Here is a 56,252-nt window from a genome sequence, read left to right on the forward strand (position 1 = left end):
GGGTCAGTTCCGGCAATCTGCCACGCGTGGCAGATTGCCGGAACTGACCCCGCTTTTCCGCCCCCGGGTTTGAGCCCTGGAATCACTTTGTTTGCAGACTATGACTATCGACTATCTGAAGAAAACCCTGACCGCGCGCGTCTACGACGTCGCTACTGAAACCCCGCTGGAACTCGCGCCGACGCTGTCGCAGCGTTTCGAGAACCGAATTTATTTCAAGCGCGAGGACATGCAGAGCGTGTTCAGCTTCAAGATTCGTGGCGCCTACAACAAGATGGCCCACCTGAGCGAAGCCCAGCGCAAGCGCGGCGTGATCTGCGCCTCGGCCGGCAATCACGCCCAGGGCGTGGCGCTGTCGGCTGCGCGCATGGGTTGCCGCGCCGTCATCGTGATGCCGACCACCACCCCGCAAGTGAAGGTGGAGGCGGTCAAGGCGCGCGGCGGCGCCGAAGTCGAAGTCGTGCTGCACGGCGAATCCTATACCGATGCCTACAACCACGCGCTGATGCTGGAGCAGGAGCAGAAGCTGACCTTCGTCCACCCGTTCGACGACCCGGACGTCATCGCCGGCCAGGGCACCATCGGCATGGAAATCCTGCGCCAGCATTCCGGCCCTATCCACGCCATCTTCGTGCCGATCGGCGGCGGCGGCCTGATTTCCGGCATCGCCGCGTATGTCAAGCAGATCCGCCCGGACATCAAGATCATCGGCGTGCAAAGCCTCGATTCGGACGCCATGGCGCGCAGCGTCAAGGCCGGCGAGCGCGTCACCTTGTCCGACGTCGGCCTGTTCGCCGACGGCACCGCTGTGCGCCTGGCGGGCGAGGAAACCTTCCGCCTGGTGCAGCAGTACGTGGACGACATCATTCTGGTCGACACCGACGCCATCAGCGCGGCGATCAAGGATGTGTTCAGCGATACGCGCTCGATCCTGGAACCGTCCGGCGCGCTGGCCGTGGCCGGCGCCAAGGCCTACGTGGAGCGCGCAGCGCTGACCAAGGATCCGATCCGGAACGAAACGCTGATCACCATCTGCAGCGGCGCCAACATGAACTTCGACCGCCTGCGCTTCGTCGCCGAGCGCGCCGAGCTGGGCGAGGCGCGCGAGGCGGTGTTCGCCGTCACGCTGCCGGAGCAGCGCGGCAGCTTCAAGCGCTTCTGCGCGCTGGTCGGCCCGCGCAACGTGACCGAGTTCAACTACCGCATCAGCGACAAGGACGAGGCCCACGTGTTTGTCGGCGTGCAGATCGCCGACCGCGGCGAATCGGGCGCGCTGGCGCGCACCTTCGAGCAGAACGAGTTCCGGACGCTGGACCTGACGCACGACGAGCTGGCCAAGGCGCACATCCGCCACCTGGTCGGCGGCAAGAGCACGCTGGCCAAGGACGAGCTGCTGTACCGCTTCGAGTTCCCCGAGCGTCCGGGCGCGCTGATGCGTTTCCTGAACTCGATGGCGCCGAACTGGAACATCTCGCTGTGCCACTACCGCAGCCAGGGCGGCGACGTCGGCCGCATCCTGATCGGCCTGCAGGTGCCGTCCGAGGAAATGGGCCAGTTCGCGCAGTTCCTGACCACGCTCGGCTACCGCTACTGGGACGAGAGCGCCAATCCCGTGTACAAGCTGTTCCTGGGCTAAACGCAGCACGACGGCATGGTTTGCGCTACCATGCCGTCCTTCACCGAAACACCATGATCGCCATGACTAACTCCGTCGACCTGTCCCCGCTGGGAAAAACCTCCGCCTACCGCACCGATTACGCGCCGGAACTGCTGTTCCCGATCGCGCGCCAGGGCAAGCGCGACGAGCTGGGCCTGACCGGCACGCTGCCGTTCTTCGGCGTCGACATCTGGAACGCCTACGAAATCTCGTGGCTGAACCAGCGCGGCAAGCCGCAGGTGGCGATCGCCCACATCACCGTGCCGGCCGATTCGCCCAACATCATCGAATCGAAATCGTTCAAGCTGTACCTGAACTCGTTCAACCAGACCCGCCTCGACAGCGTGGTCGCGCTGAAGACGCTGCTGCAGCAGGACTTGTCGAACGGCTTCGGCGCCGCGGTGCACATTTCAATCACGCAGCCGGAAGAATTCGGCATGGTGGAGATGGGCGAGCTGGACGGCCTGCTGCTGGACCGCCTCGACATCGAAGTCGACAACTACAGCCCGACGCCGGACCTCCTCAAGGCCGCCCTCGACGAAGAGCCGGTCGAGGAAAAGCTGATCTCGCATCTGCTCAAATCGAACTGCCTGGTCACCGGCCAGCCGGACTGGGCCAGCGTGCAGATCCACTACGCCGGTCCGCAGATCGACCAGGAAAGCCTGCTCAAATACCTGATCGGCTTCCGCGAGCACAACGAATTCCACGAGCAGTGCGTCGAGCGCATCTTCACCGACATCCTGCGCCAGTGCCAGCCGCAGCAGCTGGCCGTGTACGCCCGCTACACCCGCCGCGGCGGCCTCGACATCAATCCCTGGCGCAGCAACTTCAGCACCGCACAGAAACCGCCCAATCTTCGTGGCGCACGTCAATAAAGCCCTCTTTTTCTTCGATCAAACCGGAAAAATCAGGCGTATGATGTGCATATGGCGTGCAGAGTTGCGTCATACGGCCACAACGGCCTGAAAACGCGCAAAAATCGGAAATTTGCCCCAGACCCTGGCAAAAAACCGGCGTTTTCCGAGATTTCTATTCAGAAATAGCGATTCCTTTCTTTGATGCATTTCAAGTCCAGCCCGCGCGTCGGCTGGCGGACATAAACGCAATGACAGGCGCGAGCGATTTCATGTTACATGGCGCAGAAACAAGCCTATAATTCTGCTCGCATGCCACCTTTGTGCGTTGCAACATTTTATGTCGTGTTATGAACAACCTTAGCAAAATACTCTCACTTGAAAATGTCTTGCTCGACCTGGAAGTTTCCAGCAAGAAGCGCGCTTTCGAGCAAGCCGGCCTGATTTTTGAAAACAACTGCGGCATCGCCCGCTCCACCGTCTCGGACAACCTGTTCGCGCGCGAGCGCCTCGGTTCGACCGGGCTGGGCCACGGGGTGGCGGTTCCGCACGGCCGCATCAAGGGCATGAAGAGCCTGAAGTCGCCGCTGGCGGCGTTTGTGCGCCTGGCCGAGCCGATTCCGTTCGAGTCGCCCGACGGCAAGCCGGTCAACCTGCTGTTCTTCCTGCTGATCCCCGACCACGTCACCCAGCAGCACTTGGAGATCCTGTCGGAAATCGCCGAAATGTTCTCCGACGACGCCTTCCGCACCGCGCTGAGCACGGACACGGAACCGAAGTCGGTACACTCGCGCATCATCAACTGGATGCCCAGCCTGCAAGCAGCCGGGTGAGATAGGTTAAACTAAGGTCTAGTCCAACCTATTCCTTAAAGACACCCATGCTGCAAACTCCGCTGACGATACAAAGGCTTTACGACGACAATCGCGAAAGTTTGCAGCTAGGCTGGTTCGCCGGCTTCCCCGGCGGCGAACGCCTGATCTCCGGCGACGTCGCTTCGGCCGCCGACCAGGTCGGCCACCTGAACACCATCCACCCGGGCCGCATCCAGGTCTTCGGGCACCAGGAAATCAATTACTACCAGCGTTTGAAATCGCTGACGCGCGCCCACGTCATCGGCGAGCTGATCGCCGGCGGCCCGCCGGCGCTGATCATCGCGCAGGGCCTGGAAACGCCGCCCGACATCCTCGCCATCTGCGACGAAAAAAACATCCCGCTGTTCTCGACGCCGTTGCCGGCCGCACAGGTGATCGACTTCCTGCGCGTCTACCTGTCGAAGAAACTGGCGCAACGCATCATCATGCACGGCGTGTTCATGGACGTGCTGGGCGTGGGCGTGCTGATCACCGGCGACTCCGGCCTCGGCAAGAGCGAGCTGGGCCTGGAGCTGATTTCGCGCTCGCACGGCCTGGTGGCCGACGATGCGGTGGAGTTCTCGCGCATCGCGCCGAACATGATCGAGGGACGCTGCCCTGCCCTGCTGCAGAACCTGCTGGAAGTGCGCGGGCTGGGCCTGCTGGACATCAAGGCCATCTTCGGCGAGACCGCCGTGCGCCGCAAGATGCGCCTGAAGCTGATCGTGCACCTGGTGCGGCGCGGCGCGGCCGACGAGGAAGTGGAGCGCCTGCCGTTCCAGTTCCCGACCGAGGACGTGCTGGGCCTGCCGATCCGCAAGGTGGTGATCCCGGTGGCGGCCGGCCGCAACATCGCGGTGCTGCTGGAGGCCGCCGTGCGCAATACCATCCTGCAATTGCGCGGCATCGACACGCTGCAGGAATTCATGGAACGGCAACGCCAAGCAATGAGCGGAGATTGAAATGCAGCAAAGATTGAATGTTGCTAAGGAGTTGCGCCATGCATGGCGCAACCGTTCCGCAGGCGCGGAGCTGCGCTCCACGAATTCCCCGCTCCACCAACGCCAAGCCATGAGCGGAGACTGAGCATGCGCATCGTACTCATCACCGGCATTTCGGGCTCCGGCAAATCCGTCGCCCTCAACGTCCTGGAAGACACGGGACACTATTGCGTCGACAATCTGCCGCCCGCGCTGCTGTCCCACCTGGTCACCACGCTGGCAGAGGAAGGTCTGCAGGCGCTGGCCGTGGCCGTCGACGCCCGCAGCGCCGAGTCGCTGGCTTCGCTGCCGGCCGACGTCAAGCGGCTGCGCGAGGAAGGCCACGACGTCAAGGTCATGTTCCTGACCGCCAACACGCACTCGCTGGTGGCGCGGTTTTCGGAAACGCGGCGTAGCCATCCGCTGTCGCACGAACTGCGGCCGGGACAGAACCCCGCCGCGCGCCGCACGCTGATCGAATGCATCCTGGAAGAGCGCGAGCGGCTGTCGCATATCGAGCAGCTGGGTCACGTGATCGACACGTCGGAACTGAGCGCCAACAAGCTGCGCACCTGGGTCAAGGACCTGGTGGCGGCGGAACGCGCGCCGTTGACGCTGTTCTTCGAATCGTTCGCCTTCAAGCTGGGCGTGCCGATGGACGCGGATTTCGTGTTCGACGTGCGGGCGCTGCCGAATCCCTATTACGACCTGACGCTGCGCCCGCTGACGGGACGCGACGCGCCGGTGATCGAGTTCCTCGACGCGCAGCCGAGCGCGTTGGAAATGATGAGCGACATCCGCGCCTTCGTGGAAAAGTGGCTGCCGTCCTTCAAGACCGACAACCGCAGCTACCTGACGGTGGCGCTGGGCTGCACCGGCGGCCAGCACCGCTCGGTCTACATGGCGGAAAAACTGGCCGCCTACTTCCACGCCACGGAGCGCGTGGTGCTGCGCCACCGCGAGCAGTAACAAACCAGGACCAGCAAAAATATCATCGGCTCCAGTGCACCACTTCGATGGTGTGGCCGTCGGGGTCCTTGATCATGGTGCCGAAATACCGGTCGTTGATGTCGGGCCGCAGGCCCGGCTCGCGCAGCGCCATCGCGCCCAGGCTCATGGCGGCATGGAAGAATTCCCGCGCGGCCTGCCGGCTCGGTGCGGACACCGCCAGGTGCGCGCGGTCGCCGGCCAGCACGCCGTCGCCGCTGGACGGATACAGGCAGAAACTCCACGCGCCGTCGGCGCCGTAGATCACTTGCGTGGCGTCCTGGTGCTGCAAGCTGTAGCCCAGCGGGTTGAAGCAGGCGGTGTAAAAGGCGGTCGCGCGCGCGAGCTCGCGCGTGCCGATGGAAACGTGGTCGATCATGATGGCATTCCTGTGTAGATGGAAGGCACATCTTACCGAGCGGCCGTGAGACAAAATCGCATTCTTGCCCCTTGCGGTGCACGAATTATTCAATTTTCACAGCGGCACCTTGGTCTCGAACTTGGCGCAGTTCATGGCCAGCAAGCTCTTGTAGTTGCTGACATTGTTGTTCGACGTGAAAACGCGCCGCGTGAACGCCTGGAACGATTCCATCGACGCCGCCGTGACCACCAGCATGAAGTCGAATTCGCCGGCCACTTCGTAGCAGGCCATGACGTCGGACTCTTCGCGCATCAGCGACTCGAACATCTTCAGCAGCGCGGTGTTTTGCTGCTCCAGCTGCACCGTGACAAACGCCGTCAGCGGACGGCCGACCCGCACGCGGTCGACCAGCGCCACATCCTTGACCAGGACGCCGCTGGCGCGCAGCTGGGCGATGCGGCGCTGGCAGGTGGCGGCGGAGGCGTGTACCAGCTCGGCAAGACGGCGCAGCGGTATCGTCGCGTCGTCCTGCAGCAGGTTCAGTATCTGGACGTCGATACGGTCCAGTTGGACGGACATCGGCGCCTAGTCCAGGTGGCGCAGCGGATGCGCGTAATCCGGCCACACCGGCTGGAAGAAGCGCTGCACCATCTCTTCGGTTACTTCTTGCAGCGACGACGGCTTCCACTGCGGCGCGTTGTCCTTGTCGATGACGAGGGCGCGCACGCCTTCGATCACTTCGCCGTCCTCGAAGTTGTGGCGCACCAGCGTGCGTTCCATGCGCAGGCAGTCGGCCACGCTTGAAGCGACGCCGCGCTTCAGCAACTCGTGCGTGACGCACATCATCAGCGGCGAACGGGTGGCCATGATCTCCAGCGTTTTCTGCGCGAAGGCGCTGTCGTCCGTCTTGAGCGAGGCGACGATGGCCGGCACCGAGCCGGCGCCGAAGTGGCGGTCGATGGCGGCGCGCTCGGCCTCCAGCTTGCCCGCGGCCGGCCTGTAGGGGGCGGCGAAGGCGGCGATCGCCTCCGGCAGTTCCGCGCCTGCGGTCGACTCCAGGATCGCCTCCAGCACCTCCATGTCGGCCACGGCCGCGTAGTGGTCGGCCAGGCCGGCGTACAGCGCGTCGGCGGCGCCTATCGTCGCGCCGGTCAGGCCGAGATAGTAGCCCAGCTCGCCCGGCGCGCGCGGCAGGAAGTAACTGCCGCCCACGTCAGGGAACAGGCCGATGTTCACTTCCGGCATCGCCATCCGGGTGCGCTCGGTGACGATGCGCACGCGGCAGTCCGGGCCGCCCTGCGAGACGCCCATGCCGCCGCCCATGACCACGCCGTCCATCAGCGCGATGTAGGGCTTGGGATAAAAATGAATCAGGTGGTTGAGCGCGTATTCCTCGCTGAAGAAATCCTCCAGCAGCGCGCTGCCGCCCTGCGGCGAGCCACGGCCGACGTCGTAGAAGAAGCGGATGTCGCCGCCGGCGCAGAACGCCTTTTCGCTGCTGCTGCGGATGACCACGGCGGCCACCGAGCTGTCGTCGCGCCATGCCAGCAGCGCCTGCGTGATGTCGCGCACCATCGCCAGCGACAGCGAGTTCAGGGCCTTGGGCCGGTCCAGCGTGATGGTGCCGGTGCCGTTGCCGACGCTGGTGTGGACGTATTCGCTCATGAGTAAAAAGGGCTGAAGGAAAAACCCTATTCTACTGCGACTTCCGCGCCGCCAGATGTTCGAGCGGATTGGGCAGATTGAGATCGCCGCCCAGGCGCGGCTGCCATTGCTTCTTTGCCGGCGCCTCCTGCGGCTTGCCTTCGTGGCGGCCGTAGATGGTGGTCACGTCGAGCACGCCGACGCGCTCCTGCTCGAAGCCGGTGGCCTTGGCGATGCCCGACGGATCTGCCGACGCCGCAACGGTGAACTTGACGATCTGGTCCAGCTTGGGATCATGCAGGTCCAGGATCGACGCGATCATCACCAGCGGCACGGTGGCGTACACCTGGTAGTGCAGCGCCTTGGCCGCGCGCTCCATCTCGGCCGGCAGCGAGCCGTCGGCCGCCATCTGCCCCATCGCGTGGTCGAACACCTTGCGGCCCCAGCCCAGGTAGCGCTGGTCGCCCGTCACGCCGCCGACCGCGGTGACGGCCAGGCCTTCCCAGTAGTAGTGGTTGTTGCGGCCGCCCTTCTTCGCATCGGAGTGGGCCATCGTGGCGTCGGCCAGCGTCTTGAGCCAGCCTTCGATGGCCTGCTGCTGCGCGGCGCCGGCGGCCGGCTTCAGGCGCGCGTAGCTGAGCGCCATGCCGCCCAGCGTCCACTTGCGCACGTAGTAGGCCTGCTCGCTGGACAGCTTGCCCAGCATGGCCTTCTGCCCGGCCCAGCTGGCCAGCCAGGTCAGCGCGCAGGCGCCGTCGGCCGCGTTGGCCTTGGGGTCGAGCTGGTAGGCGGTGGCGCCCTTCGCCACCTCGGCCAGGAAGTCTTCGATCGGCTTGGTGTTGGCGATGTTGCGCGCCCGTAGCACCGGATCGATGACGGAATGGTGCGCGTCCGAGTAGTAGCTGTTGGCGTCGATGTCGATGCGGGCCGGCGGCGGCGCTTCGCACGCCAGCGCCGCGCCGGTGGCGAGCAGGCCAAGCAATGACGTGCTGGCAATCAGGTGAGATTTCATGGGAGGGCTCATCAAGTTAAACGTTTAACTATCTTACCTCAAAAAAGGGCGCCGATGCGCCCTTAGTCGAGTGGTGCCGGGGCCGTTGTTATAGGGCGGCGGCAGCGGGTTCGTAGCTATCCGGGAGATGCTTGATCGCATCGTGGCCGTGCTCTTGGACCTTGGCTTTGTATTTCATGACCTGCCGATCCAGCTTGTCGATCAGCGTATCGATGGCGGCGTACAGGTCCTGGGACAGGCTTTCCACGTAGACGGTTTTACCCGACATGCGCAGGTTGATTTCAGCCTTCTGGCGTTTCTCTTTCTCTTTAAGGTTATCTACAGTCAGAATGACAGCAATATCAATCACTTGATCAAAGTGGCGTGTGACGCGTTCGAGCTTGTTCTGCACGTATTCACGGATGGCCGAGGTCACTTCGAGATGATGTCCACTGATGGTGAGATTCATACACACTCCTAAAGATGATGTCGCTTCTTACGGTTAGTGCGTGGCCCATTACTACCGGGCGCGCAGGAACCAAGTAACTACAAAGACTTGCGGAGACTGACTGGCGGGATTTTCAACGCTTCGCGATATTTGGCAACAGTTCGTCGCGCAATCACCATGCCTTGTTCTCCCAGCATGTCCGCAATCTTACTGTCGGATAAAGGATTTTTCGGGTCTTCTGCTCCTGTCAATTGCACGATGAGTGCGCGTATCGCCGTCGAACTTGCTTCCCCTCCCGCTTCGGTGGCGACATGGCTACCAAAGAAATATTTCAACTCAAACATGCCGTGCGGGGTCAGCATGTATTTTTGAGTTGTTACCCGAGAAATAGTACTCTCGTGTAAACCCAGTGTATCAGCAATTTCGCGAAGCACAAGGGGGCGCATGGCAACCGCGCCGTGCGAGAAAAAGTTCTTTTGTCTTTCTACTATCGCCTGGGCGACGCGCAGGATGGTGTCGAAACGCTGGCGCATATTCTTGATCAGCCACTTGGCTTCCTGCAGCTGCGCGCCCATCGCGCCCTCGCCTTTTCCCTGCTTGAGCAGGTTGGCGTACATGGCGTTGACGCGCAGGCGCGGCATGACGTCGTTGTTCAGGCTGACCTGCCAACCGGTGCGCGATTTCTTGACGATGACGTCCGGCACCACGTAGTCGGACACGTCCGACGCGAACGCCGAACCGGGATGCGGATTGCACTGGCGGATCACGGTTTGCGCCTCGCGCAAATCCTCGTCGTCGCACAGCAGCGCTTTTTTCAGCTTGTTGAAATCGCGCTGGGCAAACCACGTCAGATGGTTTTCAACGATGGCCAGCGCCATGCGCCGCGTCACCATCGGCACGCCCGGCAAGCGCTTGATTTGCAGCGCCAGGCACTCGGACGCGTTGCGCGCGCCCACGCCCATCGGATCAAAGCTCTGCAGCAGCGACAAGGCGGTCTGCAGTTCGTCGATGTCCAGTTCCAGTTCCTCCGGCAGGCGGGCGTGGATGTCCTCCAGCGATTCCTCCAGGTAGCCGTTTTCGTCGAGCGCGTCGATGATCAGCTCGACCAGCGCGCGGTCGCGCATTTCCAGCACCGTCACGCGCATCTGTTCCATCAGGTGCTCGCGCAGCGTGCAGTGGTTGGCTTCGAGCTGCGGGCGCGCGTCCTCGTCGTCGGGCGCCTTGCTGCGGCCGGCGTCGCTCCAGTCGACGTCGGCGTCGCTGCTGGTGCTTTCGGTGTCGGCGGCGGGGCCGTCGTAGTTGTCGGCGTCGGCGGCCGGCGCTTCCTGCGCGTTGGGCGGGCCTTCCGGCGGCGCGTCGCCGACCGGGGCCTGCTGGCTGATGGCGCCGTCCGACAGCAGCCGCAGCGAGCGGTCCAGCGGGTCGTCGAGACGCTCCAGCAGCGGGTTATCGGTCAGCAGCTGTTCGAGTTCCTGGTGCAGCTCCAGCGTGGACAACTGCAGCAGCCGGATCGACTGCTGCAGCTGAGGTGTCAGCGCGAGGTGCTGCGACGTGCGCAGTTGCAATGACTGTTTCATGGGGTAAGGCTACATCCTGAAGTGTTCACCCAGGTACACGCGACGCACCGACTCATTGGCGATGATGTCGTCTGGCCGGCCTGAAGCCAATACCGTGCCCTGGTTGATGATATACGCGCGGTCGCAGATGCCCAGCGTCTCGCGCACATTGTGATCGGTAATGAGGACGCCGATGCCGCGTTCCTTGAGGAAGCGCACGATGCGCTGGATCTCAATGACGGCGATCGGGTCGACCCCGGCGAATGGTTCGTCGAGCAGCACGAAGCGCGGATTGGTGGCCAGCGCGCGCGCGATCTCGACCCGGCGGCGTTCGCCGCCCGACAGCGACAGCGCCTGGTTTTCGCGCAGCTTTTCGATCTGCAAATCGGCCAGCAGGGTATTGAGCCGTTCATCAATTGCAGCCTTGGATAAAGGCTTGCCGTCCACTTTCTGGATTTCGAGGACGGCGCGGATATTTTCTTCCACGGTCAGCTTGCGGAACACCGACGCTTCCTGCGGCAGGTAGGACAGCCCCAGCGACGCGCGGCGGTGGATCGGCAGGCTGGAGATGTCGGTGCCGCTGATGTCGATGGTGCCGGCGTCCGACGGCACCAGGCCGACGATCATGTAGAACGAGGTGGTCTTGCCGGCGCCGTTGGGGCCCAGCAGGCCAACCACTTCGCCGCACTCGACCTGCAGCGAAACGTCGTGCACGACCTGGCGCTTGCCGTAAGTCTTTTGCAGGCCTTTGACGATCAGGGTGCTACCGCAGGATGGTTCCATTTATTTCCCCGGCGTAGGCGTGGTGGCGGAGGCGGCAGGCGCCGAGGCTGCAGGCGCCGCCGGACGGATCGCCGGCTGGATCACCATCGTGCCACGGCCGGCGCCCGGCTTGCTCTCGCCGGTGACGGTGTTCTTGACCGCGAACTGTTCCTTGCGGCTGTCATAGGAAATGAATTCGCCGTCGACCTCGTCGCTCAGGCGGCCGCCTTCGAGACGGCGCACCTTGGCCTTGGAAAATAGCTTGACCAGGTCGGTCTTGTCGCTGTACTCGATGCGTTCGGCTTCGCCGTCGACCCACTGGTCGCCGGCACCGTCGCGCTTCTGGCGGAAGGTGGCCAGCGTGCCCGGGGTGCTGGTCAACACGACAAAGTTATAGCCTTCCGGATCGGTCGTCACGACCGCCTTCGGCGACTTCATCAGCAAGGTGCCGCGGGTCAGCACGACGTTGCCGATCAGCGTCTTGATTTGCTTGACGTCGTCGATCTGCAGATCGTCGTAATCGATCTTGGTCGGTTTGTTGGCGTCGGCTTTTTCCGCATGGGCCGCGCCAGCCGCCATCAGCAGCATCGCGGCCGTCAGGATCAGTTTTTTCATCATCATTCCATTCTTCATCATTGGTTCTTTCAATGGCCGCGCGGCGGCACGGTCAGTTGCCCGCGCCCGCCCAGTTGCACCTGGCGGGTGGCGTTGTTGGCCTTCATGCCGACGCCGTTGGCCGTCGCGTTGCCCATTTCCAGCGCGACCGGCGCCGTGGTTTCCATTCTTTCCTCGTCCGGGAAGACGGTCAGCGCCGGGGTCGTCATGCGCATCGCCTGCGCTTGCGGCGTGGCCGGGCGCACGACGTCCACATTACCATTGAGCTGGACCCGCGTATTGCCCTGGTCGACATGCGCGGTATCGGCATGGATATTCATCGGCGGCTGGTTGCCCGCCAGGCTGTGCACGTAAGGCTTGTCGATGTCGGAAGCGTCGTCGACCGGACGGTGGGTCAGCTTGTCGCCGGAAATGATGTAGGCCGGCTGGCCCGCCTTGTTCATGCGTACGAGGCTGAAGCGGTCGATGATGTAGTCCGGCTCGTTGCGGTGCTGGTCGGCCTGTGCTTCCTGGCCGGCCTGATTGACCACCTGCACCAGCCAGAAGCTGCCGACGGCGACAAACACGCCGACGACCATGATGACGGTCAGCTGCCAGCGGTGGGCTGTTCTTTTACGCATGACTGATCCCCGTCAAACCAGGAACTGCGCCATCACGCGCTCGTAGCTGCCCTGCGCGTGCAGCAGCAGTTCGCACACTTCGCGCACGGCGCCGCGGCCGCCGGCGGCGACGGTGGTGTGGTGCGCGCGCTCGAGCACTTCGGCGCGGCCGTTCGGCACGGCGACGGCGAAGCCGACGCGCGTCAAGATCGGCAGGTCGACCACGTCGTCGCCGATGAAGCCTACCTGCTCGGCGGTGAGGCCGGTCTTTTCCAGCAGCGCGTTGAACGGCGTCAGCTTGTCGTGGCCGCCCTGGTGCAGGTGGGCGATGCCGAGGTCGGCGGCACGCTTGATCACCTGCGGCGACGTGCGCGCGCTGATGATGGCGGTCTGTACGCCGGCTTCCTGCAGCAGCTTGATGCCCAGGCCGTCGTGCACGTTGAAGGTCTTCAGCGCCTCGCCCTCGGCGCCGTAGTGCAGGCTGCCGTCGGTCAGCACGCCGTCGACGTCGAAGATCATCAGCTTGACGCGGGCGGCGCGTTCGACATACGTGAATTCAGTCATCAGATCACCTTGGCGCGGGTCAGGTCGTGGATGTGCAGCGCGCCGACCAGCTTGCCGTCGGCGTCGGTCACCAGCATCTGGTTGATGCGGTACTGCTCCATCACGGCGACCGCGTCGACGGCCAGCTTTTCCGGCGAGATCGAGCGCGGGTTGGCGTGCATCACGTCGCGGATGATGACCTTGCTGAAGTCCTGGACCTTCTCGATCATGCGGCGCAGATCGCCGTCGGTGAACACGCCGACCGGCTTGCCGTCGGCGTCGACGATGGCGGTCATGCCCATGCCCTTCTGCGTGATTTCCAGCAGCGCGTCGGTCAGCTTGACGTCGGCGGTCACCTGCGGCACGGCGTCGCCGCTGCGCATGACGTCGCGCACGTGGGTCAGCAGGCGGCGGCCCAGCGCGCCGCCCGGGTGCGAGCGGGCGAAATCCTCTTCCTTGAAGCCGCGCAGGTCCAGCAGCGCGACGGCGATGGCGTCGCCCAGCGCCAAGGTGACGGTGGTCGACGTGGTCGGCGCCAGGTTCATCGGGCAGGCTTCCTTGGCCACGGCCACGTTCAGGTGGACGTCGGCGATGTCGGCCAGGCTGGAGCCCGGCTTGCCGGTCATCGCGATGACCTTGCTGCCCATGCGCTTGACCACCGGCAGGATGGTCATCAGCTCGGCGCTTTCGCCGGAATACGAGATGGCGATGAAGGCGTCGTCGGCGGTGACCATGCCGAGGTCGCCGTGGGCCGCTTCGGCCGGATGCACGAACAGCGCCGGCGTGCCGGTCGAGGCCAGCGTGGCGGCGATCTTGCGGCCGATATGGCCGGACTTGCCGATGCCTGACACGACCACGCGGCCCTTGCAGTTCAGCAGCAGGGAAATTGCCTGAACGACACTATCGTCGGTCTCCAGACGGGCATTCAGGGCGGCGATCGCCTCCGCTTCGTTTTGCAGCGTATCGCGGGCCAGGCGCAGCGCGTGGGCGGCCATTTTTGCGTCAAAAGCTTTCAGCATTGTTTTTTCATGGGTTACACTCATGCCCAAGTATAGCCGAATTGAGAAAGCAAAAAACTTGCCAGTCACAACATAACCCCCGCATCGGCCCACAAACAACGAAATTATATTTTTTTACTGGCTATGTTGACATGACGTTTACGCCGCTGGAATTAACGCTGATCCTGCTGGGAAGCGCGGTGCTCGGCGTCGTCGCTTTCCGCATGCTGCACCTGCCGCCCATGCTCGGCTACCTGGCCGTCGGCATCCTGATCGGCCCGCACGCGCTGGGCCTGGCCGAATCAAGCGAGGCGACCCACTCGCTGGCCGAATTCGGCGTGGTGTTCCTGATGTTCTCCATCGGGCTGGAATTCTCCCTGCCCAAATTACTGGCCATGCGCAGCATCGTGTTCGGGCTGGGCATGGCGCAGGTGGGGCTGACCATCGTCGCGACCATGGTGTTCGGCTGGGCCCTCGCCACCCAGCTGCCGGCCGACATCCATATCGGCTGGCAGGCCGCGTTTGCGCTGGGCGGCGCGCTGGCGATGTCGTCGACGGCCATCGTGTCAAAAATGCTGACAGAGCGGCTGGAGCTGGAAAGCGAGCACGGCCGCAAGATCATCGGCATCCTGCTGTTCCAGGATCTGGCCGTGGTGCCGCTGCTGATCTTGATCCCCTCGCTGGGCCAGCGGCCGGACGCGCTGGTCGAGACGCTGGCCTGGGCCGGCGTCAAGGCCGTCATCGTGCTGGCGCTGCTGCTGTTCTTCGGCCAGAAGCTGGTGCGCACCTGGTTCACCATCGTGGTCAAGCGGCGCTCGCAGGAACTGTTCATGCTGAACCTGCTGCTGATCACCTTGGGCGCGGCCTGGATCACCGAGCGCGCCGGCCTGTCGCTCGCGCTGGGCGCCTTCGTGGCCGGCATGCTGATTTCCGAAACCGAATTCAAGCACCAGGTGGAAGAGGACATCAAGCCCTTCCGCGACGTGCTGCTGGGGCTGTTCTTCATCACCATCGGCATGCTGCTCAACGTCCACCTGGTGCTGGAAAACTGGTGGCTGGTGCTGGTGCTGCTGGCCGGCCCGGTGCTGCTGAAGTTCGCGCTGATCGCCGGCCTGGCCAAGCTGTTCGGCGCCTCGGACGGCGTGTCGATGCGCACCGGCCTGGCGCTGGCGCAGGCGGGCGAGTTCGGCTTCGTGCTGCTGAACCTGGCGGGCGGCATCAACCTGATGGACCCGTTCATCATCCAGGTGGTGCTGGCGTCGATGGTGCTGTCGATGCTGGTGGCGCCGTTCATCATCTCCAAGTCGGACCAGATCGTCATGAAGGTGTCGGCCAACGAATGGATGATGCAGTCGCTGGCGCTGACCAAGATCGCCAGCCGCACCATGTCCACCAACAAGCACGTGATCGTGTGCGGCTTCGGCCGCAGCGGCCAGAACCTGGCCACCATGCTGAGCGAAGAGAAGATCGACTACCACGCGCTGGACCTGGACCCGGAGCGGGTACAGGAAGCGCAGAGCGCGGGCCGGCAGGTGTCGTACGGCGACGCGGCGCGGCGCGAAAGCCTGGTGGCCGCCGGCATCTACCGTGCCAGCGCGGTGGTGATCACCTACGCCAGCACGCCGTCGGCGCTGAAGGTGCTGCACCTGGTGCATGAACTGGCGCCGACGCTGCCGGTGATCGTGCGCTCGCACGACGATACCGACCTCGACATGCTGAAGGCGGCCGGCGCGGCCGAAGTGGTGCCGGAACTGATGGAAGGCAGCCTGATGCTGGCCTCGCACGCGCTGGTGATGCTGGGCGTGCCGCTGCGGCGCGTGGTGCACCGGGTGCAGGCGGCGCGCGAGGAGCGCTACGCCTCGCTGCGCGGCTACTTCCACGGCGCCAGCGACGCCGGCGAGGAGGCCGATCTGGAGCGGCTGCATTCGGTGACCCTGAACGGCAGTGCGTCCGGCGTCGGCAAGCCGCTGGGCGAGATCGACGTCAGCGGCGCCGGCGCCGAGGTGAGCAGCATCCGCCGCGGCAAGGGCCGGCTCGATGTCAGTCCGGAGATCGTGCTGGAAGCGGGTGACGTGGTGGTGTTGCGCGGCGCCGCCGACGCGGTCCACCGCGCCGAGCAGCGTCTGCTGCGTTAAAGACGGGGTCAGATCCAAAAAATGGACACGAGCTCTACCGTAGCGGTCGCTACGGTAGAGCTCGTGTCCATTTTTTGGATCTGACCCCGGATTATTGTTCGCGGCGGCTGACCACGCGGTTGCGGCCGGATTCCTTGGCCACGTACAGCAGCGTGTCCGCCTCGGCCACCCAGGCGCGGGCCACCGCGGCCGGATCACCTTCCGCTTCGCCGGCGTCCAGGCAGGCCACGCCAATCGATACCGTCACCGACAACTGCAACTCCTGCGACAGCGCGATCATGCTGCCGGCCACGCTGGCGCGGATGCGCTCGGCGACAAAGGCGGCCGCTTCCAGGTTGGCGTCGATCAGCAGCACGACGAATTCCTCGCCGCCGAAACGCGCCAGCGCGTCGGACGTGCGCAACTCGTTCTTGATGCGGTTGGCCACTTCGCGCAGCACGTCGTCGCCGCCGCCGTGGCCGACCGTGTCGTTGACGCGCTTGAAGTGGTCGATGTCGATGTACATGAACGAGATCGGATAGGACTGGCGCCGCGCGCGGGCGATCTCCTCCAGCAGGCGGCGGTCGATATAGCGGCGGTTGTAGACGCCGGTCAGCGAATCGGTCAGCCCGATGTACTTGAGCATCTCGTTGCTGATGACGTTTTCCAGACAGATGGCGATGATAGACGCCATGTGCTCGATGAAGTCGGTGCCCAGGCTGGGCGTGAAGCGGGTCGGGTCGCAGCTGCCCAGGTTCAGGCTGCCGATGATGCGCTTGTTGCGCAGCAGCGGCACCAGCGCCACGCTTTGCAGGCCTGCCGGCGCGTTCGGGAATGGCGTGGCGTGGCGCTGCCGGTCGTACATGCCCAGCACCGGCTTGGGCGTCGGCGTGTAGGCGTTGCGCTGGCTCAGGTCGAAACCCAGGTTGTCCAGTTCTTCAACGAAAATCAGGTCGGGGAAATCTGCGAACACCACGTCCAGCTTGCCCATCACGGTACGGATGTCGGCGTCCTCGTCAAGCAAGGTCAGGGTCACGCTGTCCAGTTCGGAAATAACCGGAAGTACACGGAAGATGGTGCCTATCAGTTCGGGAAAATTGCCGGCGCCGACGATCTCCAGGTCGAACGCCTGGTGCCGGGTCATGATCGAGTGGTTGCGCTCGGCCTGTTCGAGCAGGTAGGCCATGCGCGCCCGCAGGGCCTGGTTTTCGGCCGCCAGGTCCGTCGCGCGCGCGGCGTGATCGGTCTGGGGCGTGAACTTGCCGGTTGCAGTTTGCGTCATATAGGCCCTTACTCGTCACCTGGTTTCATATCAGTTGCCACATTACGCCAAGTTTTGCCACTTGGGAATGCCGGTGTGCGTTAAAAGGCCAGTGTAACCACGATTTCCTGTCCGACGCGCACGCGTTGGCCTTCGCCGGCAATCAGGATGCTGTTCATGCCGAAACACAAGGCGCCGTCGACCTCCGGCTTGGCCCGGTAGCTTTGCATGATGTCCAGCGGATCGGGACCGAATTCGCCGGTGGCCTGGTTCACCGACGGCATGGGGCAACGCGGGCAGGGCTTGACCGGTTTCAGCAGGGCATCGCCGAGCTGGAACGATTCGGCATAGTCCTCCTCGAAGGCTTCGATGCCGTCGATCACCAGGTTGGGACGGAAGCGGTTCATCGGGATCGCCTCGCGGCCGGCAGCGCGCAGCTTGCCGTTCAGATCGTCCAGCGAGGCGGTGCCGGCCACCAGCATAGGGTAGCCGTCCGAGAACATGGTGGTGGCGGCCACGCCGTTGGTCCATTTGTCGCTGACGGCGCGCTCGGACTTGGCGTGGAAGCGCGCCAGCCGGCACGGCACGCCGATGGCCTTGGTGAACCATTCGGCGGTCAGGTCGTCGCAGTCGTAGGCCAGCACGGTATCGTCCCAGACTTGGGTGGTGAGGGTGGGCGCGCTGTCGGGATCCGGCAGGCCGAGCGGAATTTCCAGCCGCAGCATGCCGGGCGCGCGCAGCTCCAGCGTGGCGCCTTTCAAGGTCGGCGCGATCAGCGCCATGCGCGGATGTTCGCGCTGGGTCAGGCAGACGCCGGCGGCATCCACCACCATCCACTCGCGGTCGTAGATCTGTTCGGTCATCAGACCGGTGGTGGTCAGCGTGGCTTCCTGCAGCGGCATGCCGCCGCAGGACTTGATCGGATACAGCGTGATGTCGGAAAGAATGGGCATGCTCAGCACCTTGCAAGGCGGCCGGGCCGCCGGTTAGTCAGATGAAAACATTGTCATTATACGATTGAGAACGGCGTTGAGCGCAGCGGCTTGCCGCCGCCGCGCCCTCCCCGGCTTACTCTTCCAGGGTCGCCTTGGCCTTCGCTGGACGCGGGGTACGCGCGGCCGGCTTGCGGGCCGGCTTGGCGGCGGCCTTGGCCTTGGCTGGCTTGGCTGTCGCCTCGGCCGGGCTGGCGCCGGCATCGACGGGAGCCGGAGCCGGTGCAGCTTCCACCGGAGCCGGGGCTGGCGCCGCAGCAGCCGGCTGTTCGCCGGCGCCGTTGCCGCCCTTGGCCTGCCTGGTGTTTTCCGTCTTAGGCTTGGCCGCTGTTTTCAGCTTGCGTGCCGGCGGCTTGGCGCCGCTTTTCTTCTTGGCCGGCGCGGGCTCGGCTGCGACCGGTTCGGCCGCGACCGGCAGTTCGATGGCTGCTTCCAGCACTACCGGCGCCTCCGCGACCGCTGCGGCAGGCGCAACATTGCCACCCTGCCCGTCCTGGCGATTGCCACGTCCGCCGCGATTGCCGCGACCACGGCCACGACCACCGCGCTCGCCCTCGCCTGCCGGCGCCGCTGCCGGTACTTCGGCAGCCTCCGGCTGTCCGGCCAGCTGCTCCGGTTCGACATAATTGTGTTCCGCGTCGAGTTCAATCGCCGACGGCTCATCCGATTCCTGCGGCGCGCGGGCCTGCTGCGCCAGCCGCTCGGCCTGGCGTTCGGCAAAGCGCTCGGCGGCGGTACGGCCGCGGCCGCGGCTGCGGCGCGATTCGGGCTTGCCGCCTTCCTGCGCCTCCACCGTCATGCCGTCGGCGCCGGACGAGTCGGCCGACGAGCCGCCGGCGGTCGGCACGCCGCTGCCGCGATACACATAGGCGCCGGACTTGTCGTCACGGCCGAATTCCAGCAGCCCGCGCGCCTTGCATTCCTCGATCAGGTTGCCGAAAGTGCGGAAGCCGTAATAGGATTCGCTGAAATCCGGCTTGCGGCGCTTGATCGCCTCCTTCAGCACGGAAGCCCAGATCTTGCCGCTGTCGCCACGTTCCAGCACCAGCGCCTCGAAGGTATTGACAGCGATTTCCACCGCCTGGTTGCGGCGCTTGTCCATCTCGTCGCGGCGGGCGCGTTCCTCTTCCGGCGAGCGCTTGACCGCCGGCTTGGTCTCGTTGCTGGCCTCGCGCTTGGCGCGGCGGCTCTCGCGCACCAGGTCGTCGTAGAAAATGAATTCATCGCAGTTGGCCACCAGCAAGTCGGAGGTCGACTGCTTGACGCCGACGCCGATCACCTTCTTGGCGTTCTCGCGCAGCTTGGACACCAGCGGCGAGAAATCGGAATCGCCGGAAATGATGACGAAGGTGTCGACGTGGGACTTGGTGTAGCACAAGTCCAGCGCATCGACGACCATGCGGATGTCGGCCGAGTTCTTGCCGGACTGGCGCACGTGGGGGATCTCGATCAGCTCGAAGTTGGCCTCGTGCATCGGCGCCTTGAAGGCCTTGTAGCGGTCCCAGTCGCAATACGCCTTCTTGACCACGATGCTGCCCTTCAGCAGCAAACGCTCCAGCACCGGCTTGATGTCGAACTTGTCGTAGTTGGCGTCGCGCACACCGAGCGCCACGTTTTCGAAATCGCAGAACAGCGCCATGCTGACGTTATCGTTGGAAGAAGCCATGAGGAGTATTTTTTCTAGTGAAGGGTGGGACGGGTGAGGGAGGCAGACGCGCGGTCCGGCGCTCCGGCAATCCGGCGATTATACCCAACAAAGGCTGCCTACCGGCATAGCTTGCGTGTGGCGTCCATCTGCCGGACCAGACCGGGCGCCACCAGCGGGCAGGTTCCCAGCCGGGTTTGCCAGTCCCGGTCGGCGATCAGCAGGTCCAGCTGGGCATCCAGGAAGGCCCGCAGCGCCGGCTGGCCCGGCGCCATGAACAGCGAGCGCTCGAACACCGTCCGTGGCTTGGCGGCGACATAAGCCCAGTCGTCCATGTCGGGAAATTCGCGCTTGAAGTAGGGAAAGGAACTGGCCTGCAGGAAGGCCACTTGCACGCGCTGCAGCTTGAGCTTGAGCAGGTTCTGGAATTCGCCGTTGGCGTCGTCGCGCGTCAGCTTGCCGGCCTTGAGCATGGCGTCCAGGTCGGGGTAGCTGAAACCGAGCACGCTGCCGACGCGGCGCCCTTCCAGCGAGCGGTCGTTCTCGTAGGCTATCGGCTCGCTGCGCAACGACACCACCAGGTTGGCATCGACCATGTAGGGGCGGGTCCAGCTTTGCCGGGGATGGACGGTCTCGCCGAACCATGCCGGATTAGCCCAGGCCACCACGCCGCGCCAGTGCGGCTGCGCGATCAGCGCGTCGAGCCGGCGCCTTGGCAGTTGTGTGGGGACGAACAGGTAGCGGCCTTGCGAGCGCTGGCTCAGCCATGCGGCCAGCTTGTCGGTCAGGGAGTCGGCGCCGACGGCGAACGGCGGGTCGACATAGTAGGTGTACAGCGGAACCTTCTCCGCCGCGAGGCCGGCCTGCGCCCACAACATCAGGAATCCGGCCAGCCAGGTCTTCGCCAATCGCCCTACCATCATGATGTGTCCAGTCCGGCATAATGCATGAGGAAACCTCATACTAGCAGGTCGATTGCGACGTCTTATATCGTGCCGGGCATATGCACATGTATCCGGTGGTCAATAATAGTCGTCTTCAAGCTGATGCCGCAGCGCCAGCACAGTCACCGTCTGCCCGTCTTCAATTTCAAATAGCGCGACGTAGCCGGATGCGCCAAATGGGATGATCAACTCACGTATGAAAGGGTTGTCCGCAGCCGCCTTGCGATAGCTGAAAGGCGACAACTCCAAACCCCGGATGGCATGCTTGATGGCGTCCAGTGCCTGTTCCGCAAGCGCCCAATCGTTCTCGTCGCGTTGCAGAATGAATTCATACAACCGGACCAGATCCGACTCCGCATGTTGCGTGAAGCGAACGGAAAAGGTCACTTGCCGCCCTTGGCCTTTGCCAGCATCTGCTCAAGCCGGCCCAGCACCGCCTCGGAGCTGACGTAAGCCCCACTGCGAGCCGCCTCGTCCCGCGAGACCAGGCCACGCTCAAGGAATTCGCGTTGCCGCTGGCGACGCCCGATATTGTCGCGTATCGACTGCTCGACAAAGCTCGAAATCGTTTCGCCTTCCTGCAGGCTGTCCTCGGCCGCCTGCCGCAGTTCGGGATCGACGCGTAGAGATGGAAATGTTGCGGTTTTCATAGTTGGACCTGTGCGTTGCATTTACAACGCATTCTGCAGCGCCAGGCCAGAATAGGCAATAAAAAAGCCGCGAATTTCGCGGCTTTCGGTTAGACGTTGAACAGGAAGTTCAGCACGTCCCCGTCCTTGACCACGTACTCCTTGCCTTCGGCGCGCATCTTGCCCACTTCCTTGGCGCCGGCCTCGCCCTTGTACTGGATGTAGTCGTCGTAGGCGATGGTTTGCGCGCGGATGAAGCCGCGTTCGAAGTCGGTATGGATCACGCCGGCCGCCTGCGGCGCGGTGTCACCGATGTGGATGGTCCAGGCGCGCACTTCCTTGACGCCGGCGGTGAAGTAGGTCTGCAGGCCCAGCAGCTTGTAGGCGGCGCGGATCAGGCGGTCCAGGCCTGGCTCTTCCATGCCCATGTCGGTCAGGAAGGCGGTCTTGTCGGCGTCGTCCAGATCGGCGATTTCCGCTTCGATCGAGGCGCAGATGGCGACGATGGGCGCGTTCTGGGTGGCGGCGTAGGCGGTCAGCTGGTCCAGCAGCGGGTTGTCCTTGAAGCCGGTGTCGGAGACGTTGGCCACGTACATGGCCGGCTTGGCGGTGATCAGGCACAGCGGCTTGATCAGCGCCATTTCGTCGGCGTCCAGGCCCATCGCGCGCACCGGCTTGGCTTCGTTCAGGTGCGGCACGATGCGCTCCATGATGGCCAGCAGCTTGGCGGCGTCCTTGTCGCCCGAACGGGCTTTCTTGTTTTCGCGGTGGATGGCTTTTTCCACGGTGCCCAGGTCGGCCAGCGCCAGCTCGGTCTGGATCACTTCGATGTCGTCCAGCGGGCTGACCTTGCCGGCCACGTGGATCACGTTGTCGTCCTCGAAGCAGCGCACCACGTTGACGATGGCGTCGGTTTCGCGGATGTGCGACAGGAACTGGTTGCCCAGGCCCTCGCCCTGCGACGCGCCCGCCACCAGGCCGGCGATGTCGACGAATTCCACGATGGCGTTGACCATGCGCTCGGGCTTGACGATCTCGGCCAGCGCGCCCATGCGCGGATCCGGCACTTCGACCACGCCGACGTTGGGTTCGATGGTGCAGAACGGATAGTTCTCGGCCGGAATGCCGGCCTTGGTCAGGGCGTTGAAGAGGGTGGACTTGCCGACGTTAGGCAGGCCGACGATGCCGCATTGGAGACTCATGAAAAACCTTTAATTATCAATTGCGCCGGCGAGCGGCTCGTGAAAAGCGGCCAGCGAGAGGGCGTTTTCGGGATATTCGGGCTGAATAACAGCGTTCAAGGGTCAATTGTACCCCTGCTGCCGCCTCTGTTCAAAAAAACCGGGCGCGCCGCCGCCGGGATGGATCGCGGTAGATTATTTGAGGCAAGCTCGACTGTTGTAAATTTTAATTTTTTTTCAAATAACTAAGTGATGTTAACACAACAAAAATTAACCTTTATGCTAGTCTTTCTGAACGTCAATTGCTGACTACGGCGGGGTGGCCGATCCCAACCCAAACAAAATCGACCCGGCCTACAAGAGCACGGGTACAGAGAAATACCGCTCATAGGGAGAGAAATAAATTGAAAAAGTCCTTAGTCCTTAAACTGGGTGCCACGGCAGTTGCCGCGGCGATGGCCGTGCCAGCGATGTCTGCCAATATTGTCCTGATCGACAGCACCGGCAGCTTCTCGTCCAGCCCGCAGGGTGTGCAGGCGCTGTTCGCCTTCCAGAAAGCTGCCAACTACTGGAACCAGACGCTGACCAACAACGCCACGATCAATATCGACATTAGCTTCGCCGCACTGGGCGCCGGCATCCTCGGCAGCACCGGCAGCAACTCGAACGTGGTGTCGGTCGCCAACGTCTATCATGGCCTGCAGACCACCGGCAACAGCGCGCTCGACGCGTCCGCCGTGGCCCACCTGCCGACACTGGCCAACGGCACCGACTTGGCCATGCGCGTCAACGCCTACAAGGACGCAGCAGCCCAAAGCGGCATCGACACCACGCTGAACAGCCGTATCTCGAACGGCAGCAACGGTATCAACCAGTACCTGGACGTCAACACCTCTGTGCTGAAAGCCATGGGCATGAACGCCACTTACACCGGCAGTTATGCGGCCCATCACGCCGACGCCAGCATCACCTTCAGCTCCAACTTCGCCTTCGACTTCAATCCGACCGACGGCATCGCCACCGGCAAATACGACTTCACCGCCGTTGCCGTGCATGAAATCGGCCACGCGCTGGGCTTCGTCAGCGGCTCCGACACATTCGATCTGCTGGGCGGCAAAGGCCCATACGCTTCGCTCTTTAACGCCGGCGCCTTCGGCACCACCAATATCGACGAGTTCGCCATCGGCAGCACGCTCGACCTGTTCCGCTATGGTTCCGGCGTGGAAGCCAACGGCACCCGCTACCTGAACTGGGGCGCCAACAAGACCGCGTTCTTCTCGATCGACGGCGGCGCCAGCGTGTTCAACCTGCCGGACAACAACCAGGAAGCGGCGTTCTTCTCGACCGGTGCCTACAACGGCGACGGCAACCAGACTTCGCACTGGGCCGACAACAAGGCCGTGCTGGACCTGGGTGGCAAATGCTTCCTGAGCACCCGCTCGGTCGGCATCATGGACCCAACCATCGCCGCCTGTGCCGGCGGTTCGGTGACCCAGAACGACCTGGCCGCGTTTGACGCCATGGGCTGGAACCTGAACCAGAACATCCTGGCCAATCCAACCTACAATAAAACCACCGCTCAAATCTACGCGATGGACGGCTTGGCGCAAGCCGTTCCGGAACCGGAGACCTACGCCATGCTGCTGGCCGGCCTGGGCCTGACCGGCTTCGCCGCGCGCCGCCGCAAGGCCAAGCAAGGTTGATGTAACGCAGTAGTCCATGATGGATACGGGGGCGGACGGCCGGCAAGGCGTCCGCCCCTGTTGCGTCCAGCGCCAGAGATGCTAGACTGCTTGGCGCTATCCACTACCCATCGAGGACAACGTATGCCCCACTCCCGCCGCCCGCGCGCCGCGCTGACCACCGCCACCCTGATTGCGACGTTACTGATGGGGGCCGGCATGGCGCCGCCGGCGCTGGCGGCCACGGCCAACACGCAGGTGCGGGCCGGCGCGGCGCAAAAGCAGCTGGCCAGGCTGGCGGCGGCCTTCCACACCGCGCGCTGCAAGTTCGATCCGCTGCTGTTCGCCACCGCCAACGGCGACAGCCGCTACGACGACCAGATCGGCCTGAGTATTTCGCCCAAGGTGCGCGCGGCCCAGTTCGCGCTGTACCGCGGCATGCAGAAGCAGCTGATGGCGGTGCGCCGCGACCAGCTGGGCAGCCAGGACCAGCTGACCTACGACCTGCTGTCCTACGAACTGAACAACGCGATGCAACTGGAGTCCTTCCCCGAGCATCTGCTGCCGCTGAATCATTTCGACAATGTGATCACCACGCTGGCCAACTACGCCGACGGCACCGGTTCGCAGCCGCTGGGCACGGTCAAGCAGTACCAGGCCTACCTGAGCCGGCTGAACCAGCTGCCGGGCTGGATCGACCAGGCCATCGCCAACATGAGGGAAGGCATGCGCGCCGGCGTGGTGCAACCCAAGGCGATCACGGTGGCGATGCTGCCGCAGTTCCAGAACCTGCGCAGCGCGACGCCGGAAGCCAGTGTCTACTATTCGCCGGTGACGCGCTTCCCGGCAGGCTTCTCGGCCGCCGACCAGCAGAAGCTGACCGCCGCCTACCTGAAGACGGTCGACGGCAAGATCGCGCCGGCGCTGAACCGCCTGGTCAGCTTCCTGGAAAACGAGTATCTGCCGGCCAGCCGCGCCAGCACCGGCTGGAGCGCGCTGCCGAACGGCGCCGCCTGGTACGCGGCCCGCATCAAGGACAGCACCAACCTGCCGCTGACGCCGGACGCGGTGCATGAGCTGGGCCTGAAGGAAGTGGCGCGCATCCAGCAGCAGCTGGCCGCGCTCGGTCCCAAGCTGGGCTACGACGGCCCGGAAAAACAGCTGCCGCAATGGGTGGGCGCGCAGGACAAGTTCAGGATCTTCACCAGCGACGAACAGGTGCTGCAAGCCTACCGCGACATCTACGCGCAGGTGCAGACCAAGCTGCCGACCTATTTCAGCCTGATCCCGAAAGCCAAGCTGGAGCTGCACCTGGAGCCGGAACTGACGCGCGCCACCGCGTCCGACCACTACACGCCGTCGGCGGCGGACGGCTCGCATCCGGGCGTATTCTGGCCGGTGGTAAACGACCCGAAAAAATACAGCCGGGTCGACATGGTCAGCCTGTTCCTGCACGAAGGCGTGCCGGGCCACCACCTGCACGCGGCGCTGCTGAAAGAGCTGGACCTGCCGGACTTCCGCAAGTTCAGCACCGAGAACCCGAACAGCGCGGCCTACACCGAAGGCTGGGCGCTGTACTCGGAAACGCTGGGCCGCGAGATGGGCTTGTATGAAGATCCGGTGGCCTACTACGGCCACCTGAACGCGGAAATGCTGCGCGCCGCGCGGCTGGTGGTCGACACCGGCATGCACGCCAAGGGCTGGAGCCGCGAACAGGCGATCGCCTACCTGGCCGACACGCTGGGCTGGCCGGAAGCGCGCGCCAAAAACCAGATCGAGCGCTACATGGTATGGCCGGCGCAGGCGCTGAGCTACAAGATCGGCTCGCTGAAGATCCTGGAACTGCGGGCGCGCGCGCAGCAGGCGCTGGGCGACAAGTTCAGCTACCAGAAATTCCACGAGGTCGTGATCGGCGACGGCACCTTGCCGCTGCCGATCCTGGAAGCCCGCGTCGACCGCTGGATCGCCGCCAGCAAATAAAAACCCGGGGTCAGATCCGAAAATTGGACACGGCCTCTGCCGTAGCGGCCGCTACGGCAGAGGCCGTGTCCAATTTTCGGATCTGACCCCGGATTTATTTGGGCAGCACGTTCAAGACCGCCAAGGTCATCGCCTGGGCGGCGGTCTTGATCGACGGTTCGGGCACCGGCGCGTAGTACGGCGAATGGTTGAAGGCAAGCGGCTTGCCCCCCGGCCTGGCCGCCTCGGCCACCGCCTTCGGATCGTAGACGCCGGTGAAGAAGAACATCCCCGGCACGCCCTCGTTGACGAATTGCGAGAAGTCCTCGCTGGCCGTCATCGCCGGCATGCGGGTGACGTTGGCGTCGCCGAAGGCTTGCTTCAGCACGCCTTCGGTGCGGGTGACCAGCGCGTCGCTGTTTTCAATCGCGGCGCCGCCGCTGATCAGCTCCACGTCCGGCGCCGGCGCGTCGGCCATCGCGGCCGACGCGTTGGCGATGCGGCGCACGCCGGCCAGCAGCTTGGCCCGTACCTCCGGGCTGTACGAGCGTATCGTGCCGCGCACGCGCACCGTGTCCGGGATGATGTTGCCGACCGTGCCGCCGTTGATCGCGCCTATCGTCACCACGCCGAACTCCTTCGGATCCTTCTCGCGGCTGACCACCGTCTGCACCTCCACCACGAAGCGGGCGGCGATGGCGATCGGGTCCAGCGCCTTGTCCGGCGCCGAGCCGTGGCCGCCGCGGCCCTTGAAGGTGATTTCTATCGCGTCCGAGTTCGACGACACCGCGCCGCTGTTGTAGCCGATGGTGCCGTAGGCCAGCGGCCAGCTGTGCAGCGCGAACGCGTAGTCCGGCTTGCCGAAGCGCTTGAACAGGCCGTCGGCCAGCATGGCCTTGGCCCCGCTGACGGTCTCCTCGGCCGGCTGCCCGATGAACATCAGGGTGCCCTTCCATTGCGCCTTCATCGCCACCAGCGCGCGCGCGGCGCCCAGCCAGGCGGTCATGTGGACGTCGTGGCCGCAGCTGTGGGCCACCATCGTGTCCTTGCCGTCCAGCAGCGCATGCGCCTTGCTGGAATACGCGAAGCCGGACTTTTCCTCCATCGGCAGGCCGTCCATCTCGGTGCGCACCAGCACCGTCGGGCCGGCGCCGTTCTTGTAGATGGCGACGATGCCGGTCTTGCCGACCTTCTCGGTCACCTCGAAGCCGATCGCGCGCATCTCGGCGGCCAGCCTGGCGGCCGTGCGCTGCTCCTGGAAGGCGATCTCGGGATGCGCGTGCAAGTCCTTGTAGATCGCGTCGAGCTGGGGATACATGCCATTGATCTGGCTGGAGACGGCGGCGCCTTGCTGCGCCTGGGCCGCTTGCGCCAGCGGCAGCAGCAGCGCGGCGATCGGGATGAGCTTCATCGATGGTCCTTGTGCTGGAGTGGGGATGGCTCCAGCATACCACCGGCGCTTCAGGCCGTATGCAACTTCATCGTGGCGGCGTCGAACTTGCCTTCGACGATCTGCGGCATCACCAGCAGCGACTTGGCTATCGCCTGCTCGATCAGCTCCTGGTCTTCGCGGCGCGGACGGTGCAGCACGAAGTCCGCCACCTGTTGCTGCAGGCTGAGCGTGCGCGGGTGGCCAATGCCGAGCCGCAGCCGCCAGTAATCCTGCGTGCCGAGCGCGGCGGTGATGTCCTTCAGGCCGTTGTGGCCGCCGGACGAGCCGCCCTTCTTCAGGCGCACGGTGCCGGGCATCAGGTCCAGTTCGTCGTGCACGACCAGCACCTCGTCCGGCGCGATCTTGAAGAAGCGGCACAGCGCGCCGACCGACTGGCCGGAGCGGTTCATATACGTCTGCGGCTCCAGCAGATACACTTCCTGGCCGGCGACGGAGGCCCGGGCCATCAGCGCGTTGTACTTGGTCTCGCGCTGCAGGCGCGCGCCGACGTCGTTGGCGAGATTGTCCACCAGCCAGAAGCCGGCGTTGTGGCGGGTTTGTTCGTATTCGGGGCCGGGGTTGCCTAGGCCGACGATGAGACGTATGGGCATGGTGTGCTTATGGTAAAAAAGCCCGCCAGGCATGGCCGGCGGGCTTCTTGCATCAACCGCCCGAGGGCGGTGTCAGTGATGTGATTACTTCTTGGCTTTGGCGGCTGGCTTGGCTTCAGCTGCAGGAGCAGCTTCGGTTGCAGCAGCTTCAGCAGCCACGTGACCAGCTGGTACCGAAGCGGTAGCGATGGTCAGGTTGGCGCCGTGGGTGATTGCGGTCACGCCGGCTGGCAGGGTCAGTTCACCGATGTGCAGCGAGTGGCCGACGTCGATGTTCGACAGGTCAACGGTGATGAACTCTGGCAGGTCTTTCGGCAGGCACGAAACTTCGATTTCGTTGGCTACGTGGCTGATGGTGGCGCCGTGCAGTTTGACTGCCGGGGACACATCGGCGTTAGCGAAGTGCAGAGCCACTTTCATGTGCACTTTTTTCGAAGCGTCAACGCGCTGGAAGTCAGCGTGCAGAACCAGTTGCTTGTATGCGTGGACTTGGAAGTCGCGCAGCAGCACTTGCTGGGTCTTGCCGTCGATTTCCAGATCCAGGATCGACGAGTGGAAGGCTTCTTTTTTCAGCGCGTGGTACAGCGCGTTGTGATCCAGCGAGATGGTCACTGGCGCTTCGGTACCGCCGTAGATGATGCCTGGGGTTTGGCCCGAATTGCGCAGGCGGCGGCTCGCTCCGGAACCTTGCAATTCGCGTTTGAATGCAACAACTTTCATGTGATACTCCAAAAATAACAGGGCTCGCGCCCCGTGTTATGAGGCCCCCGCGACCAGGGTGCCTCGAAAATGAGCTGACTGCGCTCATGAAACCGGGAAGTACAACGGCGCGACAAGCGTTTTTGCTTGTCGCGCCGCCTCAAAAACTGGCTAAACCGTTTATCTCAGTCGATAAACAGGGAGATCACCGAGTCGCCCTTGATGATGCGTTTGAACGTCTCGGCCAGCAGCGGTGCGCAGGTCAGCTGGCGGATCTTGCCGCAAGCCTTGGCCGCGTCGGACAACGGAATGGTGTCGGTCACGACCAGCTCGTCCAGCGACGAATTGGTGATGCGCTCGATCGCCGGGCCGGACAGCACAGGGTGCGTGCAATACGCGATCACTTTCTGTGCGCCGCGCTCTTTCAGCACCTCGGCCGCCTTGACCAGCGTGCCCGCGGTGTCGACCATGTCGTCCATGATCACGCAGTTGCGGCCTTCGACTTCACCGATGATGTTCATCACTTCGGACACGTTGGCCTTCGGACGGCGCTTGTCGATGATGGCCAGGTCGCAGCCCAGGCGTTTTGCCAGCGCGCGCGCGCGGACCACGCCGCCGACGTCCGGCGACACCACCAGCAGGTCCTGGTAGTTCTTCTTCTGCAGGTCGCCCAGCAGAATTGGCGAAGCGTAAATATTGTCAACCGGGATATCGAAGAAGCCCTGGATCTGGTCCGCGTGCAGATCCATGATCAGGACGCGCTCGACGCCGGCTTTTTCCAGCATATTGGCCACCACCTTGGCCGAGATCGCGACGCGCGCCGAACGCGGGCGGCGGTCTTGGCGGGCATAGCCAAAGTAAGGGATCGCAGCGGTGATACGGCCAGCGGACGCGCGCTTGAGCGCGTCGACCATCAGGATCAGTTCCATCAGGCTGTCGTTGGTTGGTGCACAAGTCGATTGCAGGACGAAGACGTCTTTGCCGCGGACGTTTTCGTTAATTTCGACCATCACTTCGCCGTCCGAGAATTTCGAGACGTTTGCCTTGCCGAGAGGGATGCCGAGATTTTTTGCGACTCCTTCTGCCAACGCAGGATTAGCGTTGCCGGTAAAAACCATCAGGTTTTCGTAAGCCATGGGAGTCCCAGAGATAGTCGTAGAAATTTTTGAAGGATCGCCAGCGAAAGCCGCGTGGCGCTGTACTAGTAGTATCTTAGTAGAATGACTCGCTCTGGGCGGAGCCATCTTTGCTTTACCTGGCCGGAGACTTGCGCCTCGACGGATCCAGATACAAACGAATGGCAGGGGAACAAGGATTCGAACCTTGGTATGCTGGAATCAAAATCCAGTGCCTTAACCAGCTTGGCGATTCCCCTACGCAACTGACTGCTTGTCGTTACTGGCCGGTATTTTACAGCCATTTTCACGCTAAGCCAAATTTTTTTGTGCCTTTTTATGCCCTACAGCGCCGCGATGATCGGGTGGCGTTCCAGCGCTTTGGCCTTCCACGCTTTCCACTTCGCCGGCACTTTTTCAAGCACCGCATCCGCTTCAGCCTCGGTTGCCACCGCACTAAACACGCAAGCACCGGAGCCAGTCATCCTGGCATCACCGTAAGCCCCCAGCCATTCTATCGCCTCTGCCACCGGCGGGAACAACCTGGTTGCTACCTGCTGCAAGTCATTCTTTCCAAACCCTGTCAACCCGTTTCGATTTTCGAGGTGGCTGGAAAAGTCCGTTATTATGACGGGGGGAGTATCCCTTGTCAAATATTCCGAGCAAAAAATTGCCGCGGTCGGCACCGCCACGCCCGGTTCGATGACGACATACCAACAATCCGGCGCCTGAACCGGCCGCATGGCCTCCCCCACCCCTTCGGCAAAGGCGGTTTCGCCAAAGATGAAGAACGGGATGTCGGCGCCCAGCGGCAGGCCCAGCGCCATCAGTTCCTGCCGGTCCAGGCCGGCGTTCCACAGCTTGTTCAAGGCCATCAGCGTGGTGGCCGCGTCGGACGAACCGCCGCCCAGGCCGCCGCCCATGGGCAGGATCTTGTCGATGGCGATGTCCACGCCGCGCGGCAAGGCGCCCTGGCGGCGCAGCACCTCGGCCTGCAGCAGCCTGGCGGCGCGGATGATCAGGTCGCTCTCTTCCGGCACGCCCGGCAGGTCGGTCACGCGGCGCAGGGCCGTGTCGTCGCGCAGCGTGAAATGCAGCGTGTCGCCGTGGTCGATCAGCTGGAATACGGTCTGCAGCAGGTGGTAGCCGTCGGCGCGGCGGCCGTTCACGTGCAGGAACAGGTTGAGCTTGGCCGGAGCCGGGCAGTTTTTCAGTTCAGTCATGCCGGCATTTTACTGTGCAACCGGATCGATGACGATGCGGATCGCCATCTCATCGACCTGCTGACCCAGCGCGATGCGCGTGACGTCGATGCGCTTCGGCTGCGGGACGGCCGCCGCGTCATCCTGCCATGACACGTAGTCGAGCTTCCAGCCGTCGCGCGTGACGACGCTGTCGTTGGCCGGCGTGGCGACGAAGCGCTTGCCGTCCACGGCGGTGGCGTAGCCTTGCAGCCAGTCGCGCAGGCCCGATACGGGCAAGGTCCAGCCCAGCGTCTGCGTGGTCAGGCTGTCGAGGTCGGGCGCGGTGCGCGCCTCCTTGCCGCTTTGCTTCAAGGTGGCCGACGACGGCGTGACGTTGATGACGGCCACCGTCTGGCCGGTCGGCGAGATCAGGCTGACGTCGGTATTGGCCTTGCTTTGCTGCCAGGTGAACTTGCCGCTCAGCGATTCACGCTTGCCGTCCCGGCTGTAGTTGATGGCGATGCGGCCCGCCAGGTCGATGCTGTCGCGGTACGGCGCGACAGCGGCGCCGGAGCGCGGCGCGGAGGTGGTGGCGCAGCCGGCCAGCGCGCCCAGCGCGGCGGCAAGTATCAGGGAGGATGGTCGTATCATAGGCTTTGGTTGAGGCGCGCCAGCGTGCTTTTCAGCGCGTCGTTTTTCGGGTCCTTGCTCTGGGCTTCCTGCCACATCTGCTGCGCGCCGTTCTTGTCGCCTTTGACGAACAGCACCTCGCCCAGGTGCACGGCGATTTCCGGATCGCTGCGCAGGGCGTAGGCGCGGCGCAGCAAGGCTTCCGCCTCGTTCAGGTTGCCCATGCGGTACTGCACCCAGCCCATGCTGTCCATGATGAAGGGATCGCCCGGCGCCATCTTCATCGCCTTGTCGATCAAGGCGTAGGCTTCCGGCAGGCGCTCGTTGCGCTCGGCCAGCGAGTAGCCCAGCGCGTTGTAGGCGTGCTGGTTGTCGGGCGCGGCGATCATCACCTGGCGCAGCGCTTTTTCCATCAGTTCCAGCTGGCCCAGTTTCTCGGCGATCAGCGCGAAGTCGTACAGCAGGTCGGGATTGTCCGGGTAGCGCTTGACCGCGTTTTCCAGCACGGTGTAGGCGGCACGGTTGTCGCCGGCGTCGCGCAGGATCTGGGCGTCGGCCTGGAACACCTGCGCCTGGTCGGCCGGCTCGGACGGCTTCAGCTCGGCCAGCTGCTTGCGGGCCTCGTCGACATTGCCCTTGCGCGCGGTCAGCGACGCCATCTTCATGCGCGCGGCCAGGAAGATCTTTTCATCGCTGCCGTCGACGCGCTCCAGCCAGTTGTAGGCCGCGTCCAGGTCGCCGCGCTGCTCGGCGATCTGCGACAGTATCATCAGCACCTTGGACGGATCGCGCTCATCGCCGGGATGGTCGGCCAGCACGTTGACGAATTGCGTGAAGTATTTCTCGGCCGACGGCACATCGTTGGTCTGCATCGCCATCACGCCCAGCGCGTACAAGGTGGCCAGGTTGTCCGGCTGGTCTTTCAGCAGGGTCAGGAATTCCTTGCGGGCCGGATCGTACTGCTTGGCGTCGACCAGGATGCGGGCGTAGGCGGCGCGCACCTCGCGCGAGTTCGGATATTTTTCCAGGAAGGCGGACAGCGTCTTCATCGCGCTGTCGATGTCGCCGGACACCTGCGCCGTGGTCAGGATCGCCAGTTCCGAATCGGGCTTGATGGCCAGCGCCTTTTCCGCCTCGGTGCGGGCGCGCTCGTTGTCGCCCAGCGCAAACGCGCCCTGCGCCAGGATCAGATGGCTTTCCAGCGTGTCGCCGTAGGGCGCCAGCACGCGCTGTTCGAGCGCGAAGGCGGCCCGTTTGTCCTTGGCGCGCAGCAGGAACTGCTGCATCTGGAACATCGCCAGCGGACGGCCAGCCACCGGCGCGGCCTTCAGGCGGTCGGTAAAAATCTGCTCCGCTTCGCTGAGGTCGTCGTTGACGACGGCGAAGCCGAGGAAGTATTGGGTGGCCTCGTCCGAATCCGGCGCCAGGCTGCGCCACAGGCGAATCGCCGCCAGCGCTTCCCCGCCCTGCTTGGCGGCCAGCGCCATTTCGGCGGCGCGGCGCGCCAGGCGCGGGTCGCGGGTCTGCTGCGCCAGCGCCATCATGGTGATGTAGGAACCCTGCCATTTGCCCTGCTTGAATTCCAGTTCGGCCTTGGTGATGCGGAACAGCAGATCGCCGGTCAGTTCGGTGTTGGGCAGCGCATCCTCGGCAGGCGCCGGGGCGGCGGCAACGCCATCCTCGGCCGGCGCGGCGCTGTCCGGCGCGACCGCAGGGGCCGGGCCGGGTGTCGCGGCGGACTCGGCCTGTTTTTGCGGCGCCACGGCGCACGCCGACAGCAAGGCAGAGAGGGTTACAATGGCGAAAGCGTTTTTCAAGGGAAGATCCTGGCAAGTCGGCAAAAGGTACAGCGTCAGTCGGATTTTACGCCCATCACATTGATTGCGTCTTTTGACTAGTGTAACCAAATATTCCGCCTCAGCCAGACTGTGCCATCCCATAATTTCGACTGCCTGCCTCTCAGATGCCAGAATTACCAGAAGTTGAAGTGACGCGCCGCGGCGTCGCGCCCCATATCGAAGGCCGTACCGTGGAGACGGTGGTGATGCGCCGCGACGGCCTGCGCTGGCCGTTTCCGCCGCAGCTGCGGCAGCTGCTGGCCGGACGGCAGGTGCTGCGGACCGGGCGCCGCGGCAAATACTTGCTGATACATTTCGAGCACGGCACGCTGATCGTCCACCTCGGCATGTCGGGCCACCTGCGGGTGATGGATAGCGGCATCGAGCCGGAAAAACATGATCATTTTGATCTCGTCGTGCAGGCTCCCCAGGGCTTGCAGGTGCTGCGCATGAAGGACCCGCGCCGCTTCGGCGCCGTGCTGTGGCACGACGCCGCCGACGGCTTGCTGGAGCATCACGTGCTGCTGCGCGGCTTGGGCGTGGAGCCTCTGGAACCGGGATTTTCCGGCAAATTGCTGTACGATCAGACGCGCCAGCGCAGCACGGCCGTCAAACTGGTGCTGCTGGCCGGCGATATCGTTGTCGGCGTAGGCAATATTTATGCTTCGGAAAGCCTGTTCCGCGCCGGCATCAATCCGAAGACGCCGGCCAGGCGCATCAGCCTGGCGCGCTATGAAAAGCTGGCGCAGGCGGTGCGCGAGATCCTGGCCGAGGCCATTGTCCAGGGCGGCAGCACCTTGCGCGATTTTATTAGCGTCAACGGGCAATCCGGGTATTTCCAGCAGACTTATTTCGTCTATGATCGTGCTGGCGTGCCCTGCAAGGTGTGCGCGGCGCCGATACGGCAGATCAAGCAGGGGCAGCGGTCCACGTTCTACTGTGTGAATTGCCAAAAATAAGGGCAGACATGATGGTCAGGGATTTCGAGCAATACAGCGCGTGGCGGCAGGGTGTCGTCACCGCGTTAAAAAATTATCAATCCTGGGTGGCCGAGGCGTCCCTGACCGACGCCGCCACCGACCAGCGCATCGTGCGCACGCTGGCGCGGCTGGCCGACGACAAGTTGTCGGTGGCGTTTGTCGCCGAATTCTCGCGCGGCAAATCCGAGCTGATCAACGCCATCTTCTTTGCCGACTACGGCCAGCGCATCCTGCCGTCCGCCGCCGGCCGCACCACCATGTGCCCGACCGAGCTGATGTACGATCCCAGCATGGCGCCGTCGATACGTTTGCTGCCCATCGAGACCCGCGCCGACCACCTGTCCACCAGCGACTACCGCGACCAGCCGGCCGCGTGGACCGTGCTGCCGCTGAACCTGGACGCCGCCGACGAAATGCACGAAGTGTTCAAGCAGGTCAGCATGACGCGCCACGTGCCGGTCGAGGAAGCCAAGCGCTACGGCCTGTACGACGAGGACGATCCCGACATGCCGGTCACCTTGGACGACCAGGGCATGGTGGAGATTTCGCTGTGGCGCCACGCGCTGATCAACTTCCCGCACCCGCTGCTGAAGCAGGGGCTGGTGATCCTCGACACGCCGGGCCTGAACGCCATCGGCACCGAGCCCGAGCTGACGCTGAACCTGATTCCGAACGCGCACGCGGTGCTGTTCATCCTGGCCGCCGACACCGGCGTGACCAAGAGCGACATCGAAGTCTGGCGCAACCACATCGGCGCCGGCGCCGGCCGCCTGGTGGTGCTGAACAAGATCGACAGCATGTGGGACGAGCTGCGCAGCGAAGCCGAGGTCAACGTCGAGATCGAGCGCCAGCAGGCCAACGTCGCCCACGTGCTGGCGCTGGAGCCGCGCCAGGTGTTTCCCGTGTCGGCGCAAAAGGCGCTGGTGGCCAAGATTACGCAGGACCGCGCGCTGCTCGAGCGCAGCCGCTTGCAGTCGCTGGAAAGCGCGCTGTTCAACGAGCTGATCCCGGCCAAGAAGGAAATCGTCCGCAGGCAGCTGAGCGAGGAGCTGCAGGCGCTCAGCGCGGCGCAACTGGGCCTGGTCAACGCGCGCGTGCGCGGCATCGTCGAGCAATTGCATGAGCTGAAGAGTTTGCGCGGCAAGAACCAGAGCGTGATCGCGCACATGATGCGCCGCATCGACGTCGAGAAAAAGGAATTCGACGCCAGCCTGTTCAAGCTGCAGGCCACGCGCGCCGTGTTCACCCGCCTGTCCACCGAGCTGTACACCAGCATGGGCATGGACATCGTGCGCGACGACATCGACCAGGTGCGCGAGGAAATGCAGCGCAGCCGCTTCTTCACCGGCGTGCGCGAGGCGGTGCGCAACTACTTCGAGCGCATCCGCGCCAACCTCGACGCGGCCGAGAGCAAGACCGTGGAGATCGCCGAGATGATGGGCGTGATGTACCGCCGCTTCTCCAACGAGCACGGGCTGACGCTGGCGCTGCCGATGCCGTTTTCGCTGGAACGCTACCGCGAGGAGATCGTCGCCATCGAGGCGATCTACTACAAGCAGTTCGGCACGGCGACCTTGCTGACCACCAGCCGGGTGGTGCTGATGGAGAAGTTTTTCGACACCATCGCCTCGCGCGTGCGCGGCTGCTTCAAGTCGGCCAACAACGACGCCGAGGCGTGGCTGAAGGTGATCATGGCGCCGCTGGAGGCGCAGATCCGCCAGCACAAGGACCAGCTGAAGCACCGGCTGGCGTCGATCCAGCGCATCCACGATGCGACGGACAGCCTGGAGCAGAAAATTGATGCGTTTGAAAGCAGCCAGCAGGAGCTGGACGCGCAGAAGGCGCGGCTCAATGAACTGGCGGGCAATATCAGCATCGCCATCAATGCGGAATTCGTGGCGCTGGACGCCGCGGCTTAATCTAGGAAAAGAATGAAGGTTGTAGCAGTGGAGAATTTTGCGGATCCCAGCTTTTCGGCGGATCTGATCGGCTGGCAAAAAGTGCATGGACGCCATGTGCTGCCCTGGCAAAACACGCGCGACGCGTATCTGATCTGGCTGTCGGAAATCATGCTGCAGCAGACGCAGGTGTCGGCGGTGCTGGGCTATTACGCGCGCTTCCTGGAGCGCTTCCCCACCTTGCGCGACCTGGCGGCGGCGCCGGTCGAGGATGTGATGGCGCAGTGGAGCGGCCTGGGCTATTACACGCGGGCGCGCAACCTGCACAAGTGCGCGCAGCGCGTGGTGGCCGAGTACGGCGGCGTGTTCCCGTCCGATCCGGCCCTGCTGGCGGAGTTGCCCGGCATAGGCCGCTCGACGGCGGCGGCGATCTCGGCGTTTTCCAGCGGCACGCGGGCGGCCATCATGGACGGCAACGTCAAGCGCGTGTTTGCCCGCGTGTTCGGCATCGACAGCTATCCCGGCGAGCGCAAGACCGAGGAAATGATGTGGCGCCGCGCCGAGGCGCTGTTGCCGGAGCAAGGCATCGAATCGTACACGCAGGGCTTGATGGACATGGGCGCCACCCTGTGCACGCGCAGCAGCCCGTCGTGCGAACGCTGCCCGATGCAGCCGCGCTGCGTGGCCTACGCCAGCGACCGCACCAAGGACCTGCCGGTGCGCAAGCCGAAGAAAAGCAGCCCGGAAAAACATGCGGTGATGCTGGCGATTATCGACGGCGGCCAGGTGCTGCTGGAACAGCGTCCGCCAAGCGGCATCTGGGGCGGCTTGCTGTCGCTGCCGGAACTGGACGGCCACTTGCTGGCCGAGGACGACGACGTGCCGGCGGCCGAGGACGATGCGCTGATGTCAGCGGTGGGCAAGTTCGGCGAGATGGAATCGCATGAGCGGCTATCGACGGTGACGCATGTGTTCACGCACTACAAGCTGCACATCGCGCCCTACCGTGTGACCTTGGCGCGGCGGCTGGCGATGGCCGCCGAGTCCGGCCACGTCTGGTACGACGCCGCGCGCATCGCCGACGCCCCGCTGCCGGCGCCGATCAAGAAGCTGCTGTTGGAATTGCTCGGCGACAGCAAGGCTGCGCAGCAGAGAATGTTTTAAGACCAGACCTTGACGACGGCCACCACCACGCCGGACACAGTGATGATGGTGGCCAGGGACCAGCGCATCATGCGGTTTTCCAGCTCGGACACTTGCAACCTGAGCGCAGCGATTTCACTGCTCAGCTTGCTGTCCAGCGCGGCGATGTCACCACTCAGCTTGCCGTCCATCGCAGCGATCTTTCCGCTGAGCTTGTTGTCCAGGGTGGCCAGATCTTCCTTCGTCACATAGTTGGATTGGATAACGGCCACCCGCGCATCCAGCTTGGCCAGATCTTCCTTGGTGGCGTATTGCGAGCGTGCAACCGATGCCTCGGCCGCAAGCGATGCCACCTCGACCTCAACCGAGGTCAGGCGACGATCCAGTTGTGTGATTTGCTCGTCCATCCCTCATCATGATCCGATGAGGGTGCATGCTCAATAGAGCACGATTGAGCCGGCTCAAAGTTCGTCGAGCGAGAACAGGCGGCGGTGTTCGCGGATGGCGTAGCGGTCGGTCATGCCGGCGATGTAGTCGGCGATCTTGCGCGCCTGCTTGCCCACGTCGCCCGACTTGTCCTGGTAGTCCGGCGGCAGCAGCACCGGCTCGGCCATGAAGGCGCCGTACAGCTCGCGCACGATGCGGCTGGCTTTCACGCGCATGCGGTTGACCTTGTAATGGCGGTACAGGTTCTCGCGCAGGAAGCGCTTGAGCTCGGTCGCATCCTTGCGCATGGCATCGGAAAAGCGTATCAGCGGCGGCGCCGCACGCACCTCGTCTATGCTCTTCGGCGCGGCGTCGGCCAGCAAGACGCTGGAGGTGACGATCAGGTCGTCCGCCAGCGCGGTGATCAGGCGGCGCAGGGTTTCGTAGATCGCGCGGCGGCCGGACAGGCCCGGGAACGTCTGCTGCACGTCGTGCCACAGCCGGGCAAAGAATTCCACCTGCTCCAGCTGCTCGATGGAGATCAGGCCGGAGCGCAGGCCGTCGTCGATGTCGTGGCTGTTGTAGGCGATCTCGTCGGCCAGATTGGTCAGCTGCGCCTCCAGCGACGGCTGCGTGCGGTCGATGAAGCGCTGGGCGACCGGCCCCAGCAGGCGCGCATTGTTCAGCGAGCAGTGCTTGAGGATGCCCTCGCGGGTTTCGAACATCAGGTTCAGGCCGTCGTAAGCGCCGTAATGCTCTTCCAGCTCGTCCACCACCCGCAGGCTTTGCAGGTTGTGCTCGAAGCCGCCATGGTCCTTCATGCATTCGTTCAGCACGTCCTGGCCCACGTGGCCGAACGGCGTATGGCCCAGGTCGTGCGCCAGCGAAATGGCTTCCACCAGGTCCTCGTTCAGCCGCAGGTTGCGCGCCAGCGAACGGCCGACCTGCGCCACCTCCAGGCTGTGCGTCAGCCGGGTGCGGAACAGGTCGCCTTCGTGGTTGAGGAACACCTGGGTCTTGTATTCCAGCCGGCGGAACGCCGACGAATGGATGATGCGGTCGCGGTCGCGCTGGAACTGGCTGCGCGAGGCGTGCGCCGTTTCAGGAAAGCGGCGCCCCGCTCCGCCCGCCGAATGGGCCGCGTAAGGGGCGAGGAATTCGTCGGGCAGCATGGCGGGGGATCCGATCAAACGCAGGCTGCCAGCGTGGCCAGCAGCAGCTCCCGCGGCGCGTTGGTGATGCTGGGCGCGCCCAGCGGCTTGAGCAGGATGAACTTGATGGCGCCGCCCTCGTTCTTCTTGTCGACTTCCATCAGCTCCAGCCAGCGCTCGGCGCCCAGGTCCGGCGCCTTGACCGGCAGGCCGGCCGCCGCCACCAGCGCGCGCATGCGCGCCACGGTGGCTGCGTCGACCAGGCCCATGCGATGGGACAGGTCGGCCGCCATCACCATGCCGCAGCCGACGGCTTCGCCGTGCAGCCAAGCGCCGTAGCCGAGGCCGTTCTCGATCGCGTGGCCGAAGGTGTGGCCGAAGTTCAGGATGGCGCGCAGGCCGCCTTCGCGCTCGTCCTGGCGCACCACGTCGGCCTTGATCTCGCAGGAACGGGCGATGGCGTAGGCCAGCGCGCCCTTGTCGCGCGCCATCAACCTGGCCATGTTGGCTTCGATCCAGTCGAAGAAAGCGGCGTCGATGATGGCGCCGTGCTTGATCACCTCGGCCAGGCCGGCCGACAGCTCGCGCGCCGGCAGGGTTTCCAGGGTCGACGTATCGGCGATCACCGCGCGCGGCTGGTAGAACGCGCCTATCATGTTCTTGCCCAGCGGGTGGTTGATGCCGGTCTTGCCGCCCACCGAGGAATCGACCTGCGACAGCAGGGTGGTCGGCACCTGGATGAAATCGATGCCGCGCATATAGCTGGCGGCCGCGTAGCCGGTCAGGTCGCCGATGACGCCGCCGCCCAGCGCGATCAGCGTGGTCTTGCGATCGGCCTTGTTGGCCAGCAGCGTGTCGAAGATCTGCATCAGGCTGGACCAGTTCTTGAACTCTTCGCCGTCCGGCAGCACGATGGACATCACGTCCTTGCCGGCGCCGCGCAGGCCTGCCTCGACGCGCGCCAGGTACAGCGGCGCGATGGTGGTGTTGGTGATGATGGCGACCTTGCCGCCGTTGACGTGACGCGCCAGCAGCGCGCCGTCGTTGAGCAGCGCGGGGCCGATGGAGATGGGATAGCTGCGCTCGCCCAGCTCGACATTTAACAGGATAGTGGATTCTTCGTTCATCGATGGTTCGGCTTGTGTGACGCAGTTGGGCGAGGCCTCGCAGGCCCTCGTTTCCAGCTGGGTCAAAATGGTTTGGACCATCGATTGTACGTTAGGTCGGCCGGTATCGATTACTACATCGGCAATTTCCATGTACAAAGGATCACGCACGGCCATCAATTCTTCGAGTTTTTTGCGCGGATCGGCCGTTTGCAGCAGCGGCCGGTTCTTGTCGTGCGCGGTGCGCTGCAGGATGCTGTGGACGGTGGCGCGCAGGTAAATCACGGTGCCGCGCGACTTGAGGAAGGCGCGGCTGTCGGCGTTGAGGATGGCGCCGCCGCCGGTGGCCAGCACCAGGTCCTGCTGCCCGGTCAGCTCGCGGATGACGTCCGCCTCGCGCCGGCGGAAACTCTGCTCCCCTTCAATTTCGAAGATCCACGGGATCGAGGCGCCGGTGCGGGCTTCGATCTCGTGGTCTGAATCGATGAAACGCAATCCCAGCTTGCGGGCCAGGATGCGGCCGATGGTGGTTTTTCCTGCCCCCATCAGGCCGACTAGAAACACATTAGGCATGAAAAATCCGGGTTAATTCGGGGTAGTACATGAGGTTGAGGTCCCATAGGGGCTGGTGATGCCTGGCGGCGATATGGCCTGGATCGCATAATCGGCCGACAAACCCGGCAAGTGTACCAGACCGACGTAGCCTGGCTCGGTGCCGCTGGCCTGGCCTCGTACCGTCAGGTTGACATCGAGCCAATAGGCGCGGTCCTTCGGATACACCAGCGAGACCACGGCCCGCCCTTGGGCATCGGTGGTGACGTTGGTGGTGACCGAGACCGGTATGCCGGGATCGAGCACGCCGTTGCCGTTGGTATCCTCGCCGCTGTCGAGGATACCGTCATGGTTGCCATCCTCGTTGGCGCACTGGGCGCTGCGCACAGGCGACCATGGCCCCAACGGCACCGTGTACTGCATGACGCCCTTGTAGTACGAGGTCGGCAGCACTGAAGCGGTCAGTTTGACGCTGGGCACGGCGTTGCCGGCGGCGTCGGTCACCACGACGGCGTAGTCGAGCTGGTACAGCGCGCTGGATGGCACGGACACCGTATTGCCGGTGCCCGCGCTGATGAACAGCGATTTCTGCGCCACCGTCAGGCTGGCCACCGCGCTGGCGCCGGAACCGCCAATGATGCTGGCCCGAATCTGCACGCCATCCTTGGCCGACGGATTGGTGCCGGCGATGAAGCTGACCGTGGCGGCGCCATCGGCGCCAGTGATCACCAATGCAGGCTGGGTCAGCGTGCCGCCGCTCGGGTCGGTCGCGATGGAGAACGCCACCTGCGCGTTCTTGACCACGTTGTTCTGCGCGGTGCCGTCGCGCACCACAGCGCGCAAGGTGGTCTGCTGCGTGGTGCTGCCTGACGTGTTGACTCCTATAACTGCTGGATCGGCTTGCACGCTGATGGTGGCGATGCCGGTCAGCGGCGCGATGAATTCCAGGTCGGTCTGCGTGGTCAGGCTGCTGGCGGTGGCCGTAATGGTGGCCACGCCCGGACCGCTGGCGTTGACATACGCGGTGGCGGCGCCGCTTGCCAGCGGCAGCGTGCCGACCAGCTGCGAGGTACAAGCCGAATTGGCGTAGACCACACCGCGCGAGCTGCTGATGGTGACGTTGCCGCTCGGGCCACCGGTCACGGCGACCTGCTGGCAGCCGCCGATGAACGCCGAGGTGATGACGTTGCCACCGGCATCGAGCACCTTGACACCGAAGGTCGAGGAATTGATCGCGATGCCGGCCGTGGTGGTTTCGCCGGCCGCCTTGACGGTGATCACGTCGGCCGTGCCGCCGCTGGCGGCATAGGTCAGCACCAGCTGGCCGGCCGAATTGGTGACGGCCGAGCCGCCGCCCTTGACGGTCAGCGAGTTGGCGTTGGAACCATACACCACCGGCTTGCCGGCCAAGGCATTGCCGGCAGAATCGACCAGCTTGACGGTGACGTCGGCGCTGGCACCCACGTTGATGGTCGGCTGGGCGTTGATGGTCAGCTTGTTGCCGGCGACGTTGACGACGGTGGTGACCGGCGTGGCACCGGGAACGGTGGCGGTGATCTTGATCGCGCGCGAGGTCGAATCGCCGCCGGTGCCCAGTTTCTCTGTCACCAGGCCTTGGGCGTTGGAGACCCGATTGGTCAGCGACAGGCTGCCCGAATCGACCTTCAGGTCGACGGTCACGCCCGGCATCACGGTGTTGTTGGAGTCGCGCACCAGCGCCACCACGTTGACTTCGTTGCCGGCCGTGCCGGCCGAGGCCAGCGTGCCCGAGTCGGTGGTCAGCGACAGCGTCGGCACGGCGTTGATCACGTCGATCTTGATGTCGGTCGATTTGACGCTGCCGACGCTGGCGCTGAGGGTGATGGTGCGCAGCGAGGCGTCGCCCTTGACGCTGAGCTTTTCAACCACCTTGCCCGAACTGTCGCTCACGCGGTTGGTGCTGCTGACGGTGCCGGAGCTGGCATTGAAGCTCACGGTCTCGTTGGCCAGCGCGTTGCCACCGCTGTCCTTGACGATGGCCGTCAGCGTCACCTCGGTGCCGTCCAGGCCCGAGGAGGCGATGGTGGCGGCGCTGGACGTCAGCACCACGGTGGCCACCTTCGACGGCGCCACGCCGTTGCTGTTGGTGCCAGGCGAACCGCCGCCGCCGCCGCAAGCGGCCAGCAGGCTGGAACAGGCCAGCGCGGCCAGCCATCCGGTAAATTTTTTCATGGTGCTTCTTTCCATAGTGGTCATAGAGTTACCTGCGATTCAGTTACTTAGCGCGTCGACAGCCGATCGGCGACGATCTTCGGCGTGATAAAGACCAGCAATTCTGTCTTGTCGTTGGTGCGGCTGTTGCTGCGGAACAGGTAGCCCAGCACCGGCACGTCGCCCAGCAGCGGCACCTTGTCGGTGGTGTTGCGCTCGGTCTGCTGATAGATCCCTCCCAGCACCACGGTGCCGCCGTTCTCGACCATGACCTGGGTCTTGACGTGTTTGGTGTCGATGGCGAAGCCGGCCCGGGTTTCCTGGCCGACGCTGTCCTTGTTGACGTCGACGTCGATGACGACGTTGCCGTCCGGCGTGATCTGCGGCGTCACTTCCAGCCGCAGGTTGGCCTTGCGGAACACGATCGAGGTGGCGCCGCTGCTGGTGGCCACCTGGTAAGGCAGTTCGATACCCTGCTCGATCAGCGCGATGGCCTTGTCGGCGGTGATCACGCGCGGGCTGGAGATGATCTTGCCGGTGCCGTCCGCTTCCAGCGCCGACAGTTCCAGGTTCAGGAAGCGGTTGGCGGCCGACGAGAACAGGCTGACCGCCAGGCTGCCGGCATCGGCGCCGTTGATCGCCGCCGCCGGCAGGTTGATGAACTGGGTGTTGTTGTAGCTGTTGTCGGTGACCTTGACCTGGCCGGTGGTTTCGCCGACGCCGGTCAGGTTGCCGCCGATGCCGATGCGGGTGTTGCCGTTGCCGATCTGGTAGCCGGCGTCGCCGCCGCGTATCGTGCGCATGTCGGCAAAGCCCAGCTTGGCGCCGAGGTTGCGGGTGAAGGTGTCGCTGGCCTCGACGATGCGCGCCTCGATCAGCACCTGCTTGGAGGCGATATCGGTCTTGGCGATCAACTTGCGGATATCGTCAAGCTTGGAAGGGATGTCGGTGACGAAGAGCTGGTTGGTGCGCGGCTCGATGATGGCGCTGCCGCGCTTGGACAGGATGCGGTTCTTGCCGTCGGCGCCGCCGCCCTCGAGGCCGAACACGGTCTTGAAGGCGTCGGCCTTCTGGTAGTTCAACTGGAAGATCTCGGACTTCAGCGGTTCAAGGTCGGCGATCTGGGCGCGCTGTTCCAGCTCCAGCTTTTCCTTGGTCAGCAATTCCTCTTTCGGCGCGATCCACAGCACCGAGCCGTTCTTGCGCATGTCCAGGCCCTTGGCCTGCAGCACCACGTCCAGCGCCTGGTCCCACGGCACTTCCTTCAGGCGCAAGGTCAGGTTGCCGCTGACGCTGTCGCTGGTGATGATGTTCAGTCCGGAAATGTCGGCGATCGCCTGCAGCGCCGCCCGCACTTCGACGTTCTGGAAATTGAACGACAGCTTCTCGCCGCGGTAGCCCTGGGTGCCCTGGGTCAGCTTGTTCGGGTCTTCCTTGATCGGCTTGACGTCGATCACCAGCTGGGTGTCGCTCTGGTAGACGGTCTGTTCCCACAGGCCGCGCGCCTCGATCGTCATGCGCGTGTTGTCGCCCTGCGGCACGGTGGTGACCAGCGACACCGGGGTGCCGAAGTCGCCCACGTCGAGCCGGCGGCGCAGGCTCTCCGGCACGCCCGTCTTGAGGAAGTCGACCACCACGCCGTTCGGCGTCTGGCGCACGTCGACCGCCACCTGGCTGTTGGGCAGGTCGACCACGACCCGGCCTTCGCCGTTGGCGCCGCGGCGGAAATCCATGTCGCGCAGCAGTTGACGGCCGGCCGGCGCCGGCGTGGCGGCGACCGGCAGGCCGCGCGAGTCGACCGCCGTGGCCAGGCCGCCGGAACCGTCGATGGTCAGGATCACCGAGTTGCCGTCGATGGCGGTGGCATAGTTCAGGCTGCGCTTCAGGTTGAACACCAGGCGCGAGCGCTCGCCGGCCTGCACCACGTTGACGCTGCGCAGGTCGCCCAGCGCCAGGTCTTGCGCGCTCTTGCCGGTGCCGTTGGAGGTGGCGCCGAAGTCCAGCGCGATGCGCGGCGGATTGGTGATGGCGAAGCCGATCGGCAGCTTGTCCGGCGCGTTCTTCAGCGCGATCTTGACGATGACGTTGGCGCCCTGCTGGTTGGCGCTGATCGATTCGATGGCGTTGCCGGCCGCAGCGGGCGTGGCGGCGGCGGTCTGCGCCTGGGCGGTGCCGGCCAGCTGGCTGGCCAGCGCCAGCGCCATCAAGGCGCACGTCAAGGCCCGCGCAGGCGCCCGGGTGGCGGCCGCCAGTGCGCGCCGGGGCATGTGGTGAGCGGTCATTTGGTGTTCTCCTTGCTTTCCTGCAGTTCCAACTTCGACATGCGTTCGACCCAGTCGCCGGTCGCATCCTGTACGATTTCCTTGATGCTGACAGCGTCATCGCCGATGCTGGTGATGAGGCCGAAATTCTGGCCTATGTGCTGGCCCACGACCACATGGTGCACCGAGCGGTCGATCTGCAGCACCGCGTAGAACACGCCGCGCTGCTGCATGGTGCCGACCATCTTGATGGTGTCGAGCGGATAGCTCTCCAGCAGTTCCTTGCGCCGGTCCATGTCGGGCCGGATGCCGCTGCCGCCCTTGGCCGAGGCCTTGGCCAGCTCGGCCAGCAGCTTGTTCGGGTTGAAGGGGTCGACCGCGTCGTTCGGCACGTAGGCGAAGGGGATGAAGGTCTTCGGCTCGGCCAGTGGCGGCACCGCCACCTTGGCCTGCGAGTCGACCTGCTTCATCCAGGTGCGCACTTCCTGCACGTCGCTGTCGCCGCAGCCGGACAGCAGCAGAAGCGGTAATAGAAGCGGCAACAACGGCGCCATGGGCGGGATCAGTATCTTCATGATTTTTTCGCCGCCTTCTTCTTGTCGGCAGCGGCCTTGCGCTGGGCGCTGACCTCTTCCGGATCCAGGTAGCGGAAGGTCTTGGCCACCGCCTCCAGGGTCAGTACGCCGTCCTTGCCGGTGTTCAGGGTCATGTTGTTGAGCGTGACGATGCGCGGCAGGTTGGCCATGTCGCCGGCGAAGGCGCCGATGTCGTGGTAGCTGCCGGTGACGCGGATGTCGATCGGCAATTCGGCGTAGTAATCCTTGACCACCACTTGCGCCGGCTTGAACAGCTCGAACTGCAGGCCGCGGCCGGAACCGGCTTGGTTGATGTCGGTCAGCAGCGCGGCCATCTCGGCCTTGCTCGGCAGCTGCTTCTGCAGGCGGTCGACATACTGGTCGACCTGGACTTTCTGCGCCCGCAGCGCCTCCAGGTTGACCGCCTGCGCGGTCTTGATCTTGTATTCGTCGCGCAGTTTCAGTTCCGCCTGGGCACCGGCGTCCTGCTCCTCGAACTGCGACTGCCAGTAGAAGAAATAACCGAGGCCGACCACCACCGCCATCACGCCGATGCTGCACAACACGCGCGGCGCGACCGGCCATTGGCCCGGGTGGCGGTCGCCGAGGTTGCGGAACTGGTCGGCCAGCTGGGCCGCCATCAGGTTCAAATTGAGATTCTTTGCCATGGCGCCGCTCCTAGCTCTTGGCCGGCGGCAGGCCGGTTGCCGTGTGGACGCCAGCCCCCGGCGCGGCGGGCGGTTTGCCCTTGGCGCCATCGGCGGGAAGGTCCTTGTCGCGCGGACGCTTGATGTTGACCGCCATGCTGAACTCGACCACCTTCTTGGCGGTCTTGCCCTGGCCGAGGCCGGTTGAGTGCACTTCGATCAGGTCCGGCCGCTCCAGCCATGGCGACACGCCGGCCAGGTTGCGCAGGAATTCGGACACCCGCTCCTGCGACTGCGCATAGCCGAGCAGCGACACCTTCTGGCCCTCCTGCTTGAAACCTTTCAGGTAGACGCCGGGCGGGGTCTGCTTGACCAGCTCATCCATCAGGTAGACCGGCTGGTTGCGGTCGCCCTGCAAGTCTTCCACCGCCTGCTGGCGCGCCTTCAGCGCTTCGATTTCCTGCTTCAGCGTGGCGATCTCGGCGATCTTCGTGTCGAGCCCGCTGATGGCGGTCTTGATGACCTGGTTGCGTTCATTCTGGATCGAGATCGCGCGGGCGTTGTAGCCGCCGACCAGCAGCACCACGCCGACGCCGACGATGGCGCCCAGCGCCAGCAGCGCGAAGAAGGCGGCCTTCTTTTGCTTGCGCTTTTCCTCGCGGTGCGGCAGCAGGTTAATTCTGATCATCAGCCGAACCTCCGCAAGGCCAGGCCGCAGGCGACCAGGTAAGCCGGCGCGTCGCTGCGCAGCTGCGATTCACGCACCGAGGGCGCCAGCTGCATGCCCTTGAACGGCGAGATGACGGCGCTGGAGATCTTGGTGCGGCTGGCCACCAGTTCCAGCAGGCCGGGCAGCAGCGCGCAGCCGCCGGCCAGGAACAGCTGGTCGACCTTGGTGTACGGCGTGGACGTGTAGAAGAACTGGATGGCGCGCGTGACTTCCAGCGCGGCGCTTTCCAGGAACGGCGCCAGCAGGTCGGCGGCGTAGTTGTCGGGCAGGTCGCCGGACTTCTTGCGCGACTCGGCCTCGTCGAAGGCCATGCCGTAGGAGCGGACGATGTCCTGGGTCAGCGCGTTGCCGCCGAACGGCTGCTCGCGCTCGTAGACGGTGACGCCGTCCAGCATGACGGAAATATGGGTGACCTGGGCGCCGACCTGGAACAGCGCCACCACCTGGCCGGCGCCCGCCTCGGGCAGCTGGGCGGTGACGCGGTCGAGCGCGGCGCGGGCGGCGTAGGATTCGATGTCCATCACGGTGGCCTTCAGGCCGGACGCTTCGGCGATGGCGACGCGGTCCTCGACTTTTTCGCGGCGCGAGGCGGCCAGCATGACCTCGATGTCTTCCGGCGAATTGGCGGCCGGGCCGATGACGTCGAAGTCCAGGCTGACCTCGTCGAGCGCGAACGGGATGTACTGGCTGGCCTCGGATTCGACCTGCACTTCCAGCTGGTCTTCCGACATGCCGGCCGGCAGGATGATTTTCTTGGTGATCACGGAAGCGGGCGGCATGCCCAGCGCGGCGTGCTTGGCGCGGGTGCCGCTTTTCTTCCACACCCGGCGCACCGCCTCGACCACCTGGTCCATGTTCTCGATATTGCCGTCGACCACGGCGCCGCGCGGCAGCGGCTCGGAGGCGTAGCGCTCGAGGCGGATGTCGCCCTTGCTCTGCGTCAATTCCACCAGCCGCACGCTGGACGTGCTGATGTCGATCCCGACCAGCGGCGGATTGCCCTGTCCCAGCAGCGTCTGGATATCGATCATACGAGCCCCCCGGCGCCATGGCTGACGCCAGCACCGCAGTGCCGCCGGATGACGCTTGGAACTGTTTGCATATAGGAACTCGTTTGAAAACCAGCGTTTAGACTGCTTATATAAGACCGTACATTAAATCGTGCCTATATAAGTGTAAAGGTATTTCTATTGTGCACAATTGCCGTGGTGTGAGGGTTTCGCCACACTTTATTGCGCTGCTGTTAGGCCTAAAGCAACTCAGTTGTTTTGTTACTCACAGGGAAATATTCCTGTCATCCGGCAGCGCGCGCCGTGGGGGTGACCGCTCGCTTATAATGCGTCGCATACATAACAGCTAGATCAACAGAAAGATCGCATGGCCACTTCCAATTCGGCACCTCCACCATCGAACCCGCCCCAGAGCGCCGGCGGCAGCAAAGCACCGTCGCGTTTCTTCCTGCTGGCCGGCCTGTCCGTGGTCGGCCTCGGACTGGTGGCGCTGCTGCTGGTGGTGTTCGGCCTGGCGATGGCCTACCCCAACCTGCCCGAACTCGACACGCTGACCGACTACCGGCCCAAGATGCCGCTGCGTATCTTCTCGGCCGATAACGTCCTCATCGGCGAATTCGGCGAGGAGCGGCGCAACCTGGTGCGCATCAAGGACATCCCCGACGTGATGAAAAAGGCCGTGCTGGCGATCGAGGACGACCGCTTCTACGAGCACGGCGGCGTCGACTACACCGGCATCCTGCGCGCGGCCGTGCACAACGCCACCGGCGGCGCCAAGCAGGGAGCCTCGACCATCACCCAGCAGGTGGCCCGCAACTTCTTCCTGTCGAGCGAGCAGACGCTCAAGCGCAAGGCCTACGAGGTGCTGCTGGCGTGGAAGATCGAGAAGAACCTGTCCAAGGACCAGATCCTCGAGGTCTATATGAACCAGATCTACCTGGGCCAGCGCGCCTACGGCTTCTCGTCGGCCGCACAGATCTATTTCGGCAAGAATCTGAAAGACATTAGCGTGGCCGAGGCTGCCATGCTGGCCGGCCTGCCGAAGGCGCCGTCGGCCTACAACCCGGTGGTCAACCCCAAGCGCGCGCGCACCCGCCAGCAATACATCCTGCAGCGCATGCACGACCTCGGCTACATCACCGACAAGCAGTACGAGGCGGCCAAGGCCGAGCAGCTCAAGGTCAAGACCGACAGCAGCGAGTTCGGCGTGCACGCCGAGTACGTGGCCGAGATGGCGCGCCAGCTGGTCTACGAGCAATTCAAGGAAGACACCTACACGCGCGGCCTGAACGTGTTCACGACGATCACCAAGGCCGACCAGGACGCCGCCTACCTGGCGCTGCGCAAGGGCGTGATGGACTACGAGAAGCGCCACGCCTACCGCGGCCCGGAAGCGTATATCGACATTCCGCAGAACAAGGAAGAGGCGGACGACGCCATCGAGACCGAGCTGGCCGACCATCCGGACAGCGACGACATCATCGCCGCCATGGTGCTGTCGGCCACGCCGCAGCTGATCACCGCCGTCACCGCCACCGGCGAGGAGATCAAGATCGCCGGCCCGGGGCTGGAGATGGGCCGCTCGTGGCTGTCCGACAAGGCCGCGCCGAACAAGCGCATCCGCCGCGGCGCGGTGATCCGCGTCATGCAGGAGGGCAAGGACTGGCTGGTGACGCAATTGCCGGAAATCGAATCGGCCTTCGTTGCGGCCGACACGCATGACGGCGCGATCAAGGCCATGGTCGGCGGCTTCGACTACAACCGCAGCAAGTTCAACCACGTGACCCAGGCCTGGCGCCAGCCGGGCTCGTCGTTCAAGCCCTTCATCTATTCGGCCTCGCTGGAGCGCGGCCTGTCGCCGGCCACCATCATCAACGACGCGCCGATCTCGTTCGACGCCGGCCAGACCGGCGGCCAGGCGTGGGAGCCGAAGAACTACGACGGCAAGTACGAAGGTCCGATGACCATGCGCAAGGGCCTGACCAAGTCCAAGAACATGATCTCGATCCGCATCCTGCACAAGATCGGCGCCAAGTACGGCCAGGAATACACCACCCGCTTCGGTTTCGACGCCGACAAGAACCCGCCCTACCTGACCCTGGCGCTGGGCGCGGGCAACGTGACGCCGCTGCAGATGGCCGGCGCCTACTCGGTGTTCGCCAACGGCGGCTACAAGGTCAGTCCTTACCTGATCTCCAAGGTGACCGACGCCGACGGCAAGATCCTGTCGCAGGCCAATCCGGACAAGGCCGGCGACGAGAAGAACCGCGTCATCGACGAGCGCAACGCCTTCCTGATGGACAGCATGCTGAAGGACGTGGTGCGCTTCGGCACGGCGACCAAGGCGCTGGTGCTCAAGCGTCCCGACCTGTCGGGCAAGACCGGCACCACCAACGACTCGATCGACGCCTGGTTCGCCGGCTACCAGCCGCATCTGGTGGGGATCGCGTGGATAGGCTACGACCAGCCCAAGAACCTGGGCAACAAGGAAACCGGCGGCGGCCTGGCGCTGCCGATCTGGATCGGCTACATGCAAAAGGCGCTGAAGAATATCCCGATCGAGGAGCGGGCGGTGCCGGACGGCGTGATGCTGGTGGGCGACGAGTACTACTACGCGGAGAACCCGCCGGGCACCGGCGTCCACAATATCGACGGCGCCACGCATGGCACGCCGGCGGAGGAAAAAGCCAAGGACGCCGTCAAGAACGAGTTGTTCTAGGCCACATCAGGGAATCAGGGAGCCAGCACCACCGGGCTGCCGCCCTGCGTGCTGACCATCTCCGACAGCGCGGCGAACAATTCGCTGCCGTCGCGGGTGTTGAGCCACTTGCCGTCCTTCTGCTTGTAGTGGTAGCCGCCCGAGCGGGACGCCACCCACAGCTCCTGCATCGCGGCCTGGCTGTTGACGATGATCTTGGAACCGTTGTCGATAAACTCGATTTCCAGCACATTGCCGCTGCGGCTGCACTCGACGTCGAGCATGTCCTCGTCGTTCAAATCGTCCAGTTTGGCCTCGATGGCGCTGAGGGTGGTCTCGGCCTGCGCCAGGAATTCTGATTCGCCCATGCTACACTCCAATATCTACACTTAATCCATGATTTTATCGTGAAGTCCTCTTTCCGTTTATTTATCGGCACGGCGACCCTGTGCCTGACCGTCTTGCTGAGCGCCTGCGGCCAACCCGGCCCGCTGTATCTGCCCAAGATTCCTCCGGCCAAGCCTGCCAAGAGCACCGAAGCTGCCCCGGCACCGTCCACTCCCCCAGCACCACAACAATAATTTTCCTTATGTCGCAATTTTCTTATCAAAACGGCGTGCTGCACGCCGAGGGCGCGTCGCTGAGCGCCATCGCCGAGCAGTTCGGCACGCCGACCTATGTGTACTCCAAGGCCGCGCTGCTGGCCAATTTCGCCTCCTACGCCGACGCCTGCGCCGGCCGCGACGCGCTGGTCTGCTATGCGATGAAGGCCAATTCCAACCTGGCCATCCTCGACCTGCTGGCGCGCCAGGGCGCGGGTTTCGACATCGTCTCCGGCGGCGAACTGCTGCGCGTGCTGGCGGCCGGCGGCGATCCGCGCAAGGTGATCTTCTCCGGCGTCGGCAAGAGCGTCGACGAAATGCGCCTGGCGCTGTCGCACGACATCCTGTGCTTCAACGTCGAATCGATCCCCGAGCTGCACCGCTTGAATGAAGTGGCCGGCTCCATGGGCAAGACCGCGCGCGTATCGCTGCGTGTCAACCCGAACGTGGACGCCAAGACCCACCCGTACATCGCCACCGGCCTGAAGGCCAACAAATTCGGCGTGGCCTTCGACGACGCGCTCGACACCTACCGCACCGCCGCCAAGCTGCCGCACCTGGAAGTGGCCGGCATCGACTGCCACATCGGCTCGCAGCTGCTGGACGACGCGCCGCTGCTGGAGGCGCTGGACCGTCTGATCGAGCTGATCGACAAGCTGGGTTCGGAAGGCATCGTGTTGCACCACCTGGACATCGGCGGCGGCATCGGCATCAACTACGGCGAAGCGGGCGAAGCCGCGCCGGTGCCGGTGGGCGACTACCTGGGCCGCCTGTTCGCGCGGATCGACGCCTGGCGCGGCGAACGTCACGGCGGCAAGCCGATCAAGGTGATCTTCGAGCCGGGCCGCTCCATCGTCGGCGACACCGGCGTGCTGCTGACCAAGGTGGAGTTCATCAAGCACGGCGAGGAAAAGAATTTCTGCGTGGTCGATGCGGCGATGAACGACATGGCGCGTCCGGCCCTGTACCAGGCGTGGATGGACATGCAGCCCGTGGTGCAGGGCAAGTCCGGCGCGCTGACCTATGACGTGGTGGGCCCGATCTGCGAATCGGGCGACTGGCTGGCGCGCGACCGCGAACTGGCGGTGGAAGCCGGCGACCTGCTGGTGATGCACAGCGCAGGCGCCTATGGCATGACGATGGCGTCGAACTACAACACGCGCGGCCGCGCGGCCGAGATCATCGTCGACGGCGACGTCTGCCACGTGGTGCGCCAGCGCGAGAACCCGGCCGACCTGTACGCGCTGGAATCGCTGATCAAATAAAGCGCGGCGGCGGCGCGTAGATTTTCGACAACAGCGGATTGCTCAGGATGAAACAGCGGTTGGAACTGGTTTTCAACTGCTGGATTTCCTTCTGGAAGTGGCGCGCGGTCAACTCATCCAGCGATCCATCCCGCTTGATCGCCGCCATTCCCGCTTCCAGCCGTTGTGCCAGCCTGGGCTCGCTGGCGCTGACGTAGAACATGGCGGGCAGCGGGTAGTACAGCACCAGATCCGGCACCAGGGCCAGTTCGCTCGCCAGTTGCGCGTGCCGCTCGAGCAGGGAACTCGCCTCGACCACACTGATCGGCAGGTAATCGAAGCGCTTGGTCAGCAGCATGTCCAGCAAGGTCGCCAGATTGCCGCTGTCCTCCACTTGATAGCCGTTGTGGCGCAGCACCGTGGCATCCACCCAGCCGCGGCCCAGCCCCGCCATCAACTTCTTGAGCTGCGCTTCGTTGGCGATCGCCTTGAATTTCGCCAGGTCTTCCCTGCGTACGATCAGCCTTCGATAGCCCAGCAAACCGCCCAAGATGGGTGTATTGATCAGGTAGTTGCGTTCCTGCGGATCACCGGCCTCCAGGTCTCGCCATGGGCCCACGTGGACGTTGAGGTGCTTGCCCTCATGGACTTCCCGCCGTACGCGGAAGGTACTCAGGCTATCCAGCACCCGCGCCACCGAAAACGGGCCGAACGATGACACGGTCTTCTCCAGCGCCAGCGTCAGCACGGCGACCTGGTAGTCGTCGCGCTTGGGCGTCTTGCCCCAATCCCAATAGCGGTAGGCCATGACGCCGGGCTCCGCGCGCACGCCCCGGGCATGCAGCGCCAGCGCGGCCAACGCCAGCAACGCCTGACGGCGCGGCGCCCTGGCGGACGATTCGGTTGTACGGGACAGCTTGGAGAGGAACGGCATAGGTAGAAAGTTTAACACCACCAAGATCGCCGCCGCCACATCTCATGCGCTGGAGGTCATTTTGCGACGGCCTTGTTGCGCGCCCAATAGACGCGCATCAGCAGCAGCGAAGCGAGGATCACGCCGAAGATGATCGGCTGCGTGAAGTTGTGCTTGCCCGCCTTCATCCACCAGAAGTGCAGGATGGCCAGCGGCGCGATCACGTAGACCAGGCGGTGCAGCCATTGCCAGCGCTTGCCGCCCAGCCGCTTGACCATGGCGTTGGTGCTGGTCGCCGCCAGCGGTATCAGCAGCACGAAGGCGGTGAAGCCCACCGTGATGAACGGCCGCTTCAGCACATCCTTCCACATCTCCTGCAGGTCGAAGAAGTGATCGAACCACAGGAAGGTCATGAAGTGCAGCAGGCCGTAGAAGAACATGTACAGCCCCAGCATGCGGCGCAGCTTGATCAGCCAGTTCCACTTGAGCAGCCGGCGCAGCGGCGTCACCGCCAGCGTGAAGCACAGGAAGTACAAGGTCCAGTCGCCGGTGCCGCGGGTGATGAATTCCAGCGGCTCGACCAGTTGCCCGGTCAGCGTCAGGTACACCATGCGCGCCAGCGGCACCAGCGCCAGCAGGAAGATGGCGGCCTTGATCAGGCCGGCCTGCCGCGCCGAAGGGTTGAACGCCATCGCTTAGAAGAACTTCTTCAGGTCCATGCCGGCATACAGCGGCGCCACGTCGGCATAGCCGTTGAACATCAGCGTCTTGCGCTTGCGGGCCAGGAAGCCGTCCTCGCCGATGCGGCGCTCGGACGCCTGCGACCAGCGCGGGTGGTCGACGTCCGGATTGACGTTCGAATAAAAGCCGTACTCGCTCGGCGCCGACAGGTTCCACGAGGTGCGCGGCTGGTCTTTCACGAAACGGATCTTGACGATGGACTTGGCCGACTTGAAGCCGTACTTCCACGGCAGCACCATACGCACCGGCGCGCCGTTCTGGTTGGCCAGGGTCTCGCCATACATGCCCAGGGTCAGCAGCGCCAGCGGGTGATTGGCCTCGTCGATGCGCAAGCCTTCGGTGTACGGCCACTGCAGCACGCGGCTGCCGACGCCGGGCATCTGCTTCTTGTCGGCCAGCGTGACGAACTCGACGTACTTGGCGTTGCCGGTCGGTTCGACCTTCTTGATGATCTCGGAGAACGAATAGCCTATCCACGGGATGACCATCGACCAGCCTTCGACGCAGCGCAGACGGTAGACGCGCTCCTCCAGCGGCGCCAGCTTCAGCAGCGCGTCGATGTCCAAGGTCATCGGCTTCTTGACTTCGCCTTCGATGGTCACCGTCCACGGACGGGTCTTCAGGCTGCCGGCGTACATGGCCGGCTCGCTCTTGTCGGTGCCGAACTCGTAGTAGTTGTTGTAGCTGGTGGCGTCCTTGTAGGGCGTCTGCTTGTCCAGCGCCGAATAGGCGGGATTGAGCCTGGCGGCCAGCTTGGGATTGCTGCCCTGGGCAAAGGCTTCGCGGCCGGCCATTTCCAGCAGCGCGCCGGCGGAGAGGCCGCCGACGGCCAGCTGTTTCATGAACTTGCGGCGCGATTCATACGCTTCGCGCGGCGTGATTTCTGATGAAAACGGCAACTCGATGCCGTTGGGGCTACGCTTGATCAGCATGCTGACTCCAAAGATTGTGCAAGATTGGGACTTGGTCGTCCCATCAGGCTAAACCTTACACCAATCTCCGGAAGTCGTTGATTACATTGCGATTACAATTTTCCGTACGAGTGCAGGCCGGACAGGAACATGTTGACGCCCAGGAAAGCGAAGGTCGTCACCAGCAGGCCCACCAGCGCCCACCAGGCCGCCGGACGGCCGCGCAGGCCGGTCATCAGGCGCATGTGCAGCCAGGCCGCGTAGTTGAGCCAGACGATCAGCGCCCAGGTTTCCTTCGGGTCCCACGACCAGTAGCCGCCCCACGCCTCGGCCGCCCACAGCGCGCCCAGGATGGTGGCGATGGTGAAGAAGGCGAAGCCGGCCGAGATGGCCTTGTACATGACGTCGTCCAGCACTTCTTCCGACGGCAGGCGGTCGACCAGGTAGCCCGAGGTCTTCAGCAGGTAGGCCGCCGAGACCATGGCCGCCAGCGCGAAGTTGCCATAGCCGATGAAGTTGGCCGGCACGTGGATCTTCATCCACCAGCTTTGCAGCGCGGGCAGCAGCGGCTGGATGTCGGCCGCGTCGCGCGACGTGGTGTACCAGAACAGGAAGCCGATCGCGGCGGTGATGACCAGGGTGACAAACGAGCCCAGCTGGCGGGTGGCGTAGCGCTGCTCGAAATACAGGTAGAACATCGCGGTGATCA

53 protein-coding genes and 1 tRNA gene (1 of these 54 running past the window's edge) are annotated in these 56,252 nt (G+C 64.2%); 14 read left to right on the forward strand and 40 right to left on the reverse strand.

Annotated elements, in window-relative coordinates; all coding sequences use genetic code 11:
* Positions 1–100 precede the first annotated feature (100 nt).
* The 5 genes from ilvA (at position 101) to rapZ (ending at position 5,314) form a co-directional block, all read left to right on the forward strand.
* Positions 101–1,636: a threonine ammonia-lyase, biosynthetic gene (ilvA, locus tag ABWW33_RS30750; protein ID WP_176655317.1), complete on the forward strand. Its 1,536-nt coding sequence runs from the start codon at positions 101–103 to the stop codon at positions 1,634–1,636.
* Between the two features lie 62 nt (positions 1,637–1,698).
* Complete coding sequence (gene queF / locus ABWW33_RS30755) at positions 1,699–2,532, forward strand: NADPH-dependent 7-cyano-7-deazaguanine reductase QueF (RefSeq protein WP_353405294.1); 834 nt, start codon at positions 1,699–1,701, stop codon at positions 2,530–2,532.
* A gap of 329 nt (positions 2,533–2,861) precedes the next feature.
* Positions 2,862–3,344: a PTS sugar transporter subunit IIA gene (locus tag ABWW33_RS30760; protein WP_176655315.1), complete on the forward strand. Its 483-nt coding sequence runs from the start codon at positions 2,862–2,864 to the stop codon at positions 3,342–3,344.
* Between the two features lie 47 nt (positions 3,345–3,391).
* Entirely contained in the window at positions 3,392–4,327 is a 936-nt protein-coding gene (gene hprK, locus ABWW33_RS30765) for an HPr(Ser) kinase/phosphatase (RefSeq protein ID WP_008444515.1), read from the forward strand.
* 126 nt (positions 4,328–4,453) lie between these two features.
* A complete protein-coding gene (gene rapZ / locus ABWW33_RS30770; RefSeq protein ID WP_176655314.1) occupies positions 4,454–5,314 on the forward strand; it encodes an RNase adapter RapZ in 861 nt (286 codons plus the stop codon).
* A gap of 22 nt (positions 5,315–5,336) precedes the next feature.
* Here the strand turns inward: rapZ and ABWW33_RS30775 are convergent, their stop codons facing one another.
* From ABWW33_RS30775 to ABWW33_RS30825, 11 genes are all read right to left on the reverse strand, one after another.
* Entirely contained in the window at positions 5,337–5,711 is a 375-nt protein-coding gene (locus ABWW33_RS30775; RefSeq protein WP_353405262.1) for a VOC family protein, read from the reverse strand.
* Positions 5,712–5,807: 96 nt separating this feature from the next.
* Positions 5,808–6,272, reverse strand: a complete 465-nt coding sequence (locus ABWW33_RS30780) for an Lrp/AsnC family transcriptional regulator (protein ID WP_353405263.1) — start codon at positions 6,270–6,272, stop codon at positions 5,808–5,810.
* A gap of 6 nt (positions 6,273–6,278) precedes the next feature.
* Positions 6,279–7,358 (reverse strand): enoyl-CoA hydratase/isomerase family protein, encoded by a 1,080-nt coding sequence (locus tag ABWW33_RS30785; RefSeq protein ID WP_353405264.1) that lies wholly within the window; start codon positions 7,356–7,358, stop codon positions 6,279–6,281.
* Positions 7,359–7,389: 31 nt separating this feature from the next.
* The gene (locus ABWW33_RS30790; protein ID WP_353405265.1) at positions 7,390–8,349 is read right to left on the reverse strand and encodes an alginate lyase family protein; all 960 of its coding nucleotides are present in this window, start codon (positions 8,347–8,349) and stop codon (positions 7,390–7,392) included.
* Between the two features lie 88 nt (positions 8,350–8,437).
* Positions 8,438–8,797, reverse strand: a complete 360-nt coding sequence (hpf, locus tag ABWW33_RS30795; protein ID WP_026334892.1) for a ribosome hibernation-promoting factor, HPF/YfiA family — start codon at positions 8,795–8,797, stop codon at positions 8,438–8,440.
* Between the two features lie 77 nt (positions 8,798–8,874).
* A complete protein-coding gene (locus ABWW33_RS30800) occupies positions 8,875–10,353 on the reverse strand; it encodes an RNA polymerase factor sigma-54 (protein ID WP_176655308.1) in 1,479 nt (492 codons plus the stop codon).
* Positions 10,354–10,362: 9 nt separating this feature from the next.
* A complete protein-coding gene (gene lptB, locus ABWW33_RS30805; protein ID WP_176655307.1) occupies positions 10,363–11,115 on the reverse strand; it encodes an LPS export ABC transporter ATP-binding protein in 753 nt (250 codons plus the stop codon).
* The gene (gene lptA, locus ABWW33_RS30810) at positions 11,116–11,715 is read right to left on the reverse strand and encodes a lipopolysaccharide transport periplasmic protein LptA (RefSeq protein ID WP_444551023.1); all 600 of its coding nucleotides are present in this window, start codon (positions 11,713–11,715) and stop codon (positions 11,116–11,118) included.
* A gap of 23 nt (positions 11,716–11,738) precedes the next feature.
* The gene (lptC, locus tag ABWW33_RS30815) at positions 11,739–12,329 is read right to left on the reverse strand and encodes an LPS export ABC transporter periplasmic protein LptC (protein ID WP_176655306.1); all 591 of its coding nucleotides are present in this window, start codon (positions 12,327–12,329) and stop codon (positions 11,739–11,741) included.
* Between the two features lie 12 nt (positions 12,330–12,341).
* Complete coding sequence (locus ABWW33_RS30820; RefSeq protein ID WP_353405266.1) at positions 12,342–12,872, reverse strand: KdsC family phosphatase; 531 nt, start codon at positions 12,870–12,872, stop codon at positions 12,342–12,344.
* Positions 12,872–13,870 carry a KpsF/GutQ family sugar-phosphate isomerase gene (locus tag ABWW33_RS30825; protein WP_353405267.1) on the reverse strand — a complete coding sequence of 333 codons (999 nt, stop codon included), beginning with the start codon at positions 13,868–13,870 and terminating at the stop codon, positions 12,872–12,874. The genes ABWW33_RS30820 and ABWW33_RS30825 overlap by 1 nt, the downstream gene beginning before the upstream one ends.
* 131 nt (positions 13,871–14,001) lie before the next feature.
* Between ABWW33_RS30825 and ABWW33_RS30830 the strand changes: the two genes are divergently transcribed.
* Positions 14,002–15,984, forward strand: a complete 1,983-nt coding sequence (locus tag ABWW33_RS30830) for a monovalent cation:proton antiporter family protein (protein WP_353405268.1) — start codon at positions 14,002–14,004, stop codon at positions 15,982–15,984.
* A gap of 91 nt (positions 15,985–16,075) precedes the next feature.
* On the opposite strand, the gene ABWW33_RS30835 is transcribed toward ABWW33_RS30830, so the two are convergent.
* From ABWW33_RS30835 to ychF, 7 genes are all read right to left on the reverse strand, one after another.
* Positions 16,076–17,245, reverse strand: a complete 1,170-nt coding sequence (locus ABWW33_RS30835; RefSeq protein ID WP_353405269.1) for a GGDEF domain-containing protein — start codon at positions 17,243–17,245, stop codon at positions 16,076–16,078.
* 80 nt (positions 17,246–17,325) lie between these two features.
* Positions 17,326–18,177, reverse strand: a complete 852-nt coding sequence (locus ABWW33_RS30840) for an MOSC domain-containing protein (protein WP_353405270.1) — start codon at positions 18,175–18,177, stop codon at positions 17,326–17,328.
* Positions 18,178–18,292: 115 nt separating this feature from the next.
* Positions 18,293–19,882: an NYN domain-containing protein gene (locus ABWW33_RS30845; protein WP_353405271.1), complete on the reverse strand. Its 1,590-nt coding sequence runs from the start codon at positions 19,880–19,882 to the stop codon at positions 18,293–18,295.
* A 98-nt stretch (positions 19,883–19,980) separates the two neighbouring features.
* Complete coding sequence (locus ABWW33_RS30850) at positions 19,981–20,784, reverse strand: transporter substrate-binding domain-containing protein (RefSeq protein WP_176655299.1); 804 nt, start codon at positions 20,782–20,784, stop codon at positions 19,981–19,983.
* A 99-nt stretch (positions 20,785–20,883) separates the two neighbouring features.
* The gene (locus tag ABWW33_RS30855; RefSeq protein ID WP_353405272.1) at positions 20,884–21,192 is read right to left on the reverse strand and encodes a type II toxin-antitoxin system RelE/ParE family toxin; all 309 of its coding nucleotides are present in this window, start codon (positions 21,190–21,192) and stop codon (positions 20,884–20,886) included.
* Positions 21,189–21,455, reverse strand: coding sequence for a YlcI/YnfO family protein (locus ABWW33_RS30860; protein WP_353405273.1), 267 nt, complete (start codon positions 21,453–21,455; stop codon positions 21,189–21,191). The genes ABWW33_RS30855 and ABWW33_RS30860 overlap by 4 nt, the downstream gene beginning before the upstream one ends.
* Positions 21,456–21,544: 89 nt before the next feature.
* Positions 21,545–22,636: a redox-regulated ATPase YchF gene (gene ychF / locus ABWW33_RS30865; RefSeq protein ID WP_176655296.1), complete on the reverse strand. Its 1,092-nt coding sequence runs from the start codon at positions 22,634–22,636 to the stop codon at positions 21,545–21,547.
* Between the two features lie 449 nt (positions 22,637–23,085).
* Between ychF and ABWW33_RS30870 the strand changes: the two genes are divergently transcribed.
* Positions 23,086–24,318: an NF038122 family metalloprotease gene (locus tag ABWW33_RS30870; RefSeq protein ID WP_353405274.1), complete on the forward strand. Its 1,233-nt coding sequence runs from the start codon at positions 23,086–23,088 to the stop codon at positions 24,316–24,318.
* Between the two features lie 123 nt (positions 24,319–24,441).
* Positions 24,442–26,277, forward strand: a complete 1,836-nt coding sequence (locus tag ABWW33_RS30875; RefSeq protein ID WP_353405275.1) for a DUF885 domain-containing protein — start codon at positions 24,442–24,444, stop codon at positions 26,275–26,277.
* A gap of 94 nt (positions 26,278–26,371) precedes the next feature.
* On the opposite strand, the gene ABWW33_RS30880 is transcribed toward ABWW33_RS30875, so the two are convergent.
* The 8 genes from ABWW33_RS30880 to ABWW33_RS30915 all read right to left on the reverse strand — a co-directional run bounded on the left by ABWW33_RS30880 (position 26,372) and on the right by ABWW33_RS30915 (position 33,744).
* A complete protein-coding gene (locus ABWW33_RS30880) occupies positions 26,372–27,667 on the reverse strand; it encodes an amidohydrolase (RefSeq protein ID WP_353405276.1) in 1,296 nt (431 codons plus the stop codon).
* A 50-nt stretch (positions 27,668–27,717) separates the two neighbouring features.
* Positions 27,718–28,299 (reverse strand): aminoacyl-tRNA hydrolase, encoded by a 582-nt coding sequence (gene pth / locus ABWW33_RS30885; RefSeq protein WP_353405277.1) that lies wholly within the window; start codon positions 28,297–28,299, stop codon positions 27,718–27,720.
* An 84-nt stretch (positions 28,300–28,383) separates the two neighbouring features.
* Entirely contained in the window at positions 28,384–29,019 is a 636-nt protein-coding gene (locus tag ABWW33_RS30890) for a 50S ribosomal protein L25/general stress protein Ctc (RefSeq protein WP_176655292.1), read from the reverse strand.
* A 164-nt stretch (positions 29,020–29,183) separates the two neighbouring features.
* Complete coding sequence (locus ABWW33_RS30895; RefSeq protein WP_176655291.1) at positions 29,184–30,134, reverse strand: ribose-phosphate pyrophosphokinase; 951 nt, start codon at positions 30,132–30,134, stop codon at positions 29,184–29,186.
* A 162-nt stretch (positions 30,135–30,296) separates the two neighbouring features.
* A tRNA-Gln gene (locus ABWW33_RS30900) sits at positions 30,297–30,373 on the reverse strand.
* Positions 30,374–30,457: 84 nt separating this feature from the next.
* Positions 30,458–31,336, reverse strand: coding sequence for a 4-(cytidine 5'-diphospho)-2-C-methyl-D-erythritol kinase (gene ispE, locus ABWW33_RS30905; protein ID WP_353405278.1), 879 nt, complete (start codon positions 31,334–31,336; stop codon positions 30,458–30,460).
* A gap of 9 nt (positions 31,337–31,345) precedes the next feature.
* On the reverse strand, positions 31,346–31,948 hold the full coding sequence (lolB, locus tag ABWW33_RS30910; RefSeq protein ID WP_176655289.1) for a lipoprotein insertase outer membrane protein LolB: 603 nt from the start codon (positions 31,946–31,948) through the stop codon (positions 31,346–31,348).
* On the reverse strand, positions 31,945–33,744 hold the full coding sequence (locus tag ABWW33_RS30915; RefSeq protein WP_353405279.1) for a tetratricopeptide repeat protein: 1,800 nt from the start codon (positions 33,742–33,744) through the stop codon (positions 31,945–31,947). The genes lolB and ABWW33_RS30915 overlap by 4 nt, the downstream gene beginning before the upstream one ends.
* Positions 33,745–33,890: 146 nt before the next feature.
* On the opposite strand from ABWW33_RS30915, the gene mutM reads away from it, so the two are divergent.
* From mutM to mutY, 3 genes are read left to right on the forward strand one after another with little or no spacing between them, the layout of a single operon-like run.
* A complete protein-coding gene (gene mutM / locus ABWW33_RS30920) occupies positions 33,891–34,724 on the forward strand; it encodes a bifunctional DNA-formamidopyrimidine glycosylase/DNA-(apurinic or apyrimidinic site) lyase (protein ID WP_353405280.1) in 834 nt (277 codons plus the stop codon).
* 11 nt (positions 34,725–34,735) lie between these two features.
* Entirely contained in the window at positions 34,736–36,664 is a 1,929-nt protein-coding gene (locus ABWW33_RS30925) for a dynamin family protein (RefSeq protein ID WP_353405295.1), read from the forward strand.
* 12 nt (positions 36,665–36,676) lie between these two features.
* On the forward strand, positions 36,677–37,807 hold the full coding sequence (gene mutY / locus ABWW33_RS30930; protein WP_353405281.1) for an A/G-specific adenine glycosylase: 1,131 nt from the start codon (positions 36,677–36,679) through the stop codon (positions 37,805–37,807).
* Here the strand turns inward: mutY and ABWW33_RS30935 are convergent.
* Genes ABWW33_RS30935 through ABWW33_RS30975 form a run of 9 tightly spaced genes read right to left on the reverse strand, consistent with a single transcriptional unit; the run spans position 37,804 to position 48,455 of the window.
* The gene (locus ABWW33_RS30935; RefSeq protein ID WP_353405282.1) at positions 37,804–38,193 is read right to left on the reverse strand and encodes a hypothetical protein; all 390 of its coding nucleotides are present in this window, start codon (positions 38,191–38,193) and stop codon (positions 37,804–37,806) included. The genes mutY and ABWW33_RS30935 overlap by 4 nt on opposite strands.
* Positions 38,194–38,247: 54 nt before the next feature.
* Positions 38,248–39,384, reverse strand: a complete 1,137-nt coding sequence (locus tag ABWW33_RS30940; RefSeq protein ID WP_353405283.1) for a deoxyguanosinetriphosphate triphosphohydrolase — start codon at positions 39,382–39,384, stop codon at positions 38,248–38,250.
* Positions 39,385–39,398: 14 nt separating this feature from the next.
* A complete protein-coding gene (aroKB, locus tag ABWW33_RS30945) occupies positions 39,399–41,042 on the reverse strand; it encodes a bifunctional shikimate kinase/3-dehydroquinate synthase AroKB (RefSeq protein WP_353405284.1) in 1,644 nt (547 codons plus the stop codon).
* A gap of 12 nt (positions 41,043–41,054) precedes the next feature.
* The gene (locus ABWW33_RS30950) at positions 41,055–43,232 is read right to left on the reverse strand and encodes a beta strand repeat-containing protein (RefSeq protein WP_353405285.1); all 2,178 of its coding nucleotides are present in this window, start codon (positions 43,230–43,232) and stop codon (positions 41,055–41,057) included.
* Positions 43,233–43,279: 47 nt separating this feature from the next.
* Positions 43,280–45,493, reverse strand: a complete 2,214-nt coding sequence (locus ABWW33_RS30955) for a type IV pilus secretin PilQ (RefSeq protein ID WP_353405286.1) — start codon at positions 45,491–45,493, stop codon at positions 43,280–43,282.
* The gene (locus ABWW33_RS30960; protein ID WP_353405287.1) at positions 45,490–46,047 is read right to left on the reverse strand and encodes a pilus assembly protein PilP; all 558 of its coding nucleotides are present in this window, start codon (positions 46,045–46,047) and stop codon (positions 45,490–45,492) included. The genes ABWW33_RS30955 and ABWW33_RS30960 overlap by 4 nt, the downstream gene beginning before the upstream one ends.
* Positions 46,044–46,715: a type IV pilus inner membrane component PilO gene (locus tag ABWW33_RS30965; RefSeq protein WP_176655281.1), complete on the reverse strand. Its 672-nt coding sequence runs from the start codon at positions 46,713–46,715 to the stop codon at positions 46,044–46,046. Before ABWW33_RS30965 ends, ABWW33_RS30960 begins: the two co-directional genes overlap by 4 nt.
* 10 nt (positions 46,716–46,725) lie before the next feature.
* The gene (locus ABWW33_RS30970) at positions 46,726–47,382 is read right to left on the reverse strand and encodes a PilN domain-containing protein (RefSeq protein WP_176655280.1); all 657 of its coding nucleotides are present in this window, start codon (positions 47,380–47,382) and stop codon (positions 46,726–46,728) included.
* Positions 47,382–48,455: a pilus assembly protein PilM gene (locus ABWW33_RS30975; protein WP_176655279.1), complete on the reverse strand. Its 1,074-nt coding sequence runs from the start codon at positions 48,453–48,455 to the stop codon at positions 47,382–47,384. Before ABWW33_RS30975 ends, ABWW33_RS30970 begins: the two co-directional genes overlap by 1 nt.
* A 346-nt stretch (positions 48,456–48,801) precedes the next feature.
* On the opposite strand from ABWW33_RS30975, the gene ABWW33_RS30980 reads away from it, so the two are divergent.
* Positions 48,802–51,153, forward strand: a complete 2,352-nt coding sequence (locus tag ABWW33_RS30980) for a penicillin-binding protein 1A (protein WP_353405289.1) — start codon at positions 48,802–48,804, stop codon at positions 51,151–51,153.
* Positions 51,154–51,167: 14 nt separating this feature from the next.
* Here the strand turns inward: ABWW33_RS30980 and cyaY are convergent, their stop codons facing one another.
* A complete protein-coding gene (gene cyaY, locus ABWW33_RS30985; protein ID WP_353405290.1) occupies positions 51,168–51,500 on the reverse strand; it encodes an iron donor protein CyaY in 333 nt (110 codons plus the stop codon).
* A 39-nt stretch (positions 51,501–51,539) separates the two neighbouring features.
* Here cyaY and lptM point away from each other — a divergent pair, with 39 nt between their 5' ends.
* A complete protein-coding gene (gene lptM, locus ABWW33_RS30990; RefSeq protein WP_176655276.1) occupies positions 51,540–51,713 on the forward strand; it encodes an LPS translocon maturation chaperone LptM in 174 nt (57 codons plus the stop codon).
* Positions 51,714–51,721: 8 nt separating this feature from the next.
* On the forward strand, positions 51,722–52,999 hold the full coding sequence (lysA, locus tag ABWW33_RS30995; RefSeq protein ID WP_353405291.1) for a diaminopimelate decarboxylase: 1,278 nt from the start codon (positions 51,722–51,724) through the stop codon (positions 52,997–52,999).
* On the opposite strand, the gene ABWW33_RS31000 is transcribed toward lysA, so the two are convergent.
* From ABWW33_RS31000 to ccsB, 4 genes are all read right to left on the reverse strand, one after another.
* Positions 52,992–53,912, reverse strand: coding sequence for a transporter substrate-binding domain-containing protein (locus ABWW33_RS31000; RefSeq protein ID WP_353405292.1), 921 nt, complete (start codon positions 53,910–53,912; stop codon positions 52,992–52,994). The two genes, lysA and ABWW33_RS31000, sit on opposite strands and share 8 nt — an antisense overlap.
* Before the next feature lie 56 nt (positions 53,913–53,968).
* Positions 53,969–54,583 carry a protein-methionine-sulfoxide reductase heme-binding subunit MsrQ gene (gene msrQ, locus ABWW33_RS31005; RefSeq protein ID WP_176655273.1) on the reverse strand — a complete coding sequence of 205 codons (615 nt, stop codon included), beginning with the start codon at positions 54,581–54,583 and terminating at the stop codon, positions 53,969–53,971.
* Between the two features lie 3 nt (positions 54,584–54,586).
* Positions 54,587–55,564 (reverse strand): protein-methionine-sulfoxide reductase catalytic subunit MsrP, encoded by a 978-nt coding sequence (msrP, locus tag ABWW33_RS31010; protein WP_176655272.1) that lies wholly within the window; start codon positions 55,562–55,564, stop codon positions 54,587–54,589.
* Positions 55,565–55,656: 92 nt separating this feature from the next.
* Positions 55,657–56,252, reverse strand: the 3' portion of a protein-coding gene (gene ccsB / locus ABWW33_RS31015) for a c-type cytochrome biogenesis protein CcsB (protein WP_353405296.1). The gene runs 559 nt beyond the window's last position; 596 of the gene's 1,155 nt are visible here — the last part of the coding sequence; its start codon lies beyond the right edge, outside the window; it ends in the stop codon at positions 55,657–55,659.

This window comes from Duganella hordei, assembly GCF_040369125.1.
GTDB lineage: Bacteria > Pseudomonadota > Gammaproteobacteria > Burkholderiales > Burkholderiaceae_D > Rugamonas > Rugamonas hordei.

Bases quoted from the DNA above. Each gene is read 5' to 3' on its own strand.
- aroKB (WP_353405284.1), bottom strand. From the start codon at position 41,042: ATGCCTAATGTGTTTCTAGTCGGCCTGATGGGGGCAGGAAAAACCACC.
- lptC (WP_176655306.1), bottom strand. From the start codon at position 12,329: ATGCGTAAAAGAACAGCCCACCGCTGGCAGCTGACCGTCATCATGGTC.
- ychF (WP_176655296.1), bottom strand. From the start codon at position 22,636: ATGAGTCTCCAATGCGGCATCGTCGGCCTGCCTAACGTCGGCAAGTCC.
- ABWW33_RS30875 (WP_353405275.1), top strand. From the start codon at position 24,442: ATGCCCCACTCCCGCCGCCCGCGCGCCGCGCTGACCACCGCCACCCTG.
- ABWW33_RS30880 (WP_353405276.1), bottom strand. From the start codon at position 27,667: ATGAAGCTCATCCCGATCGCCGCGCTGCTGCTGCCGCTGGCGCAAGCG.
- ABWW33_RS30850 (WP_176655299.1), bottom strand. From the start codon at position 20,784: ATGATGGTAGGGCGATTGGCGAAGACCTGGCTGGCCGGATTCCTGATG.
- ABWW33_RS30780 (WP_353405263.1), bottom strand. From the start codon at position 6,272: ATGTCCGTCCAACTGGACCGTATCGACGTCCAGATACTGAACCTGCTG.
- ABWW33_RS30775 (WP_353405262.1), bottom strand. From the start codon at position 5,711: ATGATCGACCACGTTTCCATCGGCACGCGCGAGCTCGCGCGCGCGACC.
- msrQ (WP_176655273.1), bottom strand. From the start codon at position 54,583: ATGGCGTTCAACCCTTCGGCGCGGCAGGCCGGCCTGATCAAGGCCGCC.
- ilvA (WP_176655317.1), top strand. From the start codon at position 101: ATGACTATCGACTATCTGAAGAAAACCCTGACCGCGCGCGTCTACGAC.
- ABWW33_RS30825 (WP_353405267.1), bottom strand. From the start codon at position 13,870: ATGCTGAAAGCTTTTGACGCAAAAATGGCCGCCCACGCGCTGCGCCTG.
- queF (WP_353405294.1), top strand. From the start codon at position 1,699: ATGACTAACTCCGTCGACCTGTCCCCGCTGGGAAAAACCTCCGCCTAC.
- cyaY (WP_353405290.1), bottom strand. From the start codon at position 51,500: ATGGGCGAATCAGAATTCCTGGCGCAGGCCGAGACCACCCTCAGCGCC.
- ABWW33_RS30890 (WP_176655292.1), bottom strand. From the start codon at position 29,019: ATGAAAGTTGTTGCATTCAAACGCGAATTGCAAGGTTCCGGAGCGAGC.
- ABWW33_RS30950 (WP_353405285.1), bottom strand. From the start codon at position 43,232: ATGAAAAAATTTACCGGATGGCTGGCCGCGCTGGCCTGTTCCAGCCTG.
- ABWW33_RS30790 (WP_353405265.1), bottom strand. From the start codon at position 8,349: ATGAAATCTCACCTGATTGCCAGCACGTCATTGCTTGGCCTGCTCGCC.
- pth (WP_353405277.1), bottom strand. From the start codon at position 28,299: ATGCCCATACGTCTCATCGTCGGCCTAGGCAACCCCGGCCCCGAATAC.
- ABWW33_RS30970 (WP_176655280.1), bottom strand. From the start codon at position 47,382: ATGATCAGAATTAACCTGCTGCCGCACCGCGAGGAAAAGCGCAAGCAA.
- ABWW33_RS30800 (WP_176655308.1), bottom strand. From the start codon at position 10,353: ATGAAACAGTCATTGCAACTGCGCACGTCGCAGCACCTCGCGCTGACA.
- ABWW33_RS30935 (WP_353405282.1), bottom strand. From the start codon at position 38,193: ATGGACGAGCAAATCACACAACTGGATCGTCGCCTGACCTCGGTTGAG.
- ABWW33_RS30760 (WP_176655315.1), top strand. From the start codon at position 2,862: ATGAACAACCTTAGCAAAATACTCTCACTTGAAAATGTCTTGCTCGAC.
- ABWW33_RS30940 (WP_353405283.1), bottom strand. From the start codon at position 39,384: ATGCTGCCCGACGAATTCCTCGCCCCTTACGCGGCCCATTCGGCGGGC.
- ABWW33_RS30860 (WP_353405273.1), bottom strand. From the start codon at position 21,455: ATGAAAACCGCAACATTTCCATCTCTACGCGTCGATCCCGAACTGCGG.
- ABWW33_RS30895 (WP_176655291.1), bottom strand. From the start codon at position 30,134: ATGGCTTACGAAAACCTGATGGTTTTTACCGGCAACGCTAATCCTGCG.
- ABWW33_RS30840 (WP_353405270.1), bottom strand. From the start codon at position 18,177: ATGCCCATTCTTTCCGACATCACGCTGTATCCGATCAAGTCCTGCGGC.
- ABWW33_RS30955 (WP_353405286.1), bottom strand. From the start codon at position 45,493: ATGACCGCTCACCACATGCCCCGGCGCGCACTGGCGGCCGCCACCCGG.
- ABWW33_RS30980 (WP_353405289.1), top strand. From the start codon at position 48,802: ATGGCCACTTCCAATTCGGCACCTCCACCATCGAACCCGCCCCAGAGC.
- hprK (WP_008444515.1), top strand. From the start codon at position 3,392: ATGCTGCAAACTCCGCTGACGATACAAAGGCTTTACGACGACAATCGC.
- ABWW33_RS30975 (WP_176655279.1), bottom strand. From the start codon at position 48,455: ATGATCGATATCCAGACGCTGCTGGGACAGGGCAATCCGCCGCTGGTC.
- lptA (WP_444551023.1), bottom strand. From the start codon at position 11,715: ATGATGATGAAAAAACTGATCCTGACGGCCGCGATGCTGCTGATGGCG.
- ABWW33_RS30845 (WP_353405271.1), bottom strand. From the start codon at position 19,882: ATGGCTTCTTCCAACGATAACGTCAGCATGGCGCTGTTCTGCGATTTC.
- ABWW33_RS31000 (WP_353405292.1), bottom strand. From the start codon at position 53,912: ATGCCGTTCCTCTCCAAGCTGTCCCGTACAACCGAATCGTCCGCCAGG.
- lolB (WP_176655289.1), bottom strand. From the start codon at position 31,948: ATGATACGACCATCCTCCCTGATACTTGCCGCCGCGCTGGGCGCGCTG.
- ABWW33_RS30870 (WP_353405274.1), top strand. From the start codon at position 23,086: ATGTCTGCCAATATTGTCCTGATCGACAGCACCGGCAGCTTCTCGTCC.
- lptB (WP_176655307.1), bottom strand. From the start codon at position 11,115: ATGGAACCATCCTGCGGTAGCACCCTGATCGTCAAAGGCCTGCAAAAG.
- ABWW33_RS30925 (WP_353405295.1), top strand. From the start codon at position 34,736: ATGGTCAGGGATTTCGAGCAATACAGCGCGTGGCGGCAGGGTGTCGTC.
- ABWW33_RS30830 (WP_353405268.1), top strand. From the start codon at position 14,002: ATGACGTTTACGCCGCTGGAATTAACGCTGATCCTGCTGGGAAGCGCG.
- hpf (WP_026334892.1), bottom strand. From the start codon at position 8,797: ATGAATCTCACCATCAGTGGACATCATCTCGAAGTGACCTCGGCCATC.
- ABWW33_RS30965 (WP_176655281.1), bottom strand. From the start codon at position 46,715: ATGGCAAAGAATCTCAATTTGAACCTGATGGCGGCCCAGCTGGCCGAC.
- ABWW33_RS30835 (WP_353405269.1), bottom strand. From the start codon at position 17,245: ATGACGCAAACTGCAACCGGCAAGTTCACGCCCCAGACCGATCACGCC.
- ispE (WP_353405278.1), bottom strand. From the start codon at position 31,336: ATGACTGAACTGAAAAACTGCCCGGCTCCGGCCAAGCTCAACCTGTTC.
- msrP (WP_176655272.1), bottom strand. From the start codon at position 55,564: ATGCTGATCAAGCGTAGCCCCAACGGCATCGAGTTGCCGTTTTCATCA.
- ABWW33_RS30820 (WP_353405266.1), bottom strand. From the start codon at position 12,872: ATGACTGAATTCACGTATGTCGAACGCGCCGCCCGCGTCAAGCTGATG.
- ABWW33_RS30960 (WP_353405287.1), bottom strand. From the start codon at position 46,047: ATGAAGATACTGATCCCGCCCATGGCGCCGTTGTTGCCGCTTCTATTA.
- rapZ (WP_176655314.1), top strand. From the start codon at position 4,454: ATGCGCATCGTACTCATCACCGGCATTTCGGGCTCCGGCAAATCCGTC.
- ABWW33_RS30785 (WP_353405264.1), bottom strand. From the start codon at position 7,358: ATGAGCGAATACGTCCACACCAGCGTCGGCAACGGCACCGGCACCATC.
- lysA (WP_353405291.1), top strand. From the start codon at position 51,722: ATGTCGCAATTTTCTTATCAAAACGGCGTGCTGCACGCCGAGGGCGCG.
- mutM (WP_353405280.1), top strand. From the start codon at position 33,891: ATGCCAGAATTACCAGAAGTTGAAGTGACGCGCCGCGGCGTCGCGCCC.
- mutY (WP_353405281.1), top strand. From the start codon at position 36,677: ATGAAGGTTGTAGCAGTGGAGAATTTTGCGGATCCCAGCTTTTCGGCG.